Below are 55,021 nucleotides of genomic sequence, written 5' to 3'. Positions count from 1 at the left end.
GCGACTTCGTCGTGAGGTTCGGGACGATCCTGCGGATGGTCATCGGGGCTCCCGGGCGGTGGGGTCATGTCGGGGCGGTACGCGGACTACCGGTCATCCTTGCGGAACGTGCGTCCGACCGCCGCCGCGATGAGCACCGCCCCCGCCATCACGAGCGAGAAGAACCACCACACCAGCTGCCACGGGAAGATGCCTCCCGGGTCGGGGTGGGAGGCGAACGACGCGTAGAGGAGCACGATCGGCGGGGCCGCCACCAGCAGGACCGCCAGCGGAAGGCGGTCGCGACGGCCGGCGTACGCGCCGAGGGCCAGGAGGGTCACGGCGAGGATCGTGACACCCAGGTTCGTCACCGGGGTGGTCTCGTTGATCGAGCCGGGGGTCTCCGGACGGTTGCGCAGGTCCCAGGGCATGCACAGGACGTACGCCGCTGTGGACAGGCCCAGGAGGAGCAGGCGGGTCAGCCAGCGCTCCGGCCATGGGCTGCGGGGCAGAGGCTTCAGGAGACGTGCTGCTGCGGTTCCGGCAGTCATGGCTACGAGGTTCCGGGACGGGCCGCGGGGGGCGACAGAGTACGCATACTCATGTCCGTACCCGCTCGCCCGCCGACCGCCTCACTTTCCCCCTCGCTTCCCTCTCACCTCCCCCTGAACGTCGACCTGTACGCGCCCGGCGACACTCCGAGGCCCGCCTGGAAGTGCGCTCTGAGCGACGTGCCCGTGCCGAAGCCCGCCTCGGTCGCGATGCGGTCGACGGTGTGGTCGGTCTGTTCCAGGAGTTCGCGCGCGCGGTCCACGCGGCGCTGCGTCAGCCACTGGATGGGGGTGAGGCCGGTCTCCTCCCGGAAGCGGCGGCTGTACGTGCGGACGGACATGGCGTCGCGCGCGGCCAGCTCGGCGAGGGTGAGGGGTTCGGCGAGGCGGGCGAGGGCCCACGCGCGCGACGCGGACGTGGACGTCAACCCCTCTGATTCCACGGGGCGTTGGATGAACTGCGCCTGGCCGCCCTCCCGGTGTGGCGGCACCACCGTGCGGCGCGCCACCTCCGCGGCGACGGCCGCGCCGTGGTCGCGGCGGATCATGTGGAGGCACAGGTCGATGCCCGCCGCCTCGCCCGCGGACGTGAGGATCCGGCCCTCGTCGACGTACAGGACACCGGGGTCCACCGTCACGGACGGGAACGTACGCGCGAAGAGATCGGCCGACATCCAGTGCGTCGTCGCGCGCCGGCCGTCCAGGAGTCCGGCGGCGGCGAGGACGAACGAGCCGGTGCAGATGGAGGCGATGCGGCGGGCGCGGGACCCGCGCGCATCGTCCGCCCCGCGCAGGGCCTCCGCCAGGTCCGCCGGCAGGCCGTCCGGCCCGAGGCCCTCGTCCGTCTCGTGCGACGCCGGTACGAGGACCGTGTCCGCGGCCGCCACCGTCGCCAGGCCGTGCTCCGCGTAGATGGGGAAGTCCGCGTCCGTACGGATCCTGCCGGGACGCGGGGCGCAGGTGCGGACGTCGTAGAGCGGCTCGCCCGTCGTGGAGCGCGCCGTGCCGAACAACTGGTGGACCAGGCCGAGTTCCATGGGCAGGACGCCGTCGCGGACGAGGACGGCGACGGTTCGGCGACCGTCTGGCGCCGGGGTCAGGGGCCTTACGGGAGTCATGGCCAGATTCTTTCATGTCATGGCCATCTGGCCAGTCGTGGCGCCGGGTGCCTCCGTCGCAGGGTGAAGTCATGAGGCCGTATCGCAAGATTCCCCGGTCCCCCTGGACCGTCGCCGCCGGTGCCGCGCTCGCCATCGTCACGGCCGGGGCGTTCAGCACGCTCGCCGGTCTGCTCGTCGGGCCGTTGCACGAGGATCTCGGCTGGTCACGGGCGTCCATAGGGCTCGGCTCGCTCGTGAACATGGTCGTGTACGGGGCGAGTGCCCCCTTCGCGGCGGCGCTCATGGACCGGCTCGGGATGCGGCGCGTCGCCGTCGGCGCCCTGTGCCTCGTCGGGGCCGGGGCCGGGCTCGCGACGACGATGACCGCGCCCTGGCAGTTCGTCCTGTACTGGGGCGTGCTGGTGGGCCTGGGGACGGGGGCGACCGCGACGACGTTCGCGGCGACGGTCACCGAGCGGTGGTTCGTCGCGCGCCGCGGGCTCGTCACCGGGCTGCTCACGGCGGCGAGCGTGGTGGGGCAGTTCGTGTTCCTGCCCGTGCTGTCGTGGGTGATCGACACGTACTCGTGGCGGGCCGCCGCCGCGGCACTCGCGCTCGCGGCGGCCGGCGCGCTGCCGGTGGTGTGGGCCGCGGTGCGCGAGCCGCGGAAGGACCCGGGCCGAACCGAAGACACCGCTCGCCCCGCCGGCCGTACCGAGGGCGCCGCCCGGCACGCCCTGCGCACTCTCGCCCGCGCCGCCCGCACCGGGCCGTTCTGGCTGCTCGCCGGGACCTTCGCCGTCTGCGGCGCCTCGACGAACGGGGTGATGTGGACGCACTTCGCGCCCGCCGCCCACGACCACGGGATGCCGGTGACCGTCGCCGCGTCGCTGCTCTCCCTCATCGGGATCTTCAATGTCGCGGGGACGGTGGCGTCCGGATGGCTGACGGACCGCGCCGATCCGCGCCGCCTGCTCGCCGTGTACTACGCCCTGCGCGGCCTCACCCTCCTCGCTCTGCCGCTGCTCCTGACATCGGCCGTGGACGCGCCGCTCGTCGCGTTCACCGTCGTCTTCGGGCTGCTCGACGTGGCGACCGTGCCGCCGACGATCGCGCTGTGCCGCGCCCACTACGGGGCGGGCGCGCCGGTCGTGTTCGGCTGGGTGAGCGCCGCGCACCAGGTCGGGGCCGGGGCCGTGGCGTTCGCGGGCGGGATGGCACGGGACACCTTCGGCTCGTACGACCCGGTGTGGGTGGGCGCGGGCGCGCTGTGCGCGGGGGCGGCGCTCCTGGCGCTGACGGTGCGCCGCTCCGGCCAGGCAGGCAGAGCGGCGCTCACGCCCCCAGTGCCCGCGACACCGCGTAGATCGCGAGCCCTGCCAGCGAGCCCACCACCGTGCCGTTGATCCGGATGAACTGCAGGTCACGGCCGATGTGCGCCTCGATCTTCTTCGAGGTGTGCTCGGCGTCCCAGCCCGCCACGGTGTCCGTGATGAGGGAGGTGATCTCCTTGCGGTACGTCGTCACGACGTACGTGGCCGCGCCCTCGACCCAGCCGTCGACCTTGTCCTGGAGGCGCGCGTCCGTCGCCATCCGGGAGCCGAGGGAGAGCAGCGAGGCCCGAACGCGCAGCCGCAGCTGGCTGCGCTCGTCCTCCGCCGCCGCGACGATCATGGCGCGCACCGCGGACCAGGCGGAGGCGATCAGGTCCTGGACCTCGGGACGGGCGATGACCTCGGACTTCAGCCGCTCGACGCGCGCCCGCGTGTCCGTGTCGGACTGGAGGTCGGAGGCGAAGTCGCCGAGGAAGCGGTCGAGGGCGCCGCGGGCCGGGTGCTCGGGCATGTCGCGCATCTCGGTGGCGAAGCGCAGGAGCTCCTTGTAGACGCGGTCGCCGACCTTCCTGTCGACGAACCGCGGGGTCCAGCCGGGGGCACCGCCCTGCACCGCGTCCATCACGGAGTCCTCGTGCAGCACCAGCCAGTCGTGGGCGCGTACGCAGATCAGGTCCACGACGCGCTTGTGACCGCCGTCGGCGACGACCTTCTCCAGCATCTTGCCGATGCCGGGCGCGACCTCCTGAGCGTCGGCGCGGCGCGTGATGGCCTCGCCGACGACGGCCTGGACGTCCGAGTCGCGCAGCACGGTGAGGGCGCCGCGCAGGGCGGTGGCGAGCTCGGCCGTCACCCGGTCGGCGTGCTCCGGTTCGGCCAGCCAGGTGCCGAGCCGGCTGCCGATGCCGACGGCGCGCAGCCGCTGCCGTACGACGTCGGAGGAGAGGAAGTTCTCCCCGACGAACTCGCCGAGCGAGACGCCCAGCTGGTCCTTCTTGGTGGGGATGATCGCCGTGTGCGGGATGGGCAGACCGAGGGGGCGGCGGAAGAGCGCGGTGACCGCGAACCAGTCGGCGAGGGCACCGACCATGCCCGCTTCGGCCGCGGCGGCGACATAGCCGGCCCAGGCGCCGGCGCCGGAGTTCTGCCCCCATTTGGCGAGTACGTAGATGACGGCGACGAGCAGCAGCAGGCCGGTGGCGGTGGTCTTCATCCGGCGTACGCCGCGCTGCTTCTCCACATCGGCGGGGCTGAAGGAGCCGGGGCCCGCGCCGAACGGGGCCGGCCGCGTCCCGAATGAGGAGCCGCCCGCGCGGGCATGCTCACCCATGCCCGCTTCGCCCGTTTCTTCCGAGTCCTTCGTGCCGCGCGCGGCCGCGGCGCGCTTCGCGTCCTCCACTTCGTCCACTCAGCTCACTCCGCCCGTCACAAGTCCGCTCACCCGGCAGTCCCCCGTGTCATCCCTCTCACACATTGTCCCTACCTGACCGACTCCCGGAACGGACGACAAGTTCCCGGCGTCTCAAAAGGCGGAGGGGGGCAGTGTCGGCTTCCTCCCGACCCATGACGCATCATGGGATCATCACACCGGAGCCTCGGGGCTCCCGCTGCCCGAGGAGACACCCCCGCATGACCAAGCGCCACGGTTATGCCCTGTTGGCCGCGGTCGCGGCCCTGGTCGTCGTGATTTCGGCCGCCATATACCTGGGCGTCTCCGGCGCCTTCGACGGCTCGGACAGCACGGTCAGCGCGGGCCCCCGGCACCCGCAGAACTCGGCGGCCCCCGCCTCCACCGGCACCTGGTCGGGCAGTTGGTCGGCCTCCCCCGCGGGCGGCGAGCCCGGCACAGAGACCGACGGCCTCGCGGGCCGCACCGTGCGCAACGTCGTGCACACCAGCATCGGCGGCACGAGCGCCCGCATCACGTTCTCGAACCTCTTCGGGCAGCAGCCGCTCAGCATCACGCACGCCTCGGTCGCCGTCGCGGCCGCGCCCAACACCCCGGCCGCAGCGGCGGGCACCCTGCGCCGCCTCACCTTCGGCGGCAACACCTCGGTCGTGATCCCGGCCGGCTCCCAGGCCATGAGCGACGCCGTTCGGCTGCACGTCCCGCACGACGCGGACATGCTCGTCACGAGCTACTCGCCCACCCCGTCGGGCCCGGTCACCTACCACCCGCAGGCCCGCCAGATGTCGTACGTCGCCCAGGGCGACCGCGCGGAGGACGCGACCGGCGCCCCGTTCACGCAGCAGACCCCCTTCTGGCGCTACGTCACCGCGCTCGACGTGCTGAGCAACGAGTCGGACGGCACCGTCGTCGTGATCGGCGACTCCCTGACCGACGGTGTCACCTCGACGGTGGGCGCCAACCGGCGCTGGACGGACGACCTCGCCGACCGGCTGCGCGACGAGAACGGCGCGGCCCGCTACGGCGTGGTCAACCAGGGCATCAGCGGCAACCGCATCCTGTCCGACGGCCTCGGCCGCCCCGCGAACAACCCGAGCGGCCTCTCGCGCTTCGACCGGGACGTCCTCGACCGATCAGGCGTCAAGGCCGTCGTGATCGCGCTCGGCGTCAACGACATCCTCCGCAACCCGCACCAGAACGACCCCGACAAGATCGTCGAGGGTCTGCGGGAGCTGACCCGGCAGGCGCACACGCGCGGCTTGCGCGTGGTCGGCGCGACGCTCATGCCGTTCCAGGGCCACCGCGGCTACGAGCCCCGCCTCGAAGGAGTGCGCCAGGCCGTGAACGCGCAGATCCGCTCCGGCAAGGTCTTCGACGAGTTCGTCGACTTCGACAAGGCGCTGCGCGACCCGTACAACCCGCGCAAGCTCCTGCCCGCGTACGACTCCGGCGACCACCTGCACCCGAGCGACTCCGGCTTCCGCAGGATGGCGGACACGTTCAACCTGACGACGCTGAAGGGGTCGACGCCGGCCGAGCTGTAGCGCCCGGCCCGGCCGCACCACCGCTCACGGCGCGGGGGCGCTACCGCTCACGGCACGGGTGCCGCTACCGCTCACGCCTCTCTCGGCGCTCCTCCGCCCGCTCCCACTGGCGCTGGTGCCGGTCCTCGTGGCGCTCGTGCCGCAGCTGATGGCGTTCGGCGTGCCGCTCGCGGTGCCCCTCCAGGGCCTCGAGGTGCGCGGCCATGCGGTCCAGCTTGTCCTGGCGGCGCTCCTCCTTGAGGCGAATACGCTCCTCGCGCCTCGCCTTGCGGTCCACGCCGACGCCGCCCATCAGGGCGAACCCCCGCACGACGACCCGCGGGGAGCCCGGCGTGCCCTCGCCCGACGCCCGGTCGTCGACGCCGCCCATGATGCCGAAGCCCTTGACGGTGACATCCAGCTCCGGCGGCACCTTGATCTGGATCCCGCCCATGATCGTGAAGCAGTTGATGACCACGTCGCGGGACGCGAACCGCGCCTCCCGCAGATCGATCTCGCCTCCGCCGAACATCGCGAACGAGGTGAACCGCTCGCCCACCGTCCAGCGCCCCTTGCGGCCGAACCCGCCGAAGAACGCGAGCGCCCACGTGGACGTGGCCTCCCCGCCGATCCGCGTCCGCCAGTCGAGCGCGCCCTCGGGCTGCGGCTCCTTCACAAAGCTCACCGGGGTCTGTGGCGCCGCCGCGCCCGCCCCCGGCAGATCACGTGTGAGGGGCGCCAACTCGCCGTACGTACGCGCCTTGTACGCGGCCTCGAGCCGCTCGTCGAACTCCTCCATGTCCAGGCGCCCCTCGGCGAGGGCGTCCCGCAGGACCTCCGCGACCCGGTCCCGGTCGGCGTCGGAGGCCCGCAGCTCGGGCAGGTCGTTCGGCTCGGGGCGCTCAGGGCGTTCGTCCGTCATGGGACCAGCCTACGAGGGTGCGGCCGTTCCTCCCAGGGATGGTTCCTCACGGGCGTACATCCGGGCGATCACGGACTCGATGTCCGGCTCCCGCACCGACAGATCCACCAGCGGATACTGCGCCGCGATCTGCGCGACCAGCGGCGCCGCCGACTGCGCGGCCGGGAACGCCAGCCACTGGCGCGGCCCGTCCACCTTCACCACCCGGGCGAACTGCACCTCCAGCGGCGGCAGTTCACGCTCCAGATCGACCACGAGGGTCCGCTCGCTCTCCCCCACCTGGTGCAGGCCGGTGAGCTGCCCGTCGTACATCAGGCGTCCGTGGTCGATGACCATGACGCGTTTGCACAGCTGCTCGATGTCGGTCAGGTCGTGCGTGGTCAGCAGCACGGTCGTGCCGCGCTCCTCGTTCAACTCCCGCAGGAATCCCCGCACTTTGACCTTGGAGACGACATCGAGACCGATGGTCGGCTCGTCGAGGTAGAGCACCTCGGGGTCGTGCAGCAGGGCCGCCGCGATGTCGCCGCGCATGCGCTGCCCGAGGGAGAGCTGCCGTACCGGCGTGTCCAACAGGCCGCCCAGTTCCAGGAGTTCTACGCACCGGTCGAGGTTCTCCCGGTAGCGGACGTCCGGGATGCGGTACATGCGGTGCATCAGCCGGTACGAGTCGATCAGCGGCAGGTCCCACCACAGCGTCGTGCGCTGCCCGAACACCACGCCGATCCGCCGCGCGAGCCGCGTCCGTTCCCGGGACGGCTCGATGCCCGCGACCCGCAGCCGGCCCGCGCTGGGCGTGAGGATGCCGGTCAGCATCTTGATCGTGGTGGACTTGCCCGCGCCGTTCGGCCCGATGTAGCCGACCATCTCGCCGCGCGGCACGCTGAAGGTGAGCGAGTCGACGGCCCGCACCTGATGGCGCTCGCGCCGCAGCAGGCCCGTCTTCCTGCGCACGTCGAAGACCTTCTCCACGCCGTCGACCTCGATGAAGTCCTCAGTCATACGTCTTCAGCTCCCGGTGCTGCGGTACGAACGGACACCCGCGCGCCAGGCCAGACCCGCGAGCGCGCAGCTCCCGGCGGCCACCAGCGGCGGCGTGAAGGCGAGCCACCAGGGCAGGCCGATGGGATAGGGGCGGCCGAGCACGTACAGCGCGGGCAGCCAGTTGACGAAGGCCAGCGGCACGACGAACGTCACGCCGATCACGAAGTCCCTGGCGAACACCGTCGGCGGGTACTGGAGCAGCGTCAGCCCGCCGAACGTGAACGCGCTCTGCGCCTCGGCCGCGTCCTGCGCCCAGAACTGGAACGCCGCCCCGGCCACGTACACCGCGCCGAAGATCGCCGCGCCGCTCAGCAGCATCACCGGCAGCAGGAGCAGCTTGGCGGGCGTCCAGTCGATGTCGAGGCGCGTCAGGGACCAGCCGAGGACCAGGGTGCCCTGGAGGAAACGGCCTAGGCGGCGCAGGCCGAAGCGGTCCGCGGCGACCTGGACGAGCACCGGCGCGGGGCGCACCAGGAACGCGTCGAGGGAGCCGTCGCGCACCCGCAGCCCGAGATCGTCGACGCTGCCCAGCAGGAGGGCGGTGATCCCGAAGGAGACGGAGGCGGTCCCGTACAGGAAGGCCGTCTCCGCGAAGCTGTAGCCGCCGAGCGAGGTCGCCTGCGAGAACATCATCCAGATCACGACGAAGTCGAGCGCCGTGACAAGGAAGTTGGTGAGGACCGCGGCCGCGAACGACGTGCGGTAGACCAGGGTGGAGCGGATCCACATCGCGGCGATCAGCCCGTAGACCCGTACGCTCCCCATACCGCCGGTGTCAGCCACCTTGAAGCACCACCTTGCGTGTCGCGGAGGACTGGAGAAGGCGGCCCGCGGCGAGCAGGACGACCGCCCACCCGACCTGGAAGGCGTACGCGGCAAGGACTTCGGCCGCGCCGGAGCGGGCGCCGAGGAGGATGTCGGCGGGCATCTGGAGGAGCGCCGCCCACGGCAGCACCCGCGCGATGTCGCCGAGCGCACCGGGCATCGCGTTCAGCGGCAGCAGCAGACCCGTGAAGAACATCCCCACCAGACCCCCGAACTGCAGCACACCCGACCCGTCGAGCAGCCAGAACGCGCTCAGCGCCAGCACATAGCGGATCGCGAAGCTCACCACCACGGCCAGCACCACCGCCACCAGGAACTCCAGCCACACCACCGGATCGCCCGGCAGCGCGAGCGGAAAGGCGAGCGCGCCCACCGTCAGCGGCACCACGCCCCGGCTGAACAACTGGAACGCGGCCCGCCCCAAGTCCCCGGCCAGCCACCAGAGTTGAAGGTCGACGGGCCGGTACAGATCCACGGCGATGTCGCCGTTGCGGATCCGCGCCACCATGTCGACGGCGAAACCCGCGTTGAACATCGACAGGGCCTGCGCGAGCGCCTGCCCGATCCACACATACGTCAGCGCCTGCGCCTGGTCGTACCCGCCGAGCCCCGGCCGCTCGTCCCAGAGCGCCATGTACGTGTAGGCCACGATGAACCCGAAGACGGTGTTCGTGAACACGCCGGCCGCGGTGGCCGAACGGTACGTCGCGTAGCGCCGGAACCCTCCGGCGGCGACGGCCGCGTACAGCCGGAAAGTCCCCACGGACAAGCTCCCGCCCTCGTCTTCCGTTCTGGACCAAAGCGCAGGAGCCTAGCGGGAGGAGGGTGTACCGTGCCACGCATTTTCGGGACCCCCGGCGCGTGCCACGCCCCGGCCGCGCCGCCCATCGATGCCAGAGTGTCCGGCAGGAAGTAAAGAGCCGTACGAGGCGTACGTGACGTACGGAGGGAAACAGGAGTTCCACAGGGCATGAGCGACGAGCCGCAGGAGCCGAAGGCCGCAGAGTCCGGGAACGCCGGGAAGCCGGCGAAACGCAAACGCCCCCGTCGCACGGGCTGGCGCCGCCTGATCCCCACCTGGCGCACGGTCCTCGGCACGATCCTCGGCTTCCTGCTCCTGTGCATCGGCCTGTTCGCCCTCGGCTACGTCCTCGTCAAGATCCCGCCCGCCAACGCCACCGCCACCGCGCAGAGCAACGTCTACCTGTACGCCGACGGCAGCCAGCTCGCCCGCGACGGCGAGATCAACCGCGAGAACGTCTCCCTCTCCCAGATCCCCAGCACGGTCCAGCACGGCGTGCTCGCCGCCGAGGACCGCGACTTCTACAGCGAGTCCGCCATCGACCCCAAAGCAATGGTCCGCGCCGCCTGGAACACCCTCACCGGCAAGGGCAAGCAGTCCGGCTCGACGATCACCCAGCAGTACGTGAAGAACTACTACCTGGCCCAGGAACAGACCATCACCCGCAAGGTGAAGGAGTTCTTCATCTCGATCAAGCTGGACCGCGAGGAGAGCAAGGACCACATCCTCGAGGGCTACCTCAACACCAGCTACTTCGGCCGCAACGCCTACGGCATCCAGGCCGCCGCCCAGGCCTACTACGGCGTCGACGTCGAGGACCTCACCACCGCACAGGGCGCCTACCTCGCGGCCCTCCTCAACGCCCCCAACTCGTACGACGTCATCGCCCACCCCGAGAACAAGGCACAGGCCGTCGCCCGCTGGAACTACGTCCTCGACGGCATGGTCAAGGAGCGCTGGCTCAGCGCGGCCGACCGCCGGAAGATGACGTTCCCCATGCCCGACGACGCCAAGGGCCCCGCCGGGATGTCCGGCCAGCGCGGCTACCTCGTCCAGGCCGTCAAGGACTACCTCACGGCCAAGGGCATCATCGACGAGGACACCCTGGCCGTCGGTGGCTACCGCATCACCACCACGCTCCAGAAGAAGAAACAGGACGCCTTCGTCAAGGCCGTCGACGACAAGCTGATGTCCAAGCTCGACAAGGAGAACCGCGCGGCCGACCGCAACGTCCGCGCGGGCGGCGCCGCCATCGACCCCTCGACCGGCAAGGTCCTCGCGATGTACGGCGGCATCGACTACACGAAGCAGTACGTCAACAACGCCACGCGCCGCGACTATCAGGTCGGCTCCACGTTCAAGCCGTTCGTCTTCACCTCGGCCGTGGAGAACGCCTCCACCACCCAGGACGGCCGCACCATCACCCCGAACACCATCTACGACGGCACCAACGCACGCCCCGTACAAGGCTGGAGCGGCGGCTACTACGCCCCCGAGAACGAGGACACCGTCGACTACGGCCCCATCACCGTCCGCACCGCCACCGACAAGTCCGTCAACGCGGTCTACGCGCAGATGGCCGTCGACGTCGGCTCCGACAAGGTCAAGCAGACCGCGATCGCCCTCGGCCTCCCCAAGGACACCCCCGACCTGACCGAGTCCCCCTCGATCGCGCTCGGCCCGTCCACGGCCAGCGTCCTCGACATGACCGAGGCGTACGCCACCCTCGCCAACCACGGCAGGCGCGCCACGTACACGATCGTCGCCGAGGTCACCAAGGACGGCGAGAGCATCGACCTGCCCGAGCAGACCACCCAGCGCGCCGTCACCCGCGAGTCCGCCGACACGACCACGTCCGTCCTGCAGAGCGTCGTCGAGGGCGGCACCGGCACCGCCGCCCTCGCCGCGGACCGGCCCGCCGCCGGCAAGACCGGCACCGCCGAGGAGGACACGGCGGCCTGGTTCGCGGGCTACACCCCCGACCTGGCCACCGTCGTCGCCGTCATGGGCCAGAACCCCTCGACCGGCGCCCACACCCCGCTGTACGGGGCGCTCGGCCTGTCCCGCGTCAACGGCGGCGGCTTCCCGGCGCAGATCTGGGCCCAGTTCACCAAGGCCGCGCTCGAGGGCAGCCCCGCCAAGGACTTCGACCTCGACCTGGAATCCGGCGCCGAACAGCCCGAGATCCCCTCGGCCGCACCGGACGAACCGTCCACCGAACCGACCACCGGCGAGCCCTCCGGCGAACCACCGTCCGAACCGGAGCCGTCCGGCCCCCCGACCGCACCGTCCACGCCGGCGGAGCCCACCTTTGAGACTCCGTCACAGGAACCGAACCCACCGTCAGGGCCGGTGAACGAACTGTTCGGTGACTCGGACACCACCCGCGAGTCCGACTCCGACTGGTGACAGCGCCCCTCGGCGGTCCTAGTGGCCCGACGTCGCCTTGAGACCCACGATCGCCACGATCAGCAGCAAGATGAAGAAGATCCGCGCGGCCGTCGCCGGCTCACCGAGCGCCAGCATGCCGACGACGGCCGCACCGGCCGCACCGATGCCCACCCACACGCCGTAGGCCGTACCGATCGGCAGGGTCTTGGCGGCGTAGGAGAGCAGCACCATGCTGGCGACGATGCCCGCGCCGGTGAACACGCTCGGCCACAGCCGGGTGAACCCGTCCGTGAACTTCATGCCGATCGACCAGCCGACCTCGAGAAAACCGGCGATCACGATAAGAACCCAGGCCATGACAGGCACCTCCGTCAGTTGGATCAACAGGGGTGCGTCGTCTTTGCGATACCCGGTACGGCGCGTCTCGTCGGGGTCCCCCAAAGGTAGCAAAGAACGCGTAAAAGGGCTGGTGACAAGGGTCACCAGCCCTTTTGCGAAGCAACTACGAGCCGTACTGCTCTACAGGTACAGGCCTGTCGAATCCTGGGAACCCTCGAACCGGTCCGCGGCCACCGCGTGCAGATCGCGCTCACGCATCAGCACGTACGCGACGCCCCGCACCTCGACCTCGGCCAGGTCCTCCGGGTCGTACAGCACCCGGTCGCCCGGCTCCACCGTCCGCACGTTCTGCCCGACGGCCACCACGACGGCCCAGGCCAGGCGCCGCCCGACCGCCGCGGTCGCCGGAATCAGGATGCCGCCGCCGCTGCGCCGCTCGCCCTCGGCGGTGTCCTGCCGTACGAGCACACGGTCGTGCAGCATGCGGATGGGCAGCTTGTCGTGCTGGGTGCTGTTCTTCTCGCTGTTGGCGCTCACGCCCCGAAACCTACCTGCCGCGGCCACGCCCGTACGCAGGAAGGGTCAGCGCTTGCGGCGCCGCGCGGTCACGGCGAGCAGCCCCACGAGACCGACCACGACGACAGCCACCGGAAGGATGCGCTCCACACGCGGCGCACCCTCCTCGGAGACGAACTGCGCCTTCACGTCCGACACCAGCCGGTTCGCACCCACATAGGCACGCCCGACGGAGTGGTCGACACTCGAGACGAACTTGGCCTTCGCGTCGCCGACGATCGTCTTCGGGTGCACCCGCACCCCGATCTCGTCGAGCGTCTCGGCCAGCGCCTCGCGACGGCGCTTTATGTCCGCCTCGATCTGCGCCGGGGTCCGCGCATCCGACGTTCTCGACGTGTCCGACACCGCGCTGCCTCCATGGTCGCTGTTATGGCACTGGTCGTGGACAGTCTGTCAGCTCGGCAGCCGTCGCACCCCACGGCACCCCCATTACGCTCGGGTCCCGTACCCGTATCCCGTACGAGGAGTCCCACCATGAGCGAGCGACTGACGACCGGCGACACCGCCCCCGCCTTCACGCTGCCCGACGCGGACGGCAAGGAGGTCTCCCTCGCCGACCACAAGGGCCGCAAGACCATCGTCTACTTCTACCCGGCCGCCCTCACCCCCGGCTGCACCAAGCAGGCCTGCGACTTCACGGACAACCTCGACGTCCTCGCGGGCGCGGGCTACGACGTGATCGGCATCTCCCCGGACAAGCCGGAGAAGCTCGCGAAGTTCCGCGAGAAGGAGAACCTCAAGGTCACGCTCCTCGGCGACCCCTCGAAGGAGACCCTCGAGGCGTATGGCGCGTACGGCGAGAAGAAGCTCTACGGCAAAACGGTGACGGGCGTGATCCGCTCCACGATCGTCGTGGACGAGGACGGCAAGGTCGAGCGAGCCCTCTACAACGTGAAGGCCACCGGCCACGTCGCGAAGATCATCAAGGATCTCGGAATCTGACCCGCCGGCCGCGGATCACCGCAGGCCTTCCGGGTACGCGCGAATGTGACGGAAGTCCCCTTCACAGGGGACTTCCGTTTGCGACCGCTACCTCTGAGCAAGTGATCCCCTGGAACTTCGCGTCCACAGAAGGGATCACTCCATGTCGGGCGTCATCGACCCAGAGCAGACCGGGTCCGCCGCCGACCCCGCGGCGGTCAAACGCCACCGGACCCTCTTCCGCGCGGTGAAACGCCGGAAGAATCCGCCTCTGCGGCGCACGGACATCACCGTCACCGACGAGGCGGCGGTGAAGCGGGCGGTCAAGGCGGCCTCGCTCGGCAATGCCATGGAGTGGTTCGACTTCGGCATCTACAGCTACCTCGCCGTCACCATCGGCCACGTCTTCTTCCCCTCCGGGAACGCGACGGTCCAGCTGATCTCCTCCTTCGCGACCTTCGCCGTCTCGTTCCTGGTGCGGCCCATCGGCGGCATGGTGTTCGGCCCCATGGGTGACAAGATCGGCCGCAAGAAGGTCCTCGCGACGACGATGATCCTTATGGCGATCGGCACGTTCGCCATCGGACTGATCCCCTCGTACGCCACCATCGGCTTCTGGGCACCCGTCCTGCTGATCTTCTTCCGCCTCGTCCAGGGCTTCTCCACGGGCGGCGAGTACGGCGGCGCCTCGACGTTCATCGCCGAGTACGCGCCCGACAAACGCCGCGGATTCTTCGGCAGCTTCCTGGAGTTCGGCACCCTCGCCGGCTACGTCGGCGCGGCGGGCCTGGTCACCATCCTCACCACCCTCCTCGGCAGCGGAGGCATGGAGTCCTGGGGCTGGCGCGTCCCGTTCCTGGTCGCCGGCCCGATCGGCCTCGTCGGCCTCTATCTGCGGCTGCGCCTCGACGAGACGCCCGCCTTCCAGAAACTGGAGGACGAGTCCTCGCACCGGGCCTCGGACGCCGCGTCGAACGTCGAGACCACCGCGAAGGGCGACCTGGCCAAGATCTTCCGCGACTACTGGCCGACGCTGATCCTGTGCATCTGCCTGGTCGGCGCCTACAACATCACCGACTACATGCTCCTGTCGTACATGCCGACGTACCTGTCCGACGAGATGGGCTACAAGGAGTCCCACGGACTGCTCATCCTCATCGCCACGATGATCGTCCTCATGCTGGTCATCACCCAGGTCGGCAGACTCTCCGACCGCTTCGGCCGCAAACCGCTCCTCATGGCCGGGATGCTGGGCTTCTTCTTCCTCTCCATCCCGTCGTTCCTGCTGGTCAAGAACGGCGCCCTGTGGGCGGTCTCGCTCGGCATGCTGCTCCTGGGCCTGTCCCTGGTCTGCATGCTCGGCACGATGTCGGCGGCGCTCCCGGCCCTCTTCCCCACCCAGGTCCGCTACGGCTCGCTCTCCGTGGGCTACAACCTCTCGGCATCCCTCTTCGGCGGCACGACCCCGCTGGTCATCACGGCCCTGATCAGCGTCACAGGCTCGGACATGATGCCCGCGTACTACGCCATGGCGGCGGCCCTGGTCGGCGTCATCGCGGTGGCCTGCATGAAGGAAACGGCCCAACAGCCCCTGGCGGGCTCCCCGCCGTCGGTGGAGACACAGGAGGAAGCGGCGGAACTGGTGGAGTCCCAGGCCCGGGCGCCGAGGTTCTGACCTCGCCCCGTCTCGCCGACCCGGATCGGACCGTTCCGCATTTCGTGCGTGGCGGTCCGATTTTCGGTTCGTCAGCCGTACGAGGCGACGAGCGGACAGTCATACGGGAGGGGTACACACGGGCGAGAAGCGGTACACGCGGGAGCTGCTGGAGGAGGCGGCTCGGGAATCCGCTGACACTACGGTCTCCAGACGACGGGCGAGTCCCGGGAAAGCGTCTCCGCCGGGAGTTGCTGCGGCTCGGCGTCCCGAAACAGTGCACCGAGTGCGGCCGTTCCGAATGGCAAGGGAAGCCGATCCCGGTACCTGTGCCCGAACTGCCACGCGTTGACGAAAACTTGGAGCCGCAGCACGCAATAAGGCGCCACCTCGTCACCGGCCGCACCATCAGCGGCCAAGCCAGTTGCCCGTAGACTAGCCAGGCGCGATTCACCAGCCAGACAGAATGTCCGGTTTATAGCGGTTGTGGCGGAATTGGCAGACGCCCGGGCCTTAGGAGCCCGTGGGAGAAATCCCGTGAGGGTTCGAGTCCCTCCAACCGCACTGCACGCAGCCGAAGGGGCACCCCACGCCGGGGTGCCCCTTTCGCGCAGCCTCGCGGTCAGCCCAACAACTCCCGCACCACCGGCACCAGCGCCCGAAATGCCTTGCCCCGGTGGGAGATCGCGTTCTTCTCGTCCGGGGTGAGCTCGGCGCAGGTGCGCGTCTCGCCAACCGGCTGCAGGATCGGGTCGTAGCCGAAGCCGTTCGAGCCCGCGGGGGCGTGGCGTAGGACGCCCCGCAACTGACCCTCCACCACCCGCTCCGTGCCGTCCGGCAGGGCGAGCGCGGCGGCACACGCGAAGTGGGCCCCCCGGTGGACGTCGTCGTCGATGTCGCCGAGCTGGGCGAGGAGGAGGTCGAGGTTGGCCTTGTCGTCGCCGTGGCGGCCGGCCCAGCGGGCGGAGAAGATGCCGGGCGCCCCGCCGAGTACGTCGACGCACAGGCCCGAGTCGTCGGCGACGGCGGGCAGGCCGGTGGCCTGGGCCAGGGCGTGGGCCTTGAGGAGGGCGTTCTCGGCGAAGGTGACGCCGGTTTCCCTGACGTCGGGGATGTCGGGGTAGGCGTCCGCGCCGACGAGGTCGTGGGGCAGGCCTGCGTCGGCGAGGATCGCCCTGAGCTCGGTGATCTTGCCGGCGTTGCGGGTGGCGAGGATGAGGCGGGTCATGGGGACCAGTATCGCGCCGGCGTTCGTGCCGTTGTTACGGCGTGCAGACCTTGGTCAGTTCGCCGGCGGCGTCGGTGACGGGGGTGATGTCGGGGGTTTCGTCGCCGTTCTTGATGGCCGTACGGACGTTGCCCACGGCGGTGTTGAGGTCGTCGACGGCCTTGGAGACGTCGGCGTTGTCGGTCTTGTCGCCGATCTTGTCGAGGTTCCTGTCGATGGAGTCGAGCGCCTTGTCGGCCTGCGCGGGGTCGTTCGTCGCGCTCTCGACGGCCTGCTTGAGGTCGCTGACGCTGTCGGCGATGGAGTCGGCGGTCTGGACGCAGTCGAGCGCCTTGTCGAGCGCGCCGCAGCCGGCGGCGGCCGGTAGGGCGATGAGTGCCGCGGTGGCGGCGAGTACGGCGATGCGGCGACGGTGTCGCGGGCGCGCGGCCATGGAACGGTCCTCCCCTTGTGTGCGGACGGGCGCACGGCGTGATGCCGTGCGCCCGTCCGTAGTGACGCAGTTGACGTCTTTCGGGTTGCCACCCTACTTGGCGTGCTCTTTACCTTTCCAGGGCGGCCTCGAGTGCCGCGCGCTGGGCGGTGGCGAGGTCGGCGCAGCCGGAAACGGCAAGGTCGAGAAGGGAGTTGAGTTCGTCGCGGGCGAACGGCTCGGCCTCGGCGGTGCCCTGGACCTCGACGAAGCGGCCGTCGCCGGTGCAGACGACGTTCATGTCGGTGTCGGCGCGTACGTCTTCCTCGTAGCAGAGGTCGAGGAGGGGGATGCCGCCGACGATGCCGACGGAGACGGCGGAGACGGTGCCGGTGAGGGGCTGGCGGCCGGCCTTGATGAGCTTCTTGCCCTGGGCCCAGGTGATGGCGTCGGCGAGGGCGACGTAGGCGCCGGTGATGGCGGCGGTGCGGGTGCCTCCATCGGCCTGGAGGACGTCGCAGTCGAGGACGATGGTGTTCTCGCCGAGGGCCTTGTAGTCGATGACGGCACGCAGCGAGCGGCCGATGAGGCGGCTGATCTCGTGGGTGCGGCCGCCGATCTTGCCGCGGACGGATTCGCGGTCGCCGCGGGTGTTGGTGGCGCGCGGGAGCATCGAGTACTCGGCGGTGACCCAGCCTTCACCGCTGCCCTTGCGCCAGCGGGGGACTCCTTCGGTGACGGAGGCGGTGCAGAAGACCTTGGTGTCGCCGAAGGAGACGAGGACGGAGCCTTCTGCGTGCTTGCTCCACCCGCGTTCGATGGTGATGGGGCGGAGCTGTTCGGGGGTGCGGCCGTCGATACGAGACATGGGAGGGAGCCTAGCGAAAACGCCGAAGGCCCCGGTCCGGGTGTCCGGTGCGGGGCCTTCGTCGTGGCACCTAGGCGGGTTGCCGGGGGCTCACATCATGTCTTCGATGTCGGCTGCGATGGGGTCGGCGTCGGTGCCGATGACGACCTGGATGGCGGTGCCCATCTTGACGACTCCGTGGGCGCCGGCGGCCTTCAGGGCGGCTTCGTCGACCTTGCTGGGGTCGATGACCTCGGTGCGCAGGCGGGTGATGCAGCCCTCGACCTCTTCGATGTTGTCGAGCCCGCCGAGCCCGGCGACGATCTTCTCAGCCTTGGTGGCCATGTGGTTCTCCCTGACTTCTCTCTTGGCCCGCCATGGGCCCGCTTTGTCACGGTAACCCACGGTTGGACCATCTTCACGAGCGGTCATGCAGCCCGTGACGAATGATGGCGATCACGGCGTCATGCCCTCACGGGCCGGCGCCGGCCGACCCGTCCCGCAACTGGTCTACACCAGTTTCCCACGACCGCCAAACGTACTGCCACAGCGGCTTGTTCCGGGAGGACGCCCATGAGCGCCGACAGCGCGGCCGTCTACAAACCGAGCCCGTGGAGCAACCTCTTCCAGGGTCTGCAGAAGATGGGCCGCAGCCTCCAGCTCCCCATCGCCGTGCTGCCCGCGGCAGGCATCCTCAACCGGCTCGGTCAGCCGGACGTCTTCGGCGACGAGGGCCTGGGGTGGACCGATGTCTCCAAGGTGATGGTCGGCGCCGGTGGCGCCCTGCTCGACGGCGCGCTCGGTCTTCCGCTGCTGTTCTGCATCGGTGTGGCGATCGGCATGGCCAAGAAGTCGGACGGTTCGACGGCGCTCGCGGCGGTCGTCGGCTTCCTCGTCTACTACAACGTGCTGCACCAGTTCCCCGTGGACTGCGGACCCGGCGCGAAAGCGGTCGTCACCGGCTGCGCAGGGCCGGACGGCACGGTGGTGCCGTTCGGTTACCAGAATCCGGGCGTCTTCGGCGGCATCGTCATGGGCCTGCTAGCCGCCTTCTTCTGGCAGCGCTTCCACCGCACCAAGCTGGTCGACTGGCTCGGCTTCTTCAACGGCCGCCGTCTCGTCCCGATCATCATGGCCTTCGTCGCCATCGCCGTCGCCGCGATCTGCCTGTGGATCTGGCCGCCGATCGGTGACGCCCTGGAGAGCTTCAGCGACTGGCTCGTGGGTCTGGACTGGCTCGGCGCGGGCATCTTCGGAGTCGCCAACCGCGCGCTGCTGGTGATCGGCCTGCACCAGTTCCTGAACGTGCCCATCTGGTTCCAGTTCGGCACGTACACGAAGCCGGACGGCACCGAGGTGCACGGTGACATCAACATGTTCCTGGCGGGCGACCCGAACGCGGGCCAGTTCACCTCGGGCTTCTTCCCCATCATGATGTTCGCGCTGCCGGCCGCGTGCCTGGCGATGACGCACTGCGCGCGCCCGGAGCGCCGCAAGGTGGTCGGCGGCCTGATGCTGTCGGTCGCCCTGACCTCGTTCGTCACCGGCATCACCGAGCCGATCGAGTACTCGTTCCTCTTCGTGGCGCCGGTGCTCTACGCGATCCACGCGGTCCTCACCGGCGTATCGATGGCGGTGACGTGGGCGCTCGGTGTGCACGACGGCTTCAGTTTCTCGGCGGGGCTGATCGACTACGTCATCAACTGGAGCCTGGCGACCAAGCCATGGCTGATCATCCCGATCGGGCTGGCCTTCGGGGTGGTCTACTACGCGATCTTCAGGTTCGCGATCACCAAGTTCAACCTGAAGACGCCGGGCCGCGAGCCCGAGGACCAGGTCGAGGACGTCACGAAGGCCTGACCTCCCATTCCCCCTCCGCACCACAAGACCCCCGGACCTCCTGGTCCGGGGGTTTTGTTCCGCGCTGCCGCATATGACTGAGCACACAAGGATCCCGGAAAGGAGCGGGTTCCTTATACGACCTTCACCGTGCTACAACAGGTCTACACCACTGAGTGGTGTAGACCACGCGGCCGCAGGGCCGGGTTTCCGAGACGCCGCCGTCCCCACCTGTCCCCCGGGCGGCGCCTTGCCTACTGGAGGATGTTGTGACCACGGCCAGTGCCGCCCCCGCGGCCGCCAAGAAGAAGGGCGCGGGCGCGATGGCTGTCATGCAGCGCATCGGCCGCAGCCTCATGCTGCCGGTCGCGGTGCTGCCCGCCGCCGCGCTCCTGGTCCGGTTCGGGCAGCCCGACATGCTCGGCAAGGACTCGTTCCCCACCTTCATCACCAAGCTGGCGTCGTACATGTCGGCCGGCGGCGGTGCGCTGCTCGACAACATGCCGCTGCTGTTCTGCGTCGGCATCGCCATCGGCTTCGCCAAGAAGTCCGACGGCTCCACCGCGCTCGCGGCCGTCACCGGCTACCTGGTCTTCCAGAAGGTGCTCGCCACCTTCACGGACAGCAACCTGCCGAAGGTCGCCGCCGTCGTCGACGGCAAGATCGTCATGAACGAGGCGCCGGTCAACGCCGGTGTGCTCGGCGGTGTGGTCATGGGCGTCGTCGTGGCCCTGCTCTACCAGAAGTTCTACCGGACCAAGCTGCCCGACTGGGCGGGCTTCTTCGGCGGCCGCCGCCTCGTCCCGATCCTCTCCGCCTTCGCGGGCCTGGTCATCGGCATCGTCTTCGGTCTCATCTGGCCCGTGCTCGGCGCCGGTCTGCACAACTTCGGTGAGTGGCTGGTCGGCTCGGGCGCGGTCGGCGCCGGCATCTTCGGTGTCGCCAACCGTGCGCTGATCCCGATCGGCATGCACCACCTCCTCAACTCGTTCCCGTGGTTCCAGGCCGGTACGTACGAGGGCAAGAGCGGCGACATCGCGCGCTTCCTCCAGGGCGACCCGAGCGCCGGGCAGTTCATGACCGGCTTCTTCCCGATCATGATGTTCGCCCTCCCGGCCGCCTGCCTCGCGATCGTCCACTGCGCCCGCCCCGAGCGCCGCAAGGTCGTCGGCGGCATGATGTTCTCGCTCGCCGCCACCGCGTTCGTCACCGGTGTGACCGAGCCGATCGAGTTCACGTTCATGTTCATCGCCCCGGCCCTCTACGCGATCCACGCGGTGCTCACCGGTGTCTCGATGGCGCTGACCTGGGGGCTCGGCATGAAGGACGGCTTCGGCTTCTCCGCCGGCGCGGTCGACTACTTCCTCAACCTCGGCATCGCGACCAACCCGTGGGGTCTCGCGCTGGTCGGCCTCTGCTTCGCGGTGGTCTACTACGTGATCTTCCGGTTCGCGATCACCAAGTTCAACATTCCTACGCCGGGCCGTGAGTCCGACGAGGAACTGGCCGAGATCCTCAAGGCCGAGAGCAAGTAGCCCTCCGCACCACGGCGAAGGCCCCCGGAACCGATTCGGTTCCGGGGGCCTTCGTCATGCCGGGCTCAGATCTCGTACACCCGCCCGGGCGCGGCCAGTTCGGTCGGTCCGGTGTACACGGCGCGGGCGTCCGCGAGGTTGACCTGCGGGTCCGTCCACGGCGGAATGTGGGTGAGGACGAGGCGGCGGGCACCGGCCCGGGTCGCGGACTCACCCGCCTCGCGGCCGTTGAGATGGAGGTCGGGGATGTTTTCCTTGCCGTGCGTGAACGCCGCCTCGCACAGGAACAGGTCGCTGCCCGCGGCGAGTTCCTCGAGCGCGACGCACGCGCCCGTGTCGCCGGAGTACGTGAGCGACCTGCCGCCGTGCTCGACCCGGATGCCGTACGCCTCGACAGGGTGGCACACCTTCTCCGTGCGCACGGTGAACGGGCCGATCTCGTGCCAGCCCGGCTTCACGGTGTGGAAGTCGAACACCTCGCTCATCGAGGAGGCGGAGGGGGTGTCCGCGTACGCCGTGGTCAGGCGCTGTTCCGTGCCCTCGGGGCCGTAGACCGGTATCGGGGCGCAGCGGCCGCCGTCGTGGCGGTAGTAGCGCGCCACGAAGTAGCCGCACATGTCGATGCAGTGGTCGGCGTGCAGATGGCTGAGGAAGATCGCGTCGAGGTCGTAGAGACCGCAGTGGCGCTGCAGCTCGCCCAGGGCGCCGTTGCCCATGTCGAGTAGCAGCCGGAAGCCGTCGGCCTCGACGAGGTAGCTCGAGCAGGCCGAATCCGCGGACGGGAACGACCCCGAGCAGCCGACGACGGTGAGCTTCATAAGAGCCGGAACCTCCGCGCTGGCAGTCAGAGAGCGGGATGGGAGCAGAAGGAAGAGGGGTCGAGCGGTCCGTCGAGCGTAAGGCGCAAAAGGGCCGGTCGCTCCTCAGTCGTGGGCTGTTGTGGGAGAACTCACCTGTGCTGTCACCGGTTCGGGGGGCGTGCGTCGGGTGCGACGTCGCGCGGGTGCCACCGGTACCGTCGTCCGTATGGACACGTCATGGTGGCTCGCGCTCGCCGCGGTGCTGCTGCTCGCCCTCGTCGCGACGCTCGTCGACGGGTGGGGGCGCGGGCACCGTCGCCGGCCCGGCGGCCGGACCCGCCCGCCGCGGGGACCGCGCGCTCGCGGCACGCGGCCGCAGCCGGGCGAGATCTGGTGGGCGCAGGTGCCGTACGAGGACGGGCCTGGCGGCAAGGACAGGCCGTGCCTCGTGCTGGCCGTGCACCGGCGGCGGGTACGCGTCGCGAAGATCACCAGCAAGTATCACGACGAGCGGGCCGGGGTGATCGCGCTGCCGCCCGGGTCGGTCGGTGACGCGCAGGGCAGACCGAGCTTCCTGGAGACGGATGAGCTCCGTGAGGTTCCCGAGGGGGACTTCCGGCGCAGGGCCGGGGTGCTGGATCCGGTGGTGTGGGATCAGGTCCGGTATCTGGCGCGGTGACGGCGGCCGGCTTACGTGAACGGGGGCTGACGTGAGAGCGGGGGCCGGGCCGCATTGCTGCCGGCCCGGCCCCCGCTTCGACGATTCGCGCTCACGCCCAGAGCTGGCCGTGCAGCGTCTCGATCGCTTCTTCCGTCGTGGCCGCCGTGTAGACGCCGGTCGACAGGTACTTCCAGCCGCCGTCGGCGACCACGAAGACGATGTCGGCGGACTCCCCGGCCGCAACCGCCTTGCGGCCGACGCCGATCGCCGCGTGCAGGGCCGCTCCGGTGGAGACGCCCGCGAAGATGCCCTCCTGCTGGAGGAGTTCACGGGTGCGGGTCACCGCGTCCGCGGAGCCCACCGAGAAGCGGGTGGTCAGGACGGAGGCGTCGTACAGCTCGGGCACGAAACCCTCGTCGAGGTTGCGCAGCCCGTAGACCAGGTCGTCGTAGCGCGGCTCCGCGGCGACGATCTTGACGTCCGGCTTGTGTTCGCGCAGGTAGCGGCCGACGCCCATGAGGGTGCCCGTCGTGCCGAGACCCGCGACGAAGTGGGTGACGGACGGCAGGTCGGCGAGGATCTCGGGGCCGGTCGTCGCGTAGTGGGCGCCCGCGTTGTCCGGGTTGCCGTACTGGTAGAGCATCACCCAGTCCGGGTGCTGCGCGCTCAGTTCCTTGGCCATGCGGACGGCGGTGTTGGAGCCGCCCGCCGCGGGCGAAGGGATGATCTCGGCGCCCCACATCGCGAGCAGGTCCCTGCGCTCCTGGGAGGTGTTCTCCGGCATGACGCACACCATGCGGTAGCCCTTGAGGCGGGCCGCCATGGCGAGGGAGATGCCGGTGTTGCCCGAGGTCGGCTCGAGGATGGTGCAGCCGGGGGTGAGCCGGCCGTCCTTCTCGGCCTGCTCGACCATGTGGAGCGCGGGGCGGTCCTTGACCGAGCCGGTCGGGTTGCGGTCCTCGAGCTTCGCCCAGATCCGTACGTCCTCGGACGGCGAGAGCCGCGGCAGCCGCACAAGAGGCGTGTTGCCGACCGCGGCGAGCGGGGAGTCGTACCGCATCCCGATCAGGCCATGCCGCCGGCCACGGCCGGCAGGATCGTGACGTTGTCGCCGTCGGCGAGCTTGGTGGTGATGCCGTCCAGGAAGCGGACGTCCTCGTCGTTCAGGTAGACGTTCACGAAGCGGCGCAGCTGCTCGCCGTCGACGATGCGCGCCTGGATGCCCGTGTGGCGGGTCTCGAGGTCGGCGAAGAGCTCGGCGAGCGTGTCCCCGCTGCCCTCGACGGCCTTCTGGCCGTCGGTGTAGGTGCGGAGGATGGTCGGGATGCGGACCTCGATGGCCATGGCTGGACTCCAGTAGCAGGGGAGGGTACGGAAGGGCTTTGGCGTGCGCTGAACAGCGGTGCCCACGACACGTCGGACCGGCGGACGGAGTCCGCCGCAGCGGTCCCGGAGCCTGCGAAGCAGTGCGGGGGACGCGTCAGGGGTTCGGACAGATGGCGCTGGCGAGGCGGCACAGGTCGACGTGAAGGCGCGCCACGAGCAGCATGCCCGGCGTCTTGTCGCTCACGTCGTGAAGAACCATGGGGTCATCGTATCGATTCCCGTCCGGGATCCCGGAGTGTGATCTCACCATGTGGTCGATATCCGTCCGATGGCTGATACGCGGCTGGGGCAGGTACGGGATTGGGGAGGCCGGGTTACGGGGTGACCTCGACCTCTTCCTCGGTCACGACGCCCTCGACGATACGGAACGAGCGGAACTGGAAGGGTCCCGCGTCGTCGGTGTCCGCGGTGGAGACGAGGACGTAGTGGGCGCCCGGCTCGTTCGCGTACGTGATGTCGGTGCGGGAGGGATGGGCCTCGGTCGCGGTGTGCGAGTGGTAGATGATCACGGGCTCCTCGTCCCGGTCGTCCATCTCGCGGTACAGCTTCAGCAGGTCGCCCGAGTCGAACTCGTAGAACGTGGGCGAGCGGGCGGCGTTGAGCATCGGGACGAAGCGCTCGGGCCGGCCGGTGCCCACCGGTCCCGCGACGACGCCGCACGCCTCGTCGGGGTGGTCGGCGCGCGCGTGGGCGACGATCTGGTCGTGGAGGGCCTGGGTCAGGGTCAGCATGGGGCTCAGGATAAGCAGACGGGCCCTCCCGTACCGGAGTGCGGTACGGGAGGGCCCGGATGCTGAGACGCGGGGGGGGCGCCCCGGACTACTGGACTGCTTGAACTACTTGGGCTGCTTGGACTGCTCCGGCTGCTTGCGCTTCGCGAACGCCGCGCTCTGCGGGTTGCGGCTGCGCAGGACGACGTACGAGATGCCGAGGATGACGGCCCACAGCGGCGCGCAGTAGAGCGAGACGCGGGCGTCCTTGTCGATGCCCATGAACACGATCACCATGGCGATGAAGGCGAGCGACAGGATGCTGGGGATGATGCCGCCGGGAGCCTTGAAGGAGGACTGGGGCAGCTCGCCGCGGTCGGCCTTGATGCGGTAGCGGATCTGGCAGATCAGGATGACGATCCAGGCCCACATGCCGGAGATGGTGGCGAAGGAGACGACGTAGTTGAACGCCTCACCGGGCCACTGGTAGTTGATCCAGACGCCGACCAGCATCATCGCGGCGGAGACCGTCGTGCCGATGAGGGGCGTGCCGCTCTTGGTGAGCTTGGTGAAGAGCTTCGGGCCCTGGCCGTTGAGCGCGAGGTCACGCAGCATGCGGCCGGTGGAGTACATGCCGGAGTTGCAGGACGACAGGGCCGCGGTCAGGACGACGAAGTTGACGATCGCGGCGCCGACGCCGAGGCCCATCTTCTCGAAGGCGGCGACGAACGGGGAGACGCCCGGCTGGAAGCTCGTCCACGGCACGACCGAGAGGATCATGATCAGTGCGCCGACGTAGAAGACGGCGATGCGCCACGGCACGGTGTTGATGGCCTTGGGCAGGACGGTCTTCGGGTCCTTGGACTCGCCCGCGGTGACGCCGACGAGCTCGACGGCCAGGAAGGCGAACATGACCATCTGGAGGGTCATGAGGGTGGAGCCGATGCCGTTCGGGAAGAAGCCGCCGTCGGACCACAGGTGCGTGACGGAGGCGGTGTCGCCCGCGTCGGAGAAGCCGACCGTGAGGATGCCGGCGCAGATGAGGATCATGCCGACGATCGCGGTGACCTTCACCATCGAGAACCAGAACTCCAGCTCACCGAAGAGCTTCACGGAGATCAGGTTCACGGCGTAGAGGATGAGGGTGAAGACGAGCGCGGTGAGCCATTGCGGAACGCTGTCGTGGGTCCAGTACTTCATGTACTGGGCGGCCGCGGTGACCTCGGTGATGCCGGTGACGACCCAGAAGAGCCAGTACGTCCAGCCGGTCACGAAGCCCGCGAACGGGCCGATGAACTCACGCGCGTACTCCGAGAAGGAGCCCGAGACGGGTCGGTACATGAGGAGCTCGCCGAGCGCCCGCATGATGAAGAAGATGACGAGGCCCGCGATGGCGTACGCGAGGATCAGGCTGGGGCCCGCCTTCGAGATGCCCTTGCCCGCGCCGAGGAAGAGGCCTGTCCCGATGGCGCCGCCGATGGCGATCATCTGGATCTGCCGGGCACCGAGACCGCGCTGGTAACCCTCGCCCTCACCGGACTCGCCGGGGGCCTGCACGGCCTCATTGCCGTCGTGTTGCTTGCCGACCTGCACTGAGGTCATGGTGTTGCGCCTTTCTCCATGCCGATCCGTGCCGCTGTGGCTCGGATCGACTGTGACGATCCTCGGGGTTCTGGGCCCCTGGATGGATGGAGCTGTGCCTACCGGCGGTCTGCCGGTCGGGGCGCACCCGACGGGACAGGGGTGGCGTCCGTCGGGCGGTCGTGAAGATTTATCACGGCGGCAACACTGATCGAGAAAGCCACGTGTGGCACACACCACTGGAAAAACCGGACAAAAAGCCCCTCGTATGGCATACGCGACCGCTCAAGTGACAGGATCGTTATCCGGAATTGAGCAACCGCTGAGCGAACGCGCTTACATACGGACTCTTGGAGTCCGCTCGATATGTCCCGACAGATCAGGGCATAAGGGTTTCGACCAGAGTCTCCTGGAGGCCGCCCAGCCACAGGTAGGCCATCACCATCGGCTTGCGCGGGTCCTCGTCGGGGAGCCGGTAGAGGAGATCCGAGTCCTCCTCGTCGGTGATGTCGAGGCGGGTGCCGATCGCGAGGCGCAGATCGTTGAGCGCGCGCATCCAGCGCACGGACTCCTCGGGCGAGAGCTTGAGGACCGCTCCCCCCTCACCGGGGGACGCCAGCGCGTCCAGCGAGCGGACCACCGCGAGCGCGTCCTCGCGCTTGCCGGCCCGCAGGTCGTTCTCGGTGAAGCGCCTGAACTCGGCGGAGTGCGCGCGCTGTTCGTCCGCCTTGTCCACCGTCGCCTCCTCGCCCCCCGGGCCGCCGTAGGCGTCGGGGAAGAGGCGCTGGAGCACCGGGTCGGACGGCGGCTCGCTCGGGCCCTCCGCGAAGAGCTCGGCGAGCGGGTCGCCGGACGCGTCCCCGCCGGGCCCGGGGCCGATCAGCTCCAGGAGCTGGACCGCCAGGGAGCGGATGATCGAGATCTCGACCTCGTCGAGCGCGACGGCAGCGCCGCCGCCGGGAATCGGTTCGAAGTGTCCTGGCATCAGGTGCGTCGCTACTCCGTCGCTGCTTGCGTGCGCTACTTGCGGTCCTGCTGAAGGGTGGCCCACAGACCGTAGCCGTGCATGGCCTGAACGTCGCGTTCCATCTCCTCGCGGGACCCGCTGGAGACGACCGCACGGCCCTTCTGATGCACGTCGAGCATCAGCTTGGTGGCCTTGTCCTTCGAGTACCCGAAGTACGTCTGGAAGACATACGTCACGTAACTCATGAGGTTGACCGGGTCGTTGTGTACGAGCGTGATCCAGGGAACGTCCGGCTCGGGCACGGCGAAGGTCTCCTCCGCCGACTCGGTTCGTTCGATCTCTAGGGGTGCAGGAGCCGTCACACAGCCCATGCTGCCACTAGGGGGCGGCGACCGCACAAATGGGCCACGGAAATCGTCACACTGACGCTAATTGGGGGTAGCATCCCGGCTATGAACACAGCGGACCTTGGCCTGCCGGTGGATGTTCCGTCGACAGCGCTCTTCACCGATCACTACGAGCTCACGATGCTCCAGGCCGCGCTCAAGGCGGGCACGGCCGACCGGCGCTCGGTCTTCGAGGTCTTCACGCGCAGGCTGCCCGACGGCCGCCGCTACGGCGTCGTGGCAGGCACCGGCCGGGTGCTGGACGCCGTCGAGAACTTCCGGTTCGACGCCCGCGAACTGGGCTTCCTGCGCGAGCGCGGCATCATCGACGAGCCGACCCTCGAACGGCTGGCCGCCTACCGCTTCAGCGGCGACATCTGGGGCTACCCCGAGGGCGAGGTGTACTTCCCCGGCTCCCCCGTCCTGCGGGTCGAGGGCTCCTTCGCGGACTGCGTCCTCCTTGAGACGGTGATCCTCTCCATCCTCAACCACGACTCGGCGATCGCCGCCGCCGCCTCCCGCATGGCCTCCGCCGCGGCCGGCCGGCCGCTGATCGAGATGGGCGCGCGCCGCACGCACGAGCTGGCCGCCGTCGCCGCGTCCCGCGCCGCGTACGTGGGCGGCTTCGCCACCACCTCGGACCTCGCGGCCGGCTTCCGGTACGGGATCCCGACGGTCGGCACGTCCGCGCACGCCTTCACGCTGCTGCACGACACCGAGCGCGACGCGTTCCGCGCCCAGGTCGACTCCCTCGGCGAGGGCACGACCCTGCTCGTGGACACGTACGACGTCACGGAGGCCGTGCGCCTCGCCGTGGAGATCGCCGGGCCCGGGCTCGGCGCCGTGCGCATCGACTCCGGGGACCTGCTGCTCGTCGCGCACCGCGTGCGCGGGCAGCTCGACGAACTCGGCGCCACCGAGACGAAGATCGTCGTCACGTCGGACCTCGACGAATACGCCATCGCCTCGCTCGCCGCCGCGCCCGTCGACGCGTACGGCGTGGGAACGCAGCTGGTCACCGGCTCGGGGCACCCGACGTGCTCCATGGTCTACAAGCTCGTCGCGCGCGCCGAGTCCGCAGACCCGAAGGCGCCGCTGCTGCCCGTGGCAAAGAAGTCCATGGGCGCGAAGACGTCCGTGGGCGGGCGCAAGTGGGCCGCACGGCGGCTCGACGACCAGGGTGCCGCCGAGGCCGAGGTGATCGGCACGGGTCCCGTTCCGGCCGAGCTCGTCGACCGGCAGCTTCTGGTCGAGCTGGTCAAGGGCGGCACGGTGGTCGCGCGCGAGCCGCTGGACGCGGCACGCGAGCGGCACATCGAGGCGCTCGGCGGGCTGCCGCTCTCGGCGACGCAGCTCTCGCGCGGGGAAGCCGTGATCCCTACGGAGTATCTGGTGGACGCGCCCGCATAACACTCAAACGCCCCCTCCCGCAACGCACTTCAAGTCTCTACGCTCGAAGTCTCCCAGCCGAAGGACACCTGCTATGCGCCGCGCCTTGATCGTCGTAGATGTGCAGAACGACTTCTGTGAGGGCGGCAGCCTCGCGGTGGCGGGCGGGGCCGATGTGGCCGCGGCCGTCACCGAGCTGATCGGGCAGGCGCCCGCGGGGTACCGGCACGTCGTGGCCACCCGCGATCACCACATCGCGCCCGGTGACCACTTCTCCGAGTCCCCGGACTACGTCCACTCCTGGCCGGCGCACTGCGTGGCGGGCACGGAGGGGGTCGGGTTCCACCCGAACTTCGCGCCGGTCGTCGCGTCCGGGGCGATCGACGCGGTGTTCGACAAGGGGGCGTACGCGGCCGCCTACAGCGGGTTCGAAGGGCTCGACGAGAACGGGGTGTCCTTGGCGGACTGGCTCCGGGCCCGGGGGATCACCGATGTGGACGTGGTCGGGATCGCCACGGATCACTGCGTTCGCGCCACCGCGCTGGATGCGGTGCGGGAGGGGTTTCGGGCTCAGGTGTTGCTTGACCTGACGGCGGGGGTCGCTGCGGGGACCACTGCGGCGGCGCTGGACGAGATGCGGGGAGCCGGGGTCGAGCTCAGCGGCAAGCCTGTCGTCTGAAGCTTTTCTCCCCCGGCCCGCCCCTTCCCGAAAGTCCCGGGGAGTTGCCCCGGGCCACGCTCCTCAAACGCCGGAGGGGCTGGATGGTGGAGGCCGCTTCTCAAACGCCCGAAGGGCTGGGTGCCGGGGTGGAGGCCGAGCTGGAGTAGCCGGCCCGGCCGGGCTGTCTCGGTCTCAGGAGGGCTCTGATCGGGTGCCAGAGCTCGCCTGCCGTGCAGTGGGGGGCGGCTCGCCAGAGGAGGCCGTCGGGGTGGTGCAGGACCGCCGTGATCTCGTCCGGTGTGGGGGGCTCCGCGTTGCCCCTCAGGTAGATCGCCCGCAGGCCCAGGTTGCGCAGCCGGGTCAGGGCGCGGGCGCGGTTCGCCGCATGTACCAGGACCCGTACCGCGCCGTCGTCCGGCGTAGGGCTGGGCACGGTCAGCGCCACCACCACGGTGCCGTTCGGCAGCTTGCAGAACCCTCCTGCGGACATGACTGTCACACCCCCGTGAGACGTAGTGTCAATAAGAAACCCACAGGACGCACCTAAACACGATCGGCCGCCGCCCGCTAGAGGGCGACGGCCGATCATGTTCTGACCTGCGGCGATGTGGACTACTTCGCCGAGGGGCCCACCTTCACCGTGATCGACGAGCCGTCGAGCGGCTGCCCGACGATCGAGATCCGGGTGTTGGTGTCAGTTGTCTGGACACTGCCGGTGGCGTTCTCCTTGTACCAGTACGTGCCCTTGTGGTCGTCGAAGACCGGGACGCCCAGCTGTGCCGGGATCTTGGTCTCGACGCCGAGCTTGTGCAGCGAGAAGCCCCGGTTCGGGAACCAGCTGAACGCGGCGTCGTACGGCTGGAGCTTGTTGGTGATGTATTTGCCGTCGGCCCACTTGAGCGGCTTGGCGTGGGAGTCGACCGGCAGGATCAGCCCCTTGCCGGGGTGCTGGCCGACGTTGTTGTTGCGCTGCGAGGTGTCCCACTGCCAGATCATCAGGCCGGGGCGGTACGCGAGGTGCTCGACCCAGTCGTTCTTCGTACCGCCGCCGCGCCAACCGAAGTTGTACGGGCCGACCTTGAGGGTCTTGTCGTAGGAGACGTACTGGCGGTTCTCCGCGAGGTAGAACTGCGGGAAGTCGCCCGTCACGGAGGCGCCGACGCGCGAGAAGCCGCGCGCGGTCCAGCCGTTGTCGTCGCCCTCGGCGTTGTCGGTGAACAGCGCCTGGCCGTCCGCCTTGACGGTGAGGTTGTCGGCGGTGAAGCCCATGCCGCCGGCGCCGCCGTCCGTCTTGTAGCGGAAGCGGACGCTGATCTTCTGGCTCGCGTAGGCGTCCAGCGGGAACACCAGGTGCTGGAACTTGCCGGAGACGCCGGTCAGGGCCGGCTTGTCGCCGCCGTCGCGCGGGATGGTGACGCCGTCGGCGGTGCCGTCGATCGTCTTCCAGCTGGCGCCGTCGTCCGTGGACACCTGCGTGTACAGGTAGTCGTAGTCCTTCTCGATGTCGTACCAGCCGTCGAGTTCGAGGGCCGCCTTCGACTTGCCGGTCAGATCGACCGGGCGCGTAAGGGTGTTGGAGAGGTCGTCACCGTAGTCCGACCACCACTGCTTCGCGCCCTCGGTGGGCTTCACGATCTCGGTGGTGACGTTCTTCTTCTCGGGCAGCTCGACGACGAGGGCCTGCTTGCGCTTGGTGTTGTACTCCGAAACACCCAGCGTGTGCGTCGACTTGGTCGCCGCCTTGGCCTTGTCGTAGTTGAGCCAGCCGAGCTGCAGCTTGTCCCAGGCGGTCATGTCGCCCGGCATGTCGCCGATGGAGTCCTTGCCGGTGCCGAGCCAGGAGCCCGCCGACATCAGAGACCAGAAGCCGACCGAGTTCTCGCCGCTGTACGTGGTGTCGTACAGGTCGGGCAGGCCGAGGTCGTGACCGTACTCGTGGGCGAAGACGCCGAGGCCGCCGTTCTCCGGCTGCATCGTGTAGTCGCCGACCCAGATGCCGGTGTCGCCGACCGGGGTGCCGCCCGCCTTGAAGCCGGTCGGGCCGGTGTCGCCGTCGTCGCGGCCGTAGGCGTAACCGCGGTGCGCCCACAGGGAGTCGCCGCCCTGTGCGCCGCCGCCGGCCGACCCGTCCTCGCCCGCGTGGACGATCTGGAAGTGGTCGATGTAACCGTCGGGCTCGTTGAAGTTGCCGTCGTTGTCGTGGTCCGTGCGGTCCCACTGGTCGTACTGGGCGAGGTCCGTCTTGATGTCGGCGTCGGACTTGCCGGCCGCCTTCTGCTCCTCGACCCACGCGGTCACGCCGTCGCGGACCAGGTCCTCGACATTCGGGCAGTTGTCGGCGCCGCAGTAGTTGGAGCCGTAACGGGCCTCGTTGTAAGGCACCTTGACCCAGTCCGAGACCTCGCCGTCGACCGAGTAGCGGCCCGACGACGTCTTCTCGTAGTAGGTCTTCAGCGAGTCGACTCCCTTGCCCGAACCGAAGTACAGGTCCTGGAAGTGCTTGCTGCTGTAGTCCTTCTGCCAGGCCGTGCTGTTGTTCTTGGCACGGTCCGGCTCCGCTATCCGGTTGTGCAGCGGGCCCGGCGTGCCCCCGTACTTGGGCTTCAGGTCAGGCGTGTCGTCGTCGGCGCGGTCGACCAGCGTCGTGTTGTCGACCTTGTCGCCGAACTCCGTCAGGATCGTGAAGATCTTGTCGGTTCGCTCCCGGCCCAGCTCGACGTACTTGTCCTTGCCGAGCTGCACGACCTGCGAGCCGTCGCGCTTGACGACCTTGGACTTCCCGGAGAGCACCTGCTCCAGCGCCGTCTTGCGCTGCTGCTCCATCTGCTGGCTGAAGGGGCCGCCGATGACGTGCCCCTTGCCCCCGTACGTCTTGCCGTGCGACGTGGAGCTTCCTACGGCCGGGGTGTCGGCCTGGGCGCCCGTCGCGAGGACCGATCCGGCAGCCGCGGTCGCGGCCAGCGTCACGAGCACGGCGGCGGATCTCAACGCCCGTCTCTTGGTGGTCACTTGATGGTTCCCCTCCTCCGTGGCCTATCAGCCACGTATCACAAGTGACGCTATTTGACCGGAGGTGAAGGAGAAATAACAGACCTTGACTGGGGCAACCCAAGTGCACTATGCAGTGGCGCGGCACCGGTATTCGGACGCGGACCTCCCCCCAACGGGCGCGCCGAACCGTCCGCTTCGTGGACTCGGTGACTCCGTGCGCCCCCCGTGCACCGGCACCGTGGGTTAGGTCACGCTTACCGCCCGTTCTCCTCGGGCATGCGTCGGATTAGAGTCATTTGACGGCGCGCCACAGCCAAGTCGACCCGGCTCCGCACCCCTTACATATGCAGCTGCCAATGGCTCCTGCTATACGCCAGTGAAGCAAGCATCCGCTGTCCCGAGGACGGATAACGCCATGCCGCGTCCGACTGCCGCACAGCTCGCCTACGGTTCCGCGACCGTGATCTTCTCGACACTCGCCATGCTGCTGTTGTCGCAGACGAGTTCGGGCCTCGGCGTCGCGGTCATCGCCCTGGCCGCACTCGGCCTCGGTCTCCTCGTGGCGCTGACGGTCCCCCTGCCGAAGTCGCGGCCCGCCGCCGCGCCGGCACCCGCGACCGCCGGCGCCGGGGTTGTCACGGAGGAGCGGGTGCCGGTGCAGCGGGCCACCGTGCCCGCGGCCGCCCAGCAGGCCGCCCCCGAGTCCGTGTACGAGGTCGCGCCGTCCGGCACACGCGGACCGGCGGGCCCGTGATCCACGGACCCGCCGGAAACACCGCCCCGCGCCTGCTCAGCCGGTGCTGACCACCACCGTCTTCGCGGCCTTGTCGTGCAGGCCCTGCTTGTAGGGCTTGTCGAAGAAGCTCCAGCCGCCGCAGATCGCGGTCCAGATGCAGGCGCAGCAGAACACCGCCGGCAGCCACAGGACCGCGGCGCGCACCAGGTTGGTCTGGACGCTGGGCGTGGCCCCGTCGTTGAGGTTCGCCACGCGCAGCTTGAGCAACCGCTTGCCCAGGGTCTGGCCGGTCCTCGCGGTCATGAACGTGTCGTAGCCGATGTAGAGGACCGCGGCGAGGACGGACTGGCCGAACTGCTTGCCGTACACGATCTTGTCGGGGTTCGTCTGGTACTCGGCGATCCCGAACGCCCAGGACAGCAGCCCCACGACGATGCTGACCAGGATGATGTCGATGATCCGCGCGAGCACGCGCTTGCCGCTGTCCGCCAGGGGCGGCATCCCGGCCAGCGGGTCACTCCCGTAGGGATCACCCCCGTAGGGGCCTCCTTCTCCACCACCACCGCCGTACGGGGGCGGCGGGGTGCCGCCGGGCGGGGGCGGCGCGGAGTCGTACGGGTTCCCCGGGCCGTTCCCCGGGCCGTCGTACGGTGAGCCACCGCCGCTCTGGGACGGCGGCGGCTTCCTGAACGGGTCGTCTTCCGGGGGCTGGCCTGAGCCGGGGGGCGGCGGTTCGGTGCTCATGGCCCGAGTCGACCGCGAACCCCCCGATTCCGCATCCGGCGAGCCGCCGTCCGGGGTACGACGGCTCGCCCGTGCGGGGGCCGGGCGGGACGGCCGGGGTCAGCCCGCGACGAACGTACGGGCCGCCTTGTCGTGCCAGCACTGGCGCCAGGGCCGGTCGAACAGGCACCACAGCACGCCGACGACCCCGATGGCCAGCAGGCCCGTCACGCTGTACACCAGCCAGCGCCGCAGCGCGGCGCCGAACGTCGGCGCCGCGTGCTCCTCGATGTCCCGCACCTGGAGCCCGCACACCTTCTTGCCCAGGGTGCGGCCCCACTTGGCGGTCGGCAGGGCCTCGTAGAGGACACCGGCGACGAGGAGGACGGCGAGGACGATGCCGAGGTAGGCGCCGGTCGTGCCGTCCAGCAGCCAGACCGTGGCCTGGCGGCCCGACGCCTTCGCCGCGTCGATCTTCCCGTCGATGTGGTCGACGGCCTTGGTGCCGAGCGGGACGGCCGCCACCGCGGTGATTGCGCCGAGCACCACCGTGTCGATGAGCCGCGCCGCGAGACGCTTGCCGGGCCCGGCGGGCCGCGCCGACGCCTGCGCCTGGGCTGCCGCCAGGAACGGGTCGCTGGCCACGGGCTTCCACGGCGTGACGGGGCCTTCCGGCTCCGCGGGTTCGCCTGCGGCGGGCCGAGCGGACTGGCCGAGCTGTCCGGACTGACCGGGTTGGGCGAGCTGGTGCACCTGCTGCGCCCAGGACGGCGAACCGCCGCCGGGCCCGGAGGTCATGGGGGTGGCGGAGGCGGCAGCGGCCTGCGGCGGGACCGCACCCGGGCGACCGGCCTGGGGCGCGTGGGGCTGGAGCGGGGCGGCTTGTGGAGCCTGCGCCTGGTGGGCTGGAGGTTGCTGAGCCGGCCCCTGCGGGGCGAAGCCCTGATGGGGCAGGGGCTGGGAGTTGGCCTGTTGGGGCGCGGGCTGCTGGGCCTGACGGCCCTCAACCTGCTGACCCTGCTGGCCCTGGTGGCCCTGGTGGCCCTGCGCGTGCCGACCGGCCGCCTCCTGGGAGGCCGGCCCCTGGCCCTGCGCCACAGGCCCTTGCGCCGCAGGCAGCTGCTGCCCCGGCACCTGCGGAGCTGACAGCGCTCGCATCGTCATCGTGCCCTCGGGACGGTCCACGGACGGGGTGGGGCGGCGGAACGTTACGGTCCCGTCCGTGGGCGGCGTCGGGGGCTCCGGCTGTGCGGGGCGGGCCGTGAGCGCGCCGTCCGTGCGCTCCTCCTGCGGCGGAGCAGGCACGCGTGGGTCGGCGCCCCAGGACACGCGGCGGTCCTGCTCGCCGCCGAAGCCGGTCTGGTGGGACGCGTCCGCCTGCCATGCCGTGGCGGGTTCGGGTGCGGCCGGCTCGTCCGAGTACCGCTCCGGCTCCTCGTCGAGGAAGACCGGGCCGGTCTCCTCGACGGGCAGAGGCGAAGGAGAGGGCGAAGGGGAAGGGGAAGGGGCGGGGGCCGGGGTCACCCCGGCGGGGGCGGCGAGGGGTTCGCCGTCGGACGGGGCCGGGCGGCTCGTGCCGGGCACCCACGCGGCACCGTTCCAGTACCGGACATATCCGGGAATGGACGGGTCGGGGTAGTACCCGTCGCGGGGCCTGTCGTCGCCGGGGGCCGGAGTTGGGGCGCTCATGTCCGTCGTCCCGTATCTGCTCGGGGGTTTTGTTGGGGGTCCACATCTATCAGACCACCGCCCGCCCCCGGGCGGGTCCGCCCGTACGGACCACTTTCCGGGGACGCCGGAAAAACTTTCCGGAACTCGCGTAATGCTCCGCGCCCTTCGCCCTCTCTCCTTGCACGGGCCCGCTCTCGCGGGCCCCCCGCACGACCCGTACGAGGAGAGGAAACGCACGACATGCACACCGTGGTGGAACGTGAACTCGAGCTGAGGCTCGTCCTGTCGCCCGAGCGCAGCATCCCCGTCCCTGCCCGGCTCACCTACCGGACCGACGATCCGTACGCCGTCCACATCGCCTTTCACATCGGCTCCGAGAACCCGGTCGACTGGACGTTCGCGCGCGAGCTGCTGGTGGAGGGGGTGTTCCGGCCGTGCGGGCACGGGGACGTGCGCGTGTGGCCGACGAAGGTCGACCGCCGCAGCGTCGTGCTCATGGCGCTGAGTTCACCGGACGGCGACGCGCTCCTGGAGGCGCCCGCCGCCGCCGTGTCCTCGTGGCTGGAGCGGACGCTGCGGGTGGTCCCTCCGGGCTCTGAGTCCGAGCGGCTCGGCATCGACGACGGCCTCGCCGAGCTGCTCGCCCCCACCCCGGGCCGCGCCGACGAGCTGTGGCTGCGCGACCCGTGGCCCTCGGACGAGTCGAAGGACGGTGAGTGAGCGTGCGTCCCACGGGGGTGGATGCGAGCAGAGGAACGAACCAGGGGTGGCGGGCGTCAGAAGAGCTTGCCCGGGTTGAGCAGGCCGAGCGGGTCGAAGGCTGCCTTGACGGCGCGCTGCATCTCGATGCCGACCGGGCCGAGTTCGCGCGCCAGCCACTCCTTCTTGAGGACGCCGACACCGTGTTCGCCGGTGATGGTCCCGCCGAGTTCGAGACCGAGCGCCATGATCTCGTCGAAGGACTCGCGGGCCCGCCGGCCCTCGTCGGCGTCCTGGGCGTCGAAGCAGACGGTGGGGTGCGTGTTGCCGTCGCCCGCGTGGCAGCAGACGCCGATCGTCAGGTCGTACTTCTCGGCGATACGTTCGACGCCACTGAGCATCTCGGCGAGCCTCGAGCGCGGCACGCACACGTCGTCGATCATCGTCGTGCCCTTGACCGCTTCGAGCGCGGTGAGTGAGAGGCGCCGGGCCTGGAGCAGGAGTTCGGACTCCGCTGCGTCCTCGGCGGGGACGACCTGGGTCGCGCCCGCGGCTTCGCACAGGGCGCCGACGGCGGCGAGGTCGGCGGCCGGGTCGAGGGTGTCGAAGGCCGCGAGGAGCAGCGCCTCCGTGGTCTCGGGCAGCCCCATGTTCGCCATCGCGTTGACGGCCTTCACGGTCGTACGGTCCATGAGTTCGAGCAGTGACGGGACGTGACCGCCCTCCATGATCTTGCAGACCGCGTCGCAGGCGGCGTCCGTGGAGGCGAATTCGGCGGCCAGGACCAGTTGCTGCGGCGGCTCGGGCCTGAGCGCGAGCGTGGCCCGCACGACGATGCCGAGGCTGCCCTCGGAGCCGACGAACAGACGCGTGAGGTCGTAGCCCGCGACGCCCTTGGCGGTGCGGCGTCCCGTGGACAGGAGCCGGCCGTCGGCGAGGACCACGTCGAGCCCGAGGACGTACTCCGCCGTCACCCCGTACTTCACGCAGCACAGGCCGCCCGATGCCGTGCCGATGTTCCCGCCGATGGTGCACATTTCCCAACTGGACGGGTCCGGCGGGTAGTAGAGGCCCTTTTCGTTGACGGCGCGGGAGAGCGCGGCGTTGATGACGCCCGGCTCGACGACCGCGATCCTGTCGACGGTGCTGATCTCCAGGATGCGGTCCATCTTGACCAGGGACAGCACGATGCAGCCCTCGGACGCGTTGGCCGCGCCGGACAGGCCCGTGCGGGCGCCCTGCGGGACGACCGGGACGCGGAGCTCGGTCGCCGTGCGCATCACGTGCTGGACCTGCTCGACGGTGCGGGGCAGCACCACGACGGCGGGCGCGCCCGCGTCGCAGAAGCTGGCCATGTCGTTGGCGTACGAGGCCGTGACGTCGGGGTCGGTGAGGACCGCCCCGGACGGGAGGCCTTCCTGAAGTCGTTCGGTGAGTGTGCGGCTCATGATCACAGCGTCGCACTCGGGGCCATCGGTGTGAACCCGTCTGAGACGGCCTTCACGTGCCGGGATGTTGCCGTGATGTGCTCTTCGTATTCACGCACAGTGTGCGCCATGAAGACCGAGGACATCGAGGAGATCGAAGCGGAACGGCCGGCTTCGGCCACTGGGCCCGAGCCGGGGCGCCGACTGGCCCCACTGGTGAAGCGCGTGCTGATCGGCACCGTCGCGGGGTCCGTGGTGCTCGGCGGCATCCTGCGGGTGCTGCCCTCCTCGCCGGGGCGCGCCACGCCGCCCGCGCCGGGGTCCGCCGGACACGCGGTGATCGCGGCGGCCGAGGGGGCCGCCGCGTCGCTGCCCGATCTGACGGCTCTCATCAGGGGGCGCGAGTCGTATCTGCGGGCCCATCCGCGTGACGACCGGTCGTGGGCGGTGCTCGGGGCCGCCTACGTGGAGCGGGGGCTGCGAACGGCCGACTCGGCGTACTACCCGAAGGCGGAGCGCGCCCTGCGGACCTCGCTGAAGACGCGGCCCGCCGGGAACGTGGACGCCCTGAACGGGCTCGCCGCGCTCGCCAACGCGCGGCACGACTACCGCGCCGCGAAGAAGTGGGGCGAGGCGTCTTTGAAGCTGGCGCCGAAGCGGTGGACGACGTATCCGCTGCTGATCGACGCCTACGGGCAGCTCGGGGACTACAAGGCCGTGGACCGGGCCCTGGCGAAGCTGACGGAGCTGGGCTCGGGCGCGGCCGTGATGGCACGCAAGGGGCAGGTCTACCGGGACCGCGGCTGGCGTGACGACGCGCTCGCGTCGCTGACCGACGCGGCGGTGCTCGCCTCGACGCCCTCCGAGCAGGCCGCGTGTCTGCACCGGGTGGGTGAGCTCGCGTGGGAGCGGGGCGAGCCCGCGGAGGCGCTGAACTACTTCACCCAGGCCCTCGCGGCCGACCCCGACCACGACGCGTCGCTCGCCGGGAAGGGCCGCGCCCTGACGTCGCTGGGCCGTACGACGGAGGCGATCCAGGCCTACCGGAGCGTGCTCACCAAGCGCCCGCGGCCCGAATACGCCCTGGAACTGGGTGAGTTGTACGAGTCGATCAGGTTCGGCGACGCGGCGAAGGCACAGTACGACCTGCTGCGGAAGCGAGTGGACGTGGACGGGGCGAACGGGGTCGACGACTCGCTCCTCCTCGGCCGGTTCGAGGCGGACCACGGGGACCCGCGGGCGGCCGTGACCCGGCTGCGGGCCGACTGGGAGCGGGCGCCGAGCGTGCAGACCGCGGACGCGCTCGGCTGGGCGCTGCACAAGGCGGGCGACGACAAGGAGGCGCTGAAGTACGCGAAGCGCGCGACGGACCCGGAGCACGGGGGCACCGTACGCAGTGCGCTGATCGCCTACCACCGGGGGGAAGTGGAAAGGGAGCTGGAGCTGGACGGCCCCGCCCGCCGGCACATCGGCGAGGCCCTGCGCATCAACCCGGCGTTCTCGCCGCTCCTGGCCCCGCTCGCGAAGGAGGCGCTGGCCGCGCTGGGCGACCCCTCGGCCGGCGGGCCCGAGAAGGTGCGGGGGACGGAGGCGAACGCGGCACAGGCTCCGGGCCCCCACGCGGCGCCCCGGAGCTCGGCCCCCGAGCGCCCCGGATCCCGGCGCCCGGCGAGCGGAAGCCCCGCGACGCGCCCGGCCGCCCCCGTCGCGCCGCCCAGGTCAGCGGCCCCGCCGGCCACGCCTCCGGCGGCCCCGGCCCCGGCCAAGCCGTCGCCCCGGCAGGCTCCTCGGGAGTCCCCAGGCGCGTGACCACGGCCCCCTGAAGCACACCCGGCTTGGGCCTTTCGTCTGGATCAGGCCCCGCGAGCCCGGCATGATCCAGACGAGAGGCCCTAAATCACACCCGTCCCGATGAGCCCGTTCCGCGTGATCAGGGACGCCAGTGCCGCCTCGCTCAGGCGGTCCGTTCCCGCGGGGCGCCTCGGCAGGACCATGTACCGCGTCTCCGCGCTGGAGTCCCAGACCGTGATGTCCACGGTCTCCGGCAGTGTCACGCCGAACTCGGCGAGGACGCCGCGCGGGTCCCGCACGACGCGGGAGCGGTACGCCTCGCTCTTGTACCAGCCGGGCGAGGGCCCGAGCAGGCGCAGGGGATAGCAGGAGCACAGCGTGCAGACGATGACGTTGTGGGTGTCGGCGGTGTTCTCGACGACACGCAGCCGCTGCTTCTGGACTCCCCCGGCGGCGAAGCCCAGTTCACCCACCGCCGCGGTGCCGTCGGCGAGGAGCCGCTCGCGGTAGGCCGGGTCGGCCCACGCGCGGGCCACGACCTTGGCGCCGTTCACGGGCGAGGCGCCCGCCAGGAACCCGTCGATGACCTCGTCGACGGTGTCGCCCCCGACGATGCCCCGCGTCTCCAAGAGGCTCTCCAGTCGCCGAACCTGACGGGAGATCACCGCGTCCTCGTGCGTGCCGGACATCACTCGGCCTCCCTCAGATAGCTCTCCGACAGGTCGAGCACGACGTGGTGGTCGCCCTCGCCCCACAGCTCGCGCGCCGCGAACCGGACCGCGTAGATCATCTCGACGGGGGCGTCGTCCCGCCCCTGCGCGCGCACGTCGGCGAGCGGCGCCCGGCCCTCCGGCTCGACCACGACGCCGCGCTTGCCGCGGGCGTACCGCGGCAGGCGCGTGTGGTGCGGCGGGTCGTGCGGGTACGTGCGGACGTGGGCGCCGGCCGCGAACCGGTCAGTCATCGCGCAGCGCCCCTTCCTCGATGACGCCCTTGCGTTCGAGGAGCGTGCGGATCGCGTGGAACCACCGCTCGTAGTACGAGGCCGCGAGGTACTCGCCCGGCGGCATCGTCTCGATGGCGTCCCTGAACTCGTCGAGGTTGAAGACCCCCTTGACGAGGAGCGCGCGCTGGAGGGCGAAGACGCGCGCCTCCCAGTCCGCGTGAAAGGGCTCGGCGTCGTCGCTGGTGTCGATGGCGCCGAACCCTGTCATGCCGCCCACGTCATTGATCCTGGCCATGAGGCCAGCCTAGGACGTGTGCCTACGGAGTGCCCCCAGGGATCTGCAGGTCCCTACAGATTGCCGCGCTTGTCCTGCTCGCGCTCGATCGCCTCGAAGAGCGCCTTGAAGTTGCCCTTTCCGAAGCCCATCGAGCCGTGCCGCTCGATCATCTCGAAGAAGACGGTCGGCTTGTCCTGGACCGGCTTGGTGAAGATCTGCAGCAGGTAGCCGTCCTCGTCGCGGTCGACGAGGATCTTCTGCTCGCGCAGGGTCTCGACGGGCACGCGCGTCTCGCCGGCCCACTCGCCGAGGGTGTCGTAGTACGAGTCGGGGGTGTCGAGGAACTGGACGCCCGCGGCGCGCATGGTGCGTACGGACTCGACGATGTCGTTCGTGGCGAGCGCGATGTGCTGGACGCCGGCGCCGCCGTAGAACTCCAGGTACTCGTCGATCTGGGACTTCTTCTTGGCGATGGCCGGCTCGTTGATCGGGAACTTGACCTTGAGCGTGCCGTCCGCGACGACCTTCGACATCAGGGCGCTGTACTCGGTCGCGATGTCGTCGCCCACGAACTCCTTCATGTTCGTGAAGCCCATGACCTTGTTGTAGAACGCCACCCACTCGTTCATCCGGCCGAGCTCGACGTTGCCGACGCAGTGGTCGATGGCCTGGAAGGTCCGCTTGGCCGGCGGCGCGACGACCGGCTCGGCCGCCGCGAAGCCGGGCAGGTACGGGCCGTCGTACCCGGTGCGCTCGACGAGCGTGTGGCGGGTCTTGCCGTACGTGGCGATCGCGGCGCGCACGACGGTCCCGTGCTCGTCCTTGGACTCGTACGGCTCCGTGATGCCGCGGGCGCCGTGCTCGACGGCGTACGCGTACGCGGCGCGGGCGTCCGGGACCTCGATGGCGAGGTCGACGACGCCGTCGCCGTGCTCGGCCACATGGTCGGCGAGGAACTGGCCCCAGTCGGTGGAGACCTTGATGACGGAGGTGAACACGAAGCGGGCGGAACCGTTCGTGAGCACGTAGGAGGCCGTCTCGCGGCTGCCGTTCTCCGGGCCCGAGTAGGCCACGAGCTTCATGCCGAACGCGGTCGAGTAGTAGTGGGCGGCCTGTTTGGCGTTGCCCACGGCGAAGACGACCGCGTCCATTCCCTTCACCGGGAAGGGGTCGGCCTCGCGCGCGGTGTCGGGGGTGGTCTGGATGTTCGCAGAAGTAGCTGCCATGGCCCGAGGCTCCCCCCGAACCACAAGGTGCGCAATAGTTCGAGATTCCGGTGGTCAATCTGCTCAGCGGATCGTCAATATGGGCAGGCGATCTGTACAGGATGACCACCCCGGAGGCCCGCATGGCGATCGATCATCTGGACGGGCAGCTGATCCTGCTGCTCGCGCGCGAGCCCCGTATCGGGGTGCTTGAGGCGTCCCGGCGGCTGGGGGTCGCGCGCGGCACCGTTCAGGCGCGCCTCGACCGGCTTCAGTCGAACGGAGTCATCCGCGGCTTCGGACCTCAGGTGGACCCGGCCGCCCTCGGCTATCCGGTCACGGCGTTCGCCACGCTGCAGATCCGGCAGGGTCAAGGACCCGACGTCAGGGCGCACTTGACGACCGTCCCCGAGGTCCTCGAACTCCACACGACGACCGGCACCGGCGACATGCTGTGCCGTCTCGTGGCCCGCTCGAACGCCGATCTCCAGCGGGTGATCGACCGGGTCGTGGGTTTTGATGGCATCGTCCGGGCTTCCACCGCGATCGTCATGGAGAACCCCGTTCCGCTGCGGATCATCCCGCTCGTGGAGCAGGCCTCGTCGGATTCCTGACGCGCACGTCCTTGTCGCTCGCGGTGTCCGCCCGGACGAGGTGAGTGCCGGCGCTGCGTCTTCCCGGGGACAACCCCGGACCACCGGCTGAAGCCGGCCGGACGACAGCCCGGCGCAAGGAGGTGAGGCCGCCCGTGAACTTCTGGGACTACATCAGCGCAGCCCATCAGCAGCTGCTGGCGGACGCCTACCAGCACGCCAGCGTGGTCTTCCAGTGCATGGTCGTCGCGACCGTCATCGGCGTGGTGATCGGCGTGGTCACCTACCGCAGCGAGTGGGCGGGCAACCTCGCCACCACGACGACCTCGACCATCCTGACGATCCCCTCGCTCGCCATGATCGGTCTCCTCATCCCGATCGTCGGCCTCGGCGTCCCCCCGACGGTCATCTCGCTCACCCTGTACGGGCTGCTGCCCATCGTGCGGAACTCGATCGTGGGCCTGCGGGGCGTGGACCCCGCGCTGATCGACGCGGCGAGCGGCATCGGCATGTCCCGCATGGCCCGGCTCGCCAAGGTGGAGCTGCCGCTGGCCTGGCCGCCGATCCTCACCGGGATCCGGGTCTCCACCCAGATGCTGATGGGCATCGCCGCCATCGCGGCCTACGCGTCCGGACCCGGGCTCGGCAACGAGATCTTCCGCGGCATCGCGTCCCTGGGCAGCAAGAACGCCTTGAACCAGGTGCTCGCGGGCACGGTCGGCATCATCATCCTCGCGCTCCTCTTCGACGCCGCGTACGTCCTCATCGGCCGCCTGACCATCCCGAGGGGGATCCGTGTCTGATTCCTTGCCCGAGACCCCCACGGCGACCGCCACCGCCGACGGCGGCGCCGGGGAGCCCGGCTCCACGACGGGGGCGACGATCGAGCTGGAGAACCTCACCAAGCGCTACCCCGGATCCGCCGCGCCCGCCGTGGACAACGTCAGCCTGGAGATCAAGGCGGGCGAGACCGTCATCTTCGTAGGGCCCTCGGGTGGCGGTAAGACCACCCTCCTCAAGATGATCAACCGGCTCATCGAGCCGACCAGCGGCCGTATCAGGATCGGTGGCGAGGACGTCACGGACATGGACCCGGTGAAGCTGCGGCGCAAGGTCGGCTACGCGATCCAGTCCTCGGGCCTCTTCCCGCACATGACGGTCGCGCAGAACATCGCCCTGGTGCCGAAGATGGTCGGCTGGTCCAAGTCGAAGATCAAGGCGCGCGTCGAGGAGATGCTGGACCTGGTCGGCCTCGACCCGGGCGAGTTCCGCGGCCGGTATCCACGCCAGCTCTCCGGAGGTCAGCAGCAGCGCGTGGGCGTGGCACGGGCGTTGGCGGCCGACCCGCCCGTACTCCTGATGGACGAGCCGTTCGGCGCCGTCGACCCGATCACCCGCGACCACCTCCAGGACGAGCTGATCCGCCTCCAGCGCGAGCTGCACAAGACGATCGTCTTCGTCACCCACGACTTCGACGAGGCGATCAAGATCGGCGACCGCATCGTGGTCCTGCGCGAGCGCTCGCACATCGCCCAGTTCGACACCCCCGAGGCCATCCTCACCAACCCCGTCGACGACTTCGTGTCCGGCTTCGTCGGCGCGGGCGCCGCCCTCAAGCGCCTCAACCTCAGCCGCGTACGGGACGTGGAGGTCACCGACTACCCGACGGTCCAGGTCGACGACCCCCTCCAGACCATCTTCGACAAGCTGCGCGACGCGGGCACCAACGAACTGCTCCTGCTCGACAAGCGGCGCCGCCCCTACAAGTGGCTGCGGCGCGGCGACCTGATGCGCGCCAAGGGGTCACTGGCCCGCGCGGGCACCCTCGTGCACGACACGGTGACCCGGGACGCGACCCTGCGCGACGCGCTCGAAGCGGTCCTGATCGACAACGCGGGACGCGTCGCGGTCACCGGGCGGCGCGGCGAGTACGAGGGCGTCGTCGACATGGAGACGCTGATGAACTCCGTGCACGAACTCCTGGACGCCGACCGGCTCGAGGCCGTGGAGCACCAGCACGAACTGGAGGAGCTGCGGGCCCAGCAGACCCATCAGGAGCAGGAAGGCGAGGGGGGACTGAAGGCGTGAACACCCCCAAGTCGCCTCCGGACAAGCGTCCGGAGGGCGAGCACGAGGTAAAGGGCGTCGCGTTCCGCGACGAGGGCGAGGCCGAGCAGGAGGCGCCACCACCGCCGCCGGTCCGCGAGAAGCGCCGGATCTCCTGGCAGAAGCTCACGTTCCTGCCGGTGGTGATCGCAGCCGTGCTGCTGGCCACCTGGCTGTGGTTCCAGCAGGCCACCCTGGACACGATCACCGAGAACGCCATCTCGGGCGGTCAGGTGTGGAAGCTCGTCAAGCAGCACATCTACCTGACGGTGGTCTCCACGTTCTTCGTGCTGATCATCGCGATCCCGCTGGGCATCCTGCTGACCCGCAAGATGTTCCGCAAGGCGACCCCGGTCGCCCTCGCCTTCGCCAACATGGGCCAGGCCACCCCCGCGATCGGCCTGCTCGCCCTGCTGGTGATCTGGCTGGGCATCGGCCGGCGGTCGGCCCTGATCGGCATCATCATCTACGCGATCCTGCCCGTGCTCTCCAACACCATCGCGGGCCTGAAGGCGAACGACCCCACACTCCTCGAATCGGCGCGCGGTATCGGCATGTCACCGTTCGGCGTCCTCACCAAGGTCGAACTCCCGCTGGCCGTGCCGCTGATCCTCGCGGGCGTGCGCACGGCGCTCGTCCTGAACGTCGGCACGGCGACCCTCGCCACGTTCGGCGGCGGTGGCGGACTCGGCGTCCTGATCACCACCGGCATCACCAACCAGCGCATGCCGGTCCTGGTGCTCGGCTCGGTCCTGACCGTCGCGCTGGCCCTGCTCGTGGACTGGCTGGCGTCGCTCGCCGAACTCCTTTTGCGGCCACGCGGACTGGAGGTGCGGACATGAGGCGTACGTACCGTGCGGCGGCGGCAGCGGGCCTCGTCGCGTCACTGCTCGCCGGCTGCGGGCTGACCAGCGGCAGCCCGCTGGTCGACGACGTGAAACCCGGCTCGATCGGCAAGGGCGAGCCGCTCAAGGGCGCCAACATCACCGTCACGTCCAAGGAGTTCACCGAACAGCTGATCCTCGGCGCCATGATGGGCATCGCCTTCAAGGCGGCCGGCGCCGACGTCCTCGACCGCACCGGCATCCAGGGCTCCATCGGCGCCCGCGAGGCCATCAAGAGCGGTGACGCGGACGGGATGTACGAGTACACGGGCACGGCCTGGATCACCTACCTGGGCAACTCCCACCCCATCCCCGACCCACAGAAGCAGTGGCAGGCCGTGCACGACGCCGACCTCAAGAACGGCATCACCTGGCTGCCGCCGTCCGAGCTCAACAACACGTACGCCCTGGCCATGAACGAGGCCAACTTCAAGAAGTACGGCACGAAGACCCTCTCGGACGTGGCCGCCCTCGCCAGGAAGAACCCCAAGGCCGTAACGCTGTGCGTGGAGAGCGAGTTCGCCAACCGCGCGGACGGGCTGCATGGCATGGAGAAGGCGTACGGCATGAAGATCCCGACCGCGAACGTCACGCAGATGGACACCGGGATCATCTACACGCAGGCCGCGAAGGGCACCTGCACCTTCGGCGAGGTCTTCACGACCGACGGCCGCATCAGGGCGATGAAGCTCAGGGTGATGGCGGACGACAAGCACTTCTTCCCGAACTACAACGCGGCCCCGGAGATGAACACCAAGTCCCTGGAGAAGTATCCGGCGATGGCGACGGTCATCGAGCCGATCACGAAGAAGCTCAACAACACGGTCGCGCAGGAGCTGAACGCGAGGGTCGACGTCGACGGCCAGGACCCGCACAGCGTGGCGAAGGACTGGCTGGTGAAGGAGGGGTTCGTGACGGAGTGAGCCGGCCCCGGGTCTAACAGCTGGGGACCTTGCTCCCGTCACCCTTGTCCAGGGCCGTCAGCGCCGAGACCGCACCCTGGAGCGTCGTCACGGGGATCAGCCGCATGCCCTTGGGCACCTCGGCCTTGGCGTCGCCGCACTCCGCCCTCGGCACCAGGAACACCTTGGCGCCGTCGCGCCAGGCGGCCTGCGTCTTGAGCGACACCCCGCCGACGGCGCCGACCTTCCCGCCGGAGGTGATGGTGCCCGTACCGGCGATGGAACGGCCGCCCGTGAGATCGCCCCCGCTGCCGTTGCCGTCCAGCTTGTCGACGATGCCGAGGGAGAAGAAGAGCCCCGCGCTCGGCCCGCCGACGTCAGCGAGCTGGAGGTCCACCTTCACCTCGTTCGGGGACTTGCCCAGAAAGCCGAGCGCGGCCTCGGTCGCGGAATCCTGCGACTTCTTCATCTCGCCGAGGTTGTGCTGCTCGATCTCCTTGGTGGAGTCGCCCGAGGGGTATACGGCGTCGCGGGGCATGACGGCACGGTCCGTACGGAACCAGCTGTCGACGACGTCACCCAGACTCACCTCCGCGTCGGGCCCCGTAGCGACGATCGTCACCATCCGCAGCTTCCCCGACGTGTCACGGGTGGGCGCCCCGGAGATCTCGATGACGGGCTTCCCCTTCGAATCCCCGAGCACATCGGTGGTCGGCCCGGGCTGAGCGATGGCGAACGGCAACGGCGCAAACCCCGCTACGGCAAGCAGAGCCACCACAGGCAATGCACAAACGGCAAGGGCCCTGGTCCGAGAAATCCGAGAGAGAAGCACGGGCCCAATCTAACGCGAGGGCCAGACGGGACGAGGGCGCCCCATAGGGGCGCGGGGAACCGCGTACCCAGCCACAACCGGCCCGCAGCCAACACGGACCGGTTGTTCGAGGGGCGCGCGGAACCGCGCGACCAACCACACCCAGGCCCGCAGCCAACAACGGACCGATTGTTCGAGGGGCGCGGGGAACTGCGCAACCAGCCGAGACGAACCCGCAGAAGACAACGGACCGCCGACAAGGGGCGCGGGGAACTGCGCAAAACCCCCGGCACTGATACCCCGCACAAATAACCGGCACGCAGCGCGCCCAGCGCACCGCGCCCAGCACACCGCGCCTAGCGCAACGCGTCGGCAACCTCCCGCGCCGCATCAAGAACCCGCGGCCCCACCCGCTCAGGGACGGAGTCCGAAAGCATCACAACCCCCACACTCCCCTCAAGCCCGCTCACCCCCACCAACGGCGCCGCAGCGCCACAGGCACCGGCCTCAAGCTCCCCATGCGTCAGCGTGTAGCCAGGCTCAGGCACCAGCCCCTGCCGCGCAGCGAGTATGGCGCGGCCCGCGGCCCCCCGGTCGAGCGGATGCCGGAAACCGGCCCGGTACGCCACGTGATAGTCCGTCCAGGTCGGCTCGACGACGGCCACGGCGAGCGCCTCCGAGCCATCGACCAGCGTCAGATGCGCGGTGGCCCCGATGTCCTCGGCAAGGGATCGCAGCGCCGGCAGCGCAGCCTCCCGCACCAGCGGATGCACCTGGCGGCCCAGGCGCAGCACGCCGAGCCCCACCCGCGCCCGGCCGCCGAGGTCACGGCGGACCAGGGCGTGCTGTTCGAGCGTGGCGAGCAGGCGGTACACGACGGTGCGGTTCACGCCGAGCTTGTTGGACAGCTCGGTGACCGTCAGCCCGTGGTCGGTGTCGGCGAGCAGCTTGAGGACACGCAGTCCCCGGTCGAGCGTCTGGGAGGTCTCCGCGGTCACGACGCCCACTCCTTAGTGGTGAAGGCGGCGGCCCCCTCCGCGGCGGTTGCGACGCCGGTCCCGTGGGCGACGCGCGTCAGAGGCCGCCGGTCGGCAATCGACCCGGTTCGGATGGTCCCGGGCGGAGGCGCATGGCGCACCGGCTGCGCTCCGCGGCGGCTCTGCCACGGGGCGTGTGCGTTGCCGGGAATGTAGCGAGGTCGTCCCGCTCAGCGGAAGACTCCGTCCAGAATCCGGGCAGTAACTATCCTGACCTGTACCGATTGCCCCGTTACGCGGGGCACGATCAACAGAGTGTGCACCACCTCTGCACGTAGCGCACACGGTTCCCCGGTCCCGCGCAACGCCTCTGAAGAAGACGTCACTTCATGCGGGTGGCCCACTCCTGGACCTTCGTGATGCGCTGCCTCAACTGCCCGGCCGTGGCCTCCGCGCTCGGCGGCCCCCCGCACACCCGCCGCAGCTCGGTGTGGATGACGCCGTGCGGCTTCCCGCTCTGATGCACGTACGCGCCGACCATCGTGTTGAGCGACTTGCGGAGTTCGAGGAGCTCCTTGTGCGAGACGACGGGCCGCCGCTCGGCCGGCATCTCGAGGAGATCGGCCTCGCTGTCGGGCCTCTTCTTGCTGTGCGCGATCTGCCGGGCCTGCCGCTTCTGGAGCAGCATCTGCACCTGGTCGGGTTCGAGGAGCCCGGGAATGCCGAGGTAGTCCTGCTCCTCCTCGCTGCCCGGGTGCGCCTGCATGCCGAACTCGGCACCGTCGTAGAGGACCCGGTCGAACGTCGCCTCGGACTCGAGCGCCTCGAAGGAGAACTGCTCCTGCTCCCCCGTGTCCTCGTCCTCCTGCTTGTTCGCCTCGTCCATCTCCTTCTCGGACTCGGCGTAGGGGTCCTCCTCCCCGTCCTTCTTCGGCTTGTCGAGCACGTGGTCGCGCTCGACCTCCATCTCGTTGGCGAAGCCGAGGAGGTCGGGGACGGTGGGCAGGAAGACGGACGCGGTCTCGCCGCGCCGCCGCGAACGCACGAAACGGCCCACGGCCTGCGCGAAGAAGAGCGGGGTCGAGATGGTCGTCGCGTAGACGCCCACGGCGAGCCGGGGCACGTCGACGCCCTCGGACACCATGCGGACAGCGACCATCCAGCGGTCGTTGCTCCCCGAGAAGTCGTCGATCCGGTTCGACGCGCCGGTGTCGTCGGAGAGGACGGTGGTGGGCTTCGTGCCGGTGATCTCCCGGATCAGCTTGGCGTAGGCGCGGGCAGAGTCCTGGTCGGCGGCGATGACGAGACCGCCGGCGTCCGGGATGCCCTTGCGGACCTCGGTGAGCCGCTGATCGGCGGCGCGCAGCACGCTCGGCATCCACTCGCCGCGCGGGTCGAGGGCCGTACGCCAGGCCTGGCTGATGGCGTCCTTGGTCATGGGTTCGCCGAGCCGGGCGGCGATCTCGTCACCGGCCTTCGTGCGCCACCGCATGTTGCCGCTGTAGGAGAGGAAGATGACGGGCCGCACGACGCCGTCGCCGAGCGCACTGCCGTATCCGTACGTGTAGTCGGCGGAGGAGCGCCGGATGCCGTCCTTGCCCTCTTCGTACTGGACGAAGGGGATGGGGTTGGTGTCGGAGCGGAACGGCGTACCGGTGAGGGCGAGGCGGCGGGTGGCCGGCTCGAAGGCCTCCAGGCACGCCTCACCCCACGACTTGCTGTCACCGGCGTGGTGGATCTCGTCGAGGATGACGAGGGTCTTGCGCTGCTCGGAGCGGTTGCGGTGCAGCATCGGCCGCACGCCCACACCCGCGTACGTGACGGCAACGCCCTGGTACTCCTTGCTGAGCGGCCCCGCGCTGTACTCCGGGTCCAGCTTGATCCCTATGCGCGCGGCGGCTTCGGCCCACTGCTTCTTCAGGTGCTCGGTCGGCGCGACCACGGTCACCTGCTGCACGACATGGTGGTGCAGCAGCCAGGACGCGAGGGTGAGCGCGAACGTCGTCTTGCCGGCGCCCGGGGTGGCGACGGCGAGGAAGTCTCGCGGCTGCTCCTGGAGGTACCTCTCCATGGCCCCTTGCTGCCAGGCACGCAGCTTGCCCGCGGTGCCCCAGGGGGCGCGGCCGGGGAAGGCGGGTGAGAGGTGGTGGGAGGAGGCGGAAGAGGCGGTGGCGGCGGTGGTAGTCACGGTCTCCGGTTTTGACGCAGGTACGGGCGCGGGTGCGGCTGCGAAGTACTGACGCAGGCTGCGGGGTGCTGACGCGGGCTTCTGACGCTGGGAGTACGCACTTTGACGCTCGGGGTACGTACGACAACCGGGCCACCCTACCGGTGGGGCGGTCAGGCCAGCGGGGGAACAGCACCGGGGCACCGCGCGATGCGACCCGTTTCACAGTCGGCCTTACGGAGCGCGTTCGCGTGCCGTACGGAGCGCGTCCGGGAGCGACACGGGGCGCACGTCCGGGGGCGCGCGGGGCACGTCCGGAGGCCGCACGGGGCACGTCCGGAGGCCGCACGGGGCACGTCCGGAGGCCGTACGGAGCGCGTCCGGGAGGGCGACACGGGGCGCACGTCCGGAGGGCCGCACGGGCCACGTCCGGAGGCCCCACGGAGCGCATCCGGCCGGGCGTGCGTCCGACGGGTTTCGGGGCCGGTTTCGGGCCACTGGATTCAGGGCCGGGTGTCAGGCACCCGGCTTCAGGCGCCCGACTTCAGGCACCGACTTCAGGCACCCGTTTACTTCAGCAGGCCGGAGGCCGCAGGCCGGGACGCGGACCTCACGCGCGTAGCCACCCAGGCCCCCACCAGGGCGACCGCCGCCATCGGCAGGAACACCGCGACGAAGGCGGCCGGATGGGATCCGCCGCCACCGGCCGAGGCCACCTCATGGGCGGAGCCCACCGCACCGCCCCCGAGCGCGGCGAACGCCGCTCCCCCCACGGCCAGCAGCACCACATTGGACAGCCCGTCCGAGATCTGGAGGGCGGCCGAGTTGGCCCCCGCCTCCTCGGGCGCCGACAGCTCCAGCAGCAGCACGCTCGTCGACGAGATGACCAGCCCCATCCCGAGGCACCCGAAGCCCCACGCCACGGCGACGATCCACACCGGCACCGCCTCGATGAGCACGCTCGGCGCCGTGGCGACGGCCGCCGCCACCAGCACCATCCCGCCCGCCATCAGCCGCTCCCGATACGGCTCGAAACGCGGCCGCGACTGCAGGAACGACCCGACCGCCCACGTGGCCCCGCCCACCGCCAGCGAGAGCCCGGCCATCATCGGCGAGAGCCCGCGCTGCGTGACGAGCATCAGCGGCACGAACGACTCGGCAGCGATGAAGGACCCGGCGGCGACACCGCGCAGGAGAACCACGGCGGGCAGCCCGCGGGCGGCCCGGTACGTCCCGCGGGGCAGCAGCCCGAGCACGGCCGGCACGAGCAGGGCCACGCCCACCGCACCGGGCAGGAGCGAGATCCACCGCAGGTCCTGGGCGGCGTACTGGAGCAGGCCGGCCCCGAGCGAGATCCCGAGGGCGAGCCGGATACGACGGCCGTCGACGGCTCCGCGCGCCGCGCCCTCCGCGGGCCCCGACGCGCGCCGCCGGATCTGCGGCAGCGCGAGCGCAAGCGGGAACACGACGAGCACCGGGATCCCGATGAACACCCACCGCCACCCGAGATGCTCGGTCACGGCCCCCGACGCGAGCGGCCCGACCACGGACGGGACGACCCAGCTCGCCGCGAACGCCGCCATGATCGCGGGCCGCAACCGCTCCGGGTAGGCGCGGCTGACGACGACGTACAGCGCCACGATGACGAGCCCGCCCCCGAGCCCCTGCACGGCCCGCCCGGCGATGAACATCCACATCGACCCCGCGGTCCCGGCGAGCAGCAGCCCCACCGCGAACGCCGCGATCCCCGCCCCCAGCGGCCCGAGCGGACCGCGCCGGTCCGCCCACTGCCCCGAGAACACCATCCCGAACAGACTCGTCGTGAAGTACCCGGAGAACGCGAACGCGTACAGCGACACCCCGTCCAGCTCACGCGCGGCGACGGGCATCGCCGTCCCGACAGCGGTGGCCTCGAAGGCGATCAGCAGGACGACGGAGACGATGCCGACGCTGAGGGACCGGTAGGAACGGCCGAGGACGCCGACGCCGGGCGCGGTGGTCGGGGTGGTCGGAGCGGTCGGGGTGGTCGGAGCGGTCGGGGGCGGGGTCGAGGTGGCGACGACATCGGCGTCGTCACGCGGTTCCAGGGCGGCCATACGGCCCAGAGTAAGGGGCGCAAGGGCCACTGACCCCTGTCGGGAGTCGCCCTTCGCCTGGTCCCTTGGTCGTACGACCATGAACGGCGTATGGCAGTCGCATTGCGACCCACGCGCCCCTCTTGGCGCGGCGGCCCAGGGGCCATACGGTCAAGACATCGAGTTCAACGGAGCTTGTTCCGAACTCAGTTCGGCCGTGTGCCCGAGTGGTTTAGGGATTCGCCTGCAAAGCGAAGCACACCGGTTCGATTCCGGTCACGGCCTCGACAGCTCAACGACGCCGAGCTGCAGCCTTAGGGGTGGCCCACTATTGGTGGGCCACCCCTAAGGCGTTCCGGCGACGCCGGGCAACGGCCCGCCCGCTACTCCGCGTCAGCCGATGCTCGGCACCCCATCGGGGAGGCGAGTCGCGCTGTCACAGCCTTCCACCCGCTGCCCCAGGGCTCGCGCGCTGTCCGCTGCCAGTGCCGCGACTCTCCCCATGGTGGGCCGATCCTTCAGCTTCCCGCTCTCGCCGCCCAAACTGGCAGTTACCTGAAGCAGGCCGTCGTGCCCGTTGACGCGAGGGCAGTTCACAAAGAGCTTGACGGCACGACCCTCCACATACCCCTTGGCCTTCCCAAGGGTGACGGGAAGATTCCCCGGCTTCTTGGCGTCCCGGTCGACATCTTCTTTCCTGTAACCGTCGGGCCAAAAGACCACGTAGTAGCCAATGTGAACCGACTTTCCGCCACCCGAGAGAACACATTTACCCGGCGCTGACAGCGATCCGCGCGGCGAGAAGTCGGACGCGTACTCCTCGAAGGCTTCCCCTCGCTCCGGCAGCAGTGGCCGGAGCGAATCACCAGGCAGGGACCGCGAACACACGCGGTCGGGCACCGCAACGAGCGGGTCGTCGGACAGCCAGAACTTCCAGACGCCGAACCCAGCCAGCAGTGCCACGATCAACGCAACAGTAACGACAACTCCCTTGCGCCAGCTGGCACGTTCCGGATCTGAAGTCATGTCTTGCATGAGACCTTCCCTGCCGCCTACTGCTGGCCCTGACCGTAGCTGTCCTTCACCTTCTCGGACGCAGTGGTGGCCATGCTCTTTGCCTGGATATCGCTGACACCTGCCTCCGTGGCCGCCGTATATGTCGCGTCATAGACGGCGGATGCCGAGCCGGAACGCTGAGTCGCCAGGAATTTGTCCCGTTCCACCTGAGCCTCCCCGCTCGAGTCGCGGGTGTAGTGCTCAACAACCGACTCGCGGATATCCCCGATCACCCACCCTGCGGCATCCCCGGCAACAGGGAAGCGCGCGAGCCCGGTGTCGATGGCGCGCCCAGCCCACTTGTCCGCAGTCACCACGCCCTTGTTGAACTCGGCGTCTTCGGCGATCTTTTGGTCGTACACCGCTTGTGTTCGAGAGTCGGCCATGATCCCAGCGATCTCTGCACCTGGAGACACCCGGTTGTTCACCTCGAACATCAGCTGGTCCCCCAACTTGTCCCGGTCATGGAAGGCACCATTGATGAGTTCCGTACTGACCGCCTGCTGGGAATTGATGATCGCGCCGTACGCATCCGGGTCCTTGCCTACCTCCCCCAAGAAGCGCTTCAGGGTGCCGTCATCGGCAAGGGCCTCGAGATTCGCGTTGCTCCCATACGTCGCAATTCCACCTTCGCCATTCAATCCATCCTGAACGTCGCGCATGTACTCCGCTGTGATATTGCCGAAGCTGTCACTCATGGGCGAATCATCGAGCTGTTCGGGGTTGGTCCCGAATTCCTGAACGATCCTGTTGACCAGTTCCGCGCTCTCCGCCGAGTGCTTGGGCGGCGTCGCATCAGATCCGTACGGCACCCCGATCGTCGCCGACTCCAGCGCATGCCCGAGCGCATCGTGCCCGATCGGGTTGCCGTCGTCGCCCAGTGGCCACTCGCGCGCATCATCGCCCTTGGCCACCAGATAGTCCCAGTTGTCGAGCTTCTTCCCGTCAACCGTCGTCGAGTCGTCGAAGAACTTCAGGGATGCCTCGGGGTTGTGGCCGAGGCCCTCCATGAAGCCGGCGACGGGGTCGTTCGGCTCATCGGTCGGCGGGTAGTTGAGGTTCGTCGAGTCGCGCCACGCCACCTTGGGGTCACCTGGATATTCGCGCTCGTACTTGAGCATCGCGTTGCCGTAGTCGTGCATGAAGTCGCCGTCGAACTTCCCCTTGCCCATCAGGCTGCTCATGACCTGGAAGCCGTTCGGCCCCATGGGCAGGC

56 protein-coding genes, 2 tRNA genes and 1 riboswitch (2 of these 59 running past the window's edge) are annotated in these 55,021 nt (G+C 69.9%); of the genes, 20 read left to right on the top strand and 38 right to left on the bottom strand.

The features are described 5' to 3' along the window. The 3 genes from CG723_RS15540 to CG723_RS15530 form a co-directional block, all read right to left on the bottom strand. Window positions 1-43 carry the start of a VOC family protein gene (locus CG723_RS15540; RefSeq protein WP_100593997.1) on the bottom strand. Its footprint begins 356 nt before the window's first position, so the window shows 43 of its 399 coding nt (coding positions 1-43); it begins with the start codon at window positions 41-43; its stop codon lies beyond the left edge, outside the window. A 43-nt stretch (window positions 44-86) separates the two neighbouring features. After that, on the bottom strand, window positions 87-530 hold the full coding sequence (locus tag CG723_RS15535) for a hypothetical protein (RefSeq protein WP_100593996.1): 444 nt from the start codon (window positions 528-530) through the stop codon (window positions 87-89). Between the two features lie 104 nt (window positions 531-634). Continuing rightward, on the bottom strand, window positions 635-1,648 hold the full coding sequence (locus CG723_RS15530) for a GlxA family transcriptional regulator (RefSeq protein ID WP_100593995.1): 1,014 nt from the start codon (window positions 1,646-1,648) through the stop codon (window positions 635-637). A gap of 71 nt (window positions 1,649-1,719) precedes the next feature. Between CG723_RS15530 and CG723_RS15525 the strand changes: the two genes are divergently transcribed. Continuing rightward, a complete protein-coding gene (locus tag CG723_RS15525; protein ID WP_234374326.1) occupies window positions 1,720-3,036 on the top strand; it encodes an MFS transporter in 1,317 nt (438 codons plus the stop codon). Here the strand turns inward: CG723_RS15525 and CG723_RS15520 are convergent. Then, on the bottom strand, window positions 2,966-4,294 hold the full coding sequence (locus tag CG723_RS15520) for a DUF445 domain-containing protein (RefSeq protein ID WP_100594297.1): 1,329 nt from the start codon (window positions 4,292-4,294) through the stop codon (window positions 2,966-2,968). The genes CG723_RS15525 and CG723_RS15520 overlap by 71 nt on opposite strands. A gap of 299 nt (window positions 4,295-4,593) precedes the next feature. On the opposite strand from CG723_RS15520, the gene CG723_RS15515 reads away from it, so the two are divergent. Beyond that, window positions 4,594-5,916 (top strand): SGNH/GDSL hydrolase family protein, encoded by a 1,323-nt coding sequence (locus CG723_RS15515; protein ID WP_100593993.1) that lies wholly within the window; start codon window positions 4,594-4,596, stop codon window positions 5,914-5,916. Window positions 5,917-5,980: 64 nt separating this feature from the next. On the opposite strand, the gene CG723_RS15510 is transcribed toward CG723_RS15515, so the two are convergent. Genes CG723_RS15510 through CG723_RS15495 form a run of 4 tightly spaced genes read right to left on the bottom strand, consistent with a single transcriptional unit; the run spans window position 5,981 to window position 9,446 of the window. Continuing rightward, entirely contained in the window at window positions 5,981-6,817 is an 837-nt protein-coding gene (locus CG723_RS15510) for a DUF1707 SHOCT-like domain-containing protein (protein ID WP_100593992.1), read from the bottom strand. Between the two features lie 9 nt (window positions 6,818-6,826). Further along, entirely contained in the window at window positions 6,827-7,816 is a 990-nt protein-coding gene (locus CG723_RS15505; RefSeq protein WP_100593991.1) for an ABC transporter ATP-binding protein, read from the bottom strand. A gap of 6 nt (window positions 7,817-7,822) precedes the next feature. Beyond that, window positions 7,823-8,623: an ABC transporter permease gene (locus tag CG723_RS15500; RefSeq protein ID WP_100594296.1), complete on the bottom strand. Its 801-nt coding sequence runs from the start codon at window positions 8,621-8,623 to the stop codon at window positions 7,823-7,825. 10 nt (window positions 8,624-8,633) lie between these two features. Further along, window positions 8,634-9,446 carry an ABC transporter permease gene (locus CG723_RS15495; protein WP_100593990.1) on the bottom strand — a complete coding sequence of 271 codons (813 nt, stop codon included), beginning with the start codon at window positions 9,444-9,446 and terminating at the stop codon, window positions 8,634-8,636. Between the two features lie 207 nt (window positions 9,447-9,653). Between CG723_RS15495 and CG723_RS15490 the strand changes: the two genes are divergently transcribed. Continuing rightward, complete coding sequence (locus tag CG723_RS15490) at window positions 9,654-11,894, top strand: transglycosylase domain-containing protein (RefSeq protein ID WP_100593989.1); 2,241 nt, start codon at window positions 9,654-9,656, stop codon at window positions 11,892-11,894. Between the two features lie 18 nt (window positions 11,895-11,912). Here CG723_RS15490 and CG723_RS15485 read toward each other — a convergent pair whose 3' ends face one another. The 3 genes from CG723_RS15485 to CG723_RS15475 all read right to left on the bottom strand — a co-directional run bounded on the left by CG723_RS15485 (window position 11,913) and on the right by CG723_RS15475 (window position 13,136). After that, complete coding sequence (locus CG723_RS15485) at window positions 11,913-12,233, bottom strand: DMT family transporter (RefSeq protein WP_100593988.1); 321 nt, start codon at window positions 12,231-12,233, stop codon at window positions 11,913-11,915. Window positions 12,234-12,264: 31 nt separating this feature from the next. After that, a riboswitch (guanidine-III (ykkC-III) riboswitch) is annotated at window positions 12,265-12,325 on the bottom strand. Window positions 12,326-12,395: 70 nt separating this feature from the next. Next, window positions 12,396-12,698: a GroES family chaperonin gene (locus CG723_RS15480; RefSeq protein WP_199841797.1), complete on the bottom strand. Its 303-nt coding sequence runs from the start codon at window positions 12,696-12,698 to the stop codon at window positions 12,396-12,398. A gap of 99 nt (window positions 12,699-12,797) precedes the next feature. Continuing rightward, window positions 12,798-13,136: a DUF3618 domain-containing protein gene (locus CG723_RS15475; protein WP_100593986.1), complete on the bottom strand. Its 339-nt coding sequence runs from the start codon at window positions 13,134-13,136 to the stop codon at window positions 12,798-12,800. A 129-nt stretch (window positions 13,137-13,265) separates the two neighbouring features. On the opposite strand from CG723_RS15475, the gene bcp reads away from it, so the two are divergent. From bcp to CG723_RS15460, 3 genes are all read left to right on the top strand, one after another. Then, on the top strand, window positions 13,266-13,733 hold the full coding sequence (bcp, locus tag CG723_RS15470) for a thioredoxin-dependent thiol peroxidase (RefSeq protein ID WP_100593985.1): 468 nt from the start codon (window positions 13,266-13,268) through the stop codon (window positions 13,731-13,733). Window positions 13,734-13,875: 142 nt separating this feature from the next. Further along, window positions 13,876-15,387, top strand: a complete 1,512-nt coding sequence (proP, locus tag CG723_RS15465; protein ID WP_100593984.1) for a glycine betaine/L-proline transporter ProP — start codon at window positions 13,876-13,878, stop codon at window positions 15,385-15,387. Between the two features lie 459 nt (window positions 15,388-15,846). After that, window positions 15,847-15,930 (top strand) — tRNA-Leu (locus tag CG723_RS15460). Between the two features lie 58 nt (window positions 15,931-15,988). On the opposite strand, the gene rdgB is transcribed toward CG723_RS15460, so the two are convergent. The 4 genes from rdgB to CG723_RS15440 form a co-directional block, all read right to left on the bottom strand. Further along, the gene (rdgB, locus tag CG723_RS15455) at window positions 15,989-16,594 is read right to left on the bottom strand and encodes an RdgB/HAM1 family non-canonical purine NTP pyrophosphatase (protein ID WP_100593983.1); all 606 of its coding nucleotides are present in this window, start codon (window positions 16,592-16,594) and stop codon (window positions 15,989-15,991) included. A 34-nt stretch (window positions 16,595-16,628) separates the two neighbouring features. Continuing rightward, a complete protein-coding gene (locus CG723_RS15450) occupies window positions 16,629-17,027 on the bottom strand; it encodes a hypothetical protein (RefSeq protein WP_100593982.1) in 399 nt (132 codons plus the stop codon). Window positions 17,028-17,136: 109 nt separating this feature from the next. After that, a complete protein-coding gene (rph, locus tag CG723_RS15445) occupies window positions 17,137-17,874 on the bottom strand; it encodes a ribonuclease PH (protein ID WP_100593981.1) in 738 nt (245 codons plus the stop codon). Window positions 17,875-17,964: 90 nt separating this feature from the next. Beyond that, the gene (locus CG723_RS15440) at window positions 17,965-18,285 is read right to left on the bottom strand and encodes a PTS glucose/sucrose transporter subunit IIB (protein ID WP_264484677.1); all 321 of its coding nucleotides are present in this window, start codon (window positions 18,283-18,285) and stop codon (window positions 17,965-17,967) included. A 141-nt stretch (window positions 18,286-18,426) separates the two neighbouring features. Between CG723_RS15440 and CG723_RS15435 the strand changes: the two genes are divergently transcribed. Beyond that, the gene (locus tag CG723_RS15435) at window positions 18,427-19,713 is read left to right on the top strand and encodes a PTS transporter subunit EIIC (RefSeq protein WP_100593979.1); all 1,287 of its coding nucleotides are present in this window, start codon (window positions 18,427-18,429) and stop codon (window positions 19,711-19,713) included. 248 nt (window positions 19,714-19,961) lie between these two features. Beyond that, window positions 19,962-21,227 carry a PTS transporter subunit EIIC gene (locus CG723_RS15430; protein WP_100593978.1) on the top strand — a complete coding sequence of 422 codons (1,266 nt, stop codon included), beginning with the start codon at window positions 19,962-19,964 and terminating at the stop codon, window positions 21,225-21,227. 65 nt (window positions 21,228-21,292) lie between these two features. Here CG723_RS15430 and CG723_RS15425 read toward each other — a convergent pair whose 3' ends face one another. Then, window positions 21,293-22,045, bottom strand: a complete 753-nt coding sequence (locus tag CG723_RS15425) for an MBL fold metallo-hydrolase (RefSeq protein ID WP_100593977.1) — start codon at window positions 22,043-22,045, stop codon at window positions 21,293-21,295. 208 nt (window positions 22,046-22,253) lie between these two features. Here CG723_RS15425 and CG723_RS15420 point away from each other — a divergent pair, with 208 nt between their 5' ends. Next, window positions 22,254-22,706: a type II toxin-antitoxin system PemK/MazF family toxin gene (locus CG723_RS15420; protein WP_100593976.1), complete on the top strand. Its 453-nt coding sequence runs from the start codon at window positions 22,254-22,256 to the stop codon at window positions 22,704-22,706. Between the two features lie 91 nt (window positions 22,707-22,797). On the opposite strand, the gene CG723_RS15415 is transcribed toward CG723_RS15420, so the two are convergent. The 7 genes from CG723_RS15415 to clpS all read right to left on the bottom strand — a co-directional run bounded on the left by CG723_RS15415 (window position 22,798) and on the right by clpS (window position 27,703). Continuing rightward, window positions 22,798-23,748, bottom strand: coding sequence for a PLP-dependent cysteine synthase family protein (locus CG723_RS15415; RefSeq protein ID WP_100593975.1), 951 nt, complete (start codon window positions 23,746-23,748; stop codon window positions 22,798-22,800). A gap of 5 nt (window positions 23,749-23,753) precedes the next feature. Next, complete coding sequence (locus CG723_RS15410) at window positions 23,754-24,032, bottom strand: MoaD/ThiS family protein (protein WP_100593974.1); 279 nt, start codon at window positions 24,030-24,032, stop codon at window positions 23,754-23,756. A gap of 136 nt (window positions 24,033-24,168) precedes the next feature. After that, window positions 24,169-24,273: a putative leader peptide gene (locus CG723_RS48945; RefSeq protein ID WP_324903250.1), complete on the bottom strand. Its 105-nt coding sequence runs from the start codon at window positions 24,271-24,273 to the stop codon at window positions 24,169-24,171. A 115-nt stretch (window positions 24,274-24,388) separates the two neighbouring features. Continuing rightward, window positions 24,389-24,805: a Mov34/MPN/PAD-1 family protein gene (locus CG723_RS15400; protein ID WP_100593973.1), complete on the bottom strand. Its 417-nt coding sequence runs from the start codon at window positions 24,803-24,805 to the stop codon at window positions 24,389-24,391. 105 nt (window positions 24,806-24,910) lie between these two features. Continuing rightward, a complete protein-coding gene (locus tag CG723_RS15395) occupies window positions 24,911-26,386 on the bottom strand; it encodes an amino acid permease (RefSeq protein WP_100593972.1) in 1,476 nt (491 codons plus the stop codon). A 358-nt stretch (window positions 26,387-26,744) separates the two neighbouring features. Further along, entirely contained in the window at window positions 26,745-27,350 is a 606-nt protein-coding gene (locus CG723_RS15390; RefSeq protein ID WP_100593971.1) for a DUF2017 domain-containing protein, read from the bottom strand. 35 nt (window positions 27,351-27,385) lie between these two features. Next, window positions 27,386-27,703: an ATP-dependent Clp protease adapter ClpS gene (gene clpS, locus CG723_RS15385; RefSeq protein ID WP_100593970.1), complete on the bottom strand. Its 318-nt coding sequence runs from the start codon at window positions 27,701-27,703 to the stop codon at window positions 27,386-27,388. An 81-nt stretch (window positions 27,704-27,784) separates the two neighbouring features. On the opposite strand from clpS, the gene CG723_RS15380 reads away from it, so the two are divergent. Both CG723_RS15380 and CG723_RS15375 read left to right on the top strand, forming a co-directional pair. Next, window positions 27,785-29,128: a nicotinate phosphoribosyltransferase gene (locus CG723_RS15380; protein WP_100593969.1), complete on the top strand. Its 1,344-nt coding sequence runs from the start codon at window positions 27,785-27,787 to the stop codon at window positions 29,126-29,128. 73 nt (window positions 29,129-29,201) lie between these two features. Beyond that, a complete protein-coding gene (locus tag CG723_RS15375; RefSeq protein WP_100593968.1) occupies window positions 29,202-29,786 on the top strand; it encodes an isochorismatase family protein in 585 nt (194 codons plus the stop codon). Window positions 29,787-29,886: 100 nt separating this feature from the next. Here CG723_RS15375 and CG723_RS15370 read toward each other — a convergent pair whose 3' ends face one another. Together CG723_RS15370 and CG723_RS15365 are read right to left on the bottom strand one after the other, a co-directional pair. Beyond that, the gene (locus CG723_RS15370; protein WP_100593967.1) at window positions 29,887-30,258 is read right to left on the bottom strand and encodes a hypothetical protein; all 372 of its coding nucleotides are present in this window, start codon (window positions 30,256-30,258) and stop codon (window positions 29,887-29,889) included. A gap of 122 nt (window positions 30,259-30,380) precedes the next feature. Next, on the bottom strand, window positions 30,381-32,777 hold the full coding sequence (locus CG723_RS15365; RefSeq protein WP_100593966.1) for an immune inhibitor A domain-containing protein: 2,397 nt from the start codon (window positions 32,775-32,777) through the stop codon (window positions 30,381-30,383). Window positions 32,778-33,174: 397 nt separating this feature from the next. On the opposite strand from CG723_RS15365, the gene CG723_RS15360 reads away from it, so the two are divergent. Then, a complete protein-coding gene (locus CG723_RS15360) occupies window positions 33,175-33,513 on the top strand; it encodes a hypothetical protein (RefSeq protein ID WP_100593965.1) in 339 nt (112 codons plus the stop codon). Window positions 33,514-33,549: 36 nt separating this feature from the next. Here the strand turns inward: CG723_RS15360 and CG723_RS15355 are convergent, their stop codons facing one another. Both CG723_RS15355 and CG723_RS15350 read right to left on the bottom strand, forming a co-directional pair. Beyond that, window positions 33,550-34,239: an RDD family protein gene (locus CG723_RS15355; RefSeq protein ID WP_100593964.1), complete on the bottom strand. Its 690-nt coding sequence runs from the start codon at window positions 34,237-34,239 to the stop codon at window positions 33,550-33,552. Window positions 34,240-34,338: 99 nt separating this feature from the next. Next, the gene (locus tag CG723_RS15350) at window positions 34,339-35,907 is read right to left on the bottom strand and encodes an RDD family protein (protein ID WP_100593963.1); all 1,569 of its coding nucleotides are present in this window, start codon (window positions 35,905-35,907) and stop codon (window positions 34,339-34,341) included. 222 nt (window positions 35,908-36,129) lie between these two features. On the opposite strand from CG723_RS15350, the gene CG723_RS15345 reads away from it, so the two are divergent. After that, window positions 36,130-36,609, top strand: a complete 480-nt coding sequence (locus CG723_RS15345) for an SsgA family sporulation/cell division regulator (protein WP_100593962.1) — start codon at window positions 36,130-36,132, stop codon at window positions 36,607-36,609. 56 nt (window positions 36,610-36,665) lie between these two features. Here CG723_RS15345 and CG723_RS15340 read toward each other — a convergent pair whose 3' ends face one another. After that, window positions 36,666-38,036, bottom strand: coding sequence for an FAD-binding oxidoreductase (locus CG723_RS15340; RefSeq protein WP_100594294.1), 1,371 nt, complete (start codon window positions 38,034-38,036; stop codon window positions 36,666-36,668). A gap of 108 nt (window positions 38,037-38,144) precedes the next feature. On the opposite strand from CG723_RS15340, the gene CG723_RS15335 reads away from it, so the two are divergent. Next, on the top strand, window positions 38,145-39,824 hold the full coding sequence (locus CG723_RS15335) for a tetratricopeptide repeat protein (protein ID WP_100593961.1): 1,680 nt from the start codon (window positions 38,145-38,147) through the stop codon (window positions 39,822-39,824). 83 nt (window positions 39,825-39,907) lie between these two features. Here the strand turns inward: CG723_RS15335 and nthA are convergent, their stop codons facing one another. The 4 genes from nthA to hppD are packed head-to-tail and all read right to left on the bottom strand — an operon-like array spanning window position 39,908 to window position 42,255. Further along, window positions 39,908-40,495, bottom strand: coding sequence for a nitrile hydratase subunit alpha (gene nthA / locus CG723_RS15330; RefSeq protein WP_199841785.1), 588 nt, complete (start codon window positions 40,493-40,495; stop codon window positions 39,908-39,910). Continuing rightward, complete coding sequence (locus CG723_RS48940) at window positions 40,495-40,770, bottom strand: SH3-like domain-containing protein (protein ID WP_100593959.1); 276 nt, start codon at window positions 40,768-40,770, stop codon at window positions 40,495-40,497. Before CG723_RS48940 ends, nthA begins: the two co-directional genes overlap by 1 nt. Next, the gene (locus tag CG723_RS48935) at window positions 40,763-41,047 is read right to left on the bottom strand and encodes an SH3-like domain-containing protein (protein ID WP_100593958.1); all 285 of its coding nucleotides are present in this window, start codon (window positions 41,045-41,047) and stop codon (window positions 40,763-40,765) included. The genes CG723_RS48940 and CG723_RS48935 overlap by 8 nt, the downstream gene beginning before the upstream one ends. A gap of 53 nt (window positions 41,048-41,100) precedes the next feature. Further along, a complete protein-coding gene (hppD, locus tag CG723_RS15315; RefSeq protein WP_100593957.1) occupies window positions 41,101-42,255 on the bottom strand; it encodes a 4-hydroxyphenylpyruvate dioxygenase in 1,155 nt (384 codons plus the stop codon). Window positions 42,256-42,377: 122 nt separating this feature from the next. On the opposite strand from hppD, the gene CG723_RS15310 reads away from it, so the two are divergent. The 5 genes from CG723_RS15310 (at window position 42,378) to CG723_RS15290 (ending at window position 46,740) form a co-directional block, all read left to right on the top strand. Beyond that, window positions 42,378-42,848 carry an Lrp/AsnC family transcriptional regulator gene (locus tag CG723_RS15310; RefSeq protein WP_100594293.1) on the top strand — a complete coding sequence of 157 codons (471 nt, stop codon included), beginning with the start codon at window positions 42,378-42,380 and terminating at the stop codon, window positions 42,846-42,848. A 134-nt stretch (window positions 42,849-42,982) separates the two neighbouring features. Beyond that, window positions 42,983-43,630, top strand: coding sequence for an ABC transporter permease (locus CG723_RS15305; RefSeq protein WP_100593956.1), 648 nt, complete (start codon window positions 42,983-42,985; stop codon window positions 43,628-43,630). Between the two features lie 79 nt (window positions 43,631-43,709). Continuing rightward, window positions 43,710-44,915, top strand: a complete 1,206-nt coding sequence (locus CG723_RS15300) for a betaine/proline/choline family ABC transporter ATP-binding protein (RefSeq protein ID WP_234374350.1) — start codon at window positions 43,710-43,712, stop codon at window positions 44,913-44,915. Continuing rightward, window positions 44,912-45,775, top strand: coding sequence for an ABC transporter permease (locus tag CG723_RS15295; RefSeq protein WP_100593954.1), 864 nt, complete (start codon window positions 44,912-44,914; stop codon window positions 45,773-45,775). The genes CG723_RS15300 and CG723_RS15295 overlap by 4 nt, the downstream gene beginning before the upstream one ends. Then, window positions 45,772-46,740: a glycine betaine ABC transporter substrate-binding protein gene (locus tag CG723_RS15290; RefSeq protein ID WP_100593953.1), complete on the top strand. Its 969-nt coding sequence runs from the start codon at window positions 45,772-45,774 to the stop codon at window positions 46,738-46,740. The genes CG723_RS15295 and CG723_RS15290 overlap by 4 nt, the downstream gene beginning before the upstream one ends. A gap of 13 nt (window positions 46,741-46,753) precedes the next feature. Here the strand turns inward: CG723_RS15290 and CG723_RS15285 are convergent, their stop codons facing one another. The 4 genes from CG723_RS15285 to CG723_RS15270 form a co-directional block, all read right to left on the bottom strand. Next, window positions 46,754-47,551, bottom strand: coding sequence for a S16 family serine protease (locus CG723_RS15285; protein WP_100593952.1), 798 nt, complete (start codon window positions 47,549-47,551; stop codon window positions 46,754-46,756). Window positions 47,552-47,886: 335 nt separating this feature from the next. Continuing rightward, a complete protein-coding gene (locus tag CG723_RS15280) occupies window positions 47,887-48,528 on the bottom strand; it encodes an IclR family transcriptional regulator (protein ID WP_100593951.1) in 642 nt (213 codons plus the stop codon). 361 nt (window positions 48,529-48,889) lie between these two features. Then, window positions 48,890-50,695, bottom strand: a complete 1,806-nt coding sequence (locus tag CG723_RS15275) for a DEAD/DEAH box helicase (protein ID WP_100593950.1) — start codon at window positions 50,693-50,695, stop codon at window positions 48,890-48,892. A gap of 548 nt (window positions 50,696-51,243) precedes the next feature. Then, window positions 51,244-52,770, bottom strand: a complete 1,527-nt coding sequence (locus CG723_RS15270) for an MFS transporter (RefSeq protein ID WP_100593949.1) — start codon at window positions 52,768-52,770, stop codon at window positions 51,244-51,246. Between the two features lie 192 nt (window positions 52,771-52,962). Here CG723_RS15270 and CG723_RS15265 point away from each other — a divergent pair. Further along, window positions 52,963-53,034: transfer RNA gene (locus tag CG723_RS15265), tRNA-Cys, on the top strand. Between the two features lie 108 nt (window positions 53,035-53,142). Here CG723_RS15265 and CG723_RS15260 read toward each other — a convergent pair. Beyond that, complete coding sequence (locus CG723_RS15260) at window positions 53,143-53,784, bottom strand: hypothetical protein (protein ID WP_159032463.1); 642 nt, start codon at window positions 53,782-53,784, stop codon at window positions 53,143-53,145. A 17-nt stretch (window positions 53,785-53,801) separates the two neighbouring features. Continuing rightward, window positions 53,802-55,021, bottom strand: partial view of a DUF6571 family protein gene (locus tag CG723_RS15255; protein ID WP_100593947.1) — the 3' portion only. Its footprint extends 940 nt past the window's final position; only the last 1,220 of its 2,160 coding nucleotides appear in the window; the start codon falls outside the window, past its right edge — the gene reads right to left on this strand; it ends in the stop codon at window positions 53,802-53,804.

Source organism: Streptomyces sp. CB01635 (assembly GCF_002803065.1).
In the GTDB taxonomy this organism is placed as follows: Bacteria; Actinomycetota; Actinomycetes; order Streptomycetales; family Streptomycetaceae; genus Streptomyces.
Note: the sequence above shows the minus strand (reverse complement) of the source record. Positions and strands in the feature narration are given on the sequence as shown.

Coding starts and splice junctions, on each gene's coding strand:
- CG723_RS15535 (WP_100593996.1), bottom strand. CDS start 530: ATGACTGCCGGAACCGCAGCAGCACGTCTCCTGAAGCCTCTGCCCCGC.
- CG723_RS15530 (WP_100593995.1), bottom strand. CDS start 1,648: ATGACTCCCGTAAGGCCCCTGACCCCGGCGCCAGACGGTCGCCGAACC.
- CG723_RS15525 (WP_234374326.1), top strand. CDS start 1,720: ATGAGGCCGTATCGCAAGATTCCCCGGTCCCCCTGGACCGTCGCCGCC.
- CG723_RS15520 (WP_100594297.1), bottom strand. CDS start 4,294: ATGGGTGAGCATGCCCGCGCGGGCGGCTCCTCATTCGGGACGCGGCCG.
- CG723_RS15515 (WP_100593993.1), top strand. CDS start 4,594: ATGACCAAGCGCCACGGTTATGCCCTGTTGGCCGCGGTCGCGGCCCTG.
- CG723_RS15510 (WP_100593992.1), bottom strand. CDS start 6,817: ATGACGGACGAACGCCCTGAGCGCCCCGAGCCGAACGACCTGCCCGAG.
- CG723_RS15505 (WP_100593991.1), bottom strand. CDS start 7,816: ATGACTGAGGACTTCATCGAGGTCGACGGCGTGGAGAAGGTCTTCGAC.
- CG723_RS15500 (WP_100594296.1), bottom strand. CDS start 8,623: ATGGGGAGCGTACGGGTCTACGGGCTGATCGCCGCGATGTGGATCCGC.
- CG723_RS15490 (WP_100593989.1), top strand. CDS start 9,654: ATGAGCGACGAGCCGCAGGAGCCGAAGGCCGCAGAGTCCGGGAACGCC.
- CG723_RS15485 (WP_100593988.1), bottom strand. CDS start 12,233: ATGGCCTGGGTTCTTATCGTGATCGCCGGTTTTCTCGAGGTCGGCTGG.
- CG723_RS15480 (WP_199841797.1), bottom strand. CDS start 12,698: ATGCTGCACGACCGTGTGCTCGTACGGCAGGACACCGCCGAGGGCGAG.
- bcp (WP_100593985.1), top strand. CDS start 13,266: ATGAGCGAGCGACTGACGACCGGCGACACCGCCCCCGCCTTCACGCTG.
- proP (WP_100593984.1), top strand. CDS start 13,876: ATGTCGGGCGTCATCGACCCAGAGCAGACCGGGTCCGCCGCCGACCCC.
- rdgB (WP_100593983.1), bottom strand. CDS start 16,594: ATGACCCGCCTCATCCTCGCCACCCGCAACGCCGGCAAGATCACCGAG.
- CG723_RS15450 (WP_100593982.1), bottom strand. CDS start 17,027: ATGGCCGCGCGCCCGCGACACCGTCGCCGCATCGCCGTACTCGCCGCC.
- rph (WP_100593981.1), bottom strand. CDS start 17,874: ATGTCTCGTATCGACGGCCGCACCCCCGAACAGCTCCGCCCCATCACC.
- CG723_RS15440 (WP_264484677.1), bottom strand. CDS start 18,285: ATGACCGCTCGTGAAGATGGTCCAACCGTGGGTTACCGTGACAAAGCG.
- CG723_RS15435 (WP_100593979.1), top strand. CDS start 18,427: ATGAGCGCCGACAGCGCGGCCGTCTACAAACCGAGCCCGTGGAGCAAC.
- CG723_RS15425 (WP_100593977.1), bottom strand. CDS start 22,045: ATGAAGCTCACCGTCGTCGGCTGCTCGGGGTCGTTCCCGTCCGCGGAT.
- CG723_RS15420 (WP_100593976.1), top strand. CDS start 22,254: ATGGACACGTCATGGTGGCTCGCGCTCGCCGCGGTGCTGCTGCTCGCC.
- CG723_RS15415 (WP_100593975.1), bottom strand. CDS start 23,748: ATGCGGTACGACTCCCCGCTCGCCGCGGTCGGCAACACGCCTCTTGTG.
- CG723_RS15410 (WP_100593974.1), bottom strand. CDS start 24,032: ATGGCCATCGAGGTCCGCATCCCGACCATCCTCCGCACCTACACCGAC.
- CG723_RS48945 (WP_324903250.1), bottom strand. CDS start 24,273: ATGGTTCTTCACGACGTGAGCGACAAGACGCCGGGCATGCTGCTCGTG.
- CG723_RS15400 (WP_100593973.1), bottom strand. CDS start 24,805: ATGCTGACCCTGACCCAGGCCCTCCACGACCAGATCGTCGCCCACGCG.
- CG723_RS15395 (WP_100593972.1), bottom strand. CDS start 26,386: ATGACCTCAGTGCAGGTCGGCAAGCAACACGACGGCAATGAGGCCGTG.
- CG723_RS15390 (WP_100593971.1), bottom strand. CDS start 27,350: ATGCCAGGACACTTCGAACCGATTCCCGGCGGCGGCGCTGCCGTCGCG.
- clpS (WP_100593970.1), bottom strand. CDS start 27,703: ATGGGCTGTGTGACGGCTCCTGCACCCCTAGAGATCGAACGAACCGAG.
- CG723_RS15380 (WP_100593969.1), top strand. CDS start 27,785: ATGAACACAGCGGACCTTGGCCTGCCGGTGGATGTTCCGTCGACAGCG.
- CG723_RS15375 (WP_100593968.1), top strand. CDS start 29,202: ATGCGCCGCGCCTTGATCGTCGTAGATGTGCAGAACGACTTCTGTGAG.
- CG723_RS15370 (WP_100593967.1), bottom strand. CDS start 30,258: ATGTCCGCAGGAGGGTTCTGCAAGCTGCCGAACGGCACCGTGGTGGTG.
- CG723_RS15360 (WP_100593965.1), top strand. CDS start 33,175: ATGCCGCGTCCGACTGCCGCACAGCTCGCCTACGGTTCCGCGACCGTG.
- CG723_RS15355 (WP_100593964.1), bottom strand. CDS start 34,239: ATGAGCACCGAACCGCCGCCCCCCGGCTCAGGCCAGCCCCCGGAAGAC.
- CG723_RS15350 (WP_100593963.1), bottom strand. CDS start 35,907: ATGAGCGCCCCAACTCCGGCCCCCGGCGACGACAGGCCCCGCGACGGG.
- CG723_RS15345 (WP_100593962.1), top strand. CDS start 36,130: ATGCACACCGTGGTGGAACGTGAACTCGAGCTGAGGCTCGTCCTGTCG.
- CG723_RS15340 (WP_100594294.1), bottom strand. CDS start 38,036: ATGAGCCGCACACTCACCGAACGACTTCAGGAAGGCCTCCCGTCCGGG.
- CG723_RS15335 (WP_100593961.1), top strand. CDS start 38,145: ATGAAGACCGAGGACATCGAGGAGATCGAAGCGGAACGGCCGGCTTCG.
- nthA (WP_199841785.1), bottom strand. CDS start 40,495: ATGTCCGGCACGCACGAGGACGCGGTGATCTCCCGTCAGGTTCGGCGA.
- CG723_RS48940 (WP_100593959.1), bottom strand. CDS start 40,770: ATGACTGACCGGTTCGCGGCCGGCGCCCACGTCCGCACGTACCCGCAC.
- CG723_RS48935 (WP_100593958.1), bottom strand. CDS start 41,047: ATGGCCAGGATCAATGACGTGGGCGGCATGACAGGGTTCGGCGCCATC.
- hppD (WP_100593957.1), bottom strand. CDS start 42,255: ATGGCAGCTACTTCTGCGAACATCCAGACCACCCCCGACACCGCGCGC.
- CG723_RS15310 (WP_100594293.1), top strand. CDS start 42,378: ATGGCGATCGATCATCTGGACGGGCAGCTGATCCTGCTGCTCGCGCGC.
- CG723_RS15290 (WP_100593953.1), top strand. CDS start 45,772: ATGAGGCGTACGTACCGTGCGGCGGCGGCAGCGGGCCTCGTCGCGTCA.
- CG723_RS15270 (WP_100593949.1), bottom strand. CDS start 52,770: ATGGCCGCCCTGGAACCGCGTGACGACGCCGATGTCGTCGCCACCTCG.
- CG723_RS15260 (WP_159032463.1), bottom strand. CDS start 53,784: ATGCAAGACATGACTTCAGATCCGGAACGTGCCAGCTGGCGCAAGGGA.